Raw genomic sequence first — 57,671 nt, 5'->3', positions numbered from 1 at the left:
GCTGAGATAAGATTCGTTTTGGGTATAACTAGTAAGCGTTACAGCAACATTATTACGAATCTGCCAGTTGTCGGTAAGTTCATGCTTTAGCGTGTAGCCAATTTTATGATTATAGATATCGAACAAGTAGAAATCAGGATAGCCAGTGTAGAGGCTCCGAGGTGTCAAGCTACCATCGCTCTTGACCGTAACAAAACTTCTAGGAGGATTTGCAAACCAGTGAATGTATTCATAGTACAGATTCAGTTCTGTTCGATCTCCCAATTTCCAGGTGATTGACGGTGCGATCGTGGTCATACCTTGTATTATCAGATTGTCATGGCGCTGATAGCTCTCAATCTCCAACACCAAGCTCTGTCGCAATTCAACTCGTCGATGATATCCTTCTCCCAATGCCTGGGGATACTTGCAGGTAACATCTAACTCATCATCAGGGTCGTTGTTTTGTCGGGTGTTGTCAGCTTCTTCAAAGACTTCCTGGTGAGCCTGTGCTGAAATAGTGATGGTCATGATTAATCTAACTAGAAATTATTGAGATTAATTATCACTATTTTCTTGACCCCACACAAGTTAGATAACTGACAGCTATGATCAATTTTTGAGAAAAATCTCACTATTACAGAGTAGTATTTAGCATCTAGCAATAGATATTATTGGATGCGTAGGCATCGCTCCTTTGGGGTGGGCGCTCTGCGCGATACCTTCTGGTGCGTCCGCTACGCGTAGCTTGCTTCCCGTTCGCCCTTGGCGTCCCGTAGGGAAGGGTACAGTAAGCTCCGCCATTTTTACCCTCACTATTCAGTAAAAAGCTGAATTTTATACTTCCTTAATCGGCTGATTTGTCGCGTAATTACTATTGATAAAACTGATTTTGTCTTAACCTATCACGAATGCTGAAGGACTAACCCAGATTCTGCAAGAAGCGAACTGACTCATGCACCTCTGGTAGAAATCAGATGTTGTTAAGTTGCAGCTGAGTTAAACCTAAATTTTGCTTTTTACTATTTTGCTGAAACTATCCAGTGGTAAAACTTTCAGCATCAAAAAGCCAAAACGTTATCACTTTTGTACTAGACTTTGGTTTAGTTTATATATTAAAATACACTAAGTCGATAGGAATAATGGGTTTTTATGGAAAGCGTCCAAAATGTCAGTCAAGAGTTGAATGTAACAGGAGACACAGCCCTGGAGCACTTACAACAGTCTACTCCAGAAGAGTTCAAAAAAGACATTTTCAAAAAACTCAGAGGTGGATTTTTTCTGGTACTAGGATATCTGTTGTCACCACTATGTTGGTGGAATGACCTACTATTCAATCTGCCAATAGCTTATGGTTTTGGGTATGCTTGTAGTTTACTTTCCCCAAAATTACTTCTACCTTGTTCAATTATCGGATACTGGCTCTCTAATATTGTGGGAATTCTCTTGATGCAATTCGGTTCTAAGGACATTTTCCAAAAAGAACCTCAAGAGCATAACCTCAAAAAAGAATTATTTACGGGTCTAATTTCTTCAACAGTTTATACGCTGTTGATTATGGTATTGATCCAGTTGAAGATTCTCGATTCTCCCATTTTATTCTCCAACAGTTAATTTAGTTTATCACGTTTATACAAATGAATCGGTTGTAGGAGCGCACATCTGTGCGTCCCTATGTATAAGCAGATATTTCATTAAAAAGAATCTCAATTTTTATCAAATTTTAAAATTTCACTTAAATTAAACAATTTTGGAGCTTCCTTACTGACAATTAATGGCAGCTTACCATTCCATTTTTCTATTGCTTGCCTTTGCAGGATTTCTGGAGTTAAACCATCACGTAATAATCTATGTGCCTCAGCTTCTCCTTTTGCTAAATTAACTTTTGCCTCAGCCTCTTTTGTTGCTTTCAGGGCGATAAACTCTGCTCGTTTTGCTTCTTGTTCAGCAACCTGCTTTGCCTCCACCGCCTCACCAAATCGTTCTGAAAAATGGACATGAATTAGAGAAATATCATCAACTGCAACGTGATAGCTACCCAGTCGTGTGGACAAGGCATCATCTACTGCACCTTTGACTTCTCCTCGTTTAGTAATAATTTCTTCAGCAGTATACTTTGCCATTACTGCTTTTAGTACTTCTTCAACTGCTGGGTTAATAATCCGAATGACTACATCTTGTTCATCTCCAATTTCTTGAAAAATGGCATTTGCTTCCTGGGGAATAATATGCCAATTGAGAGCTACATCAGTGAAAACATTTTGTAAATCTTTGGAAGAAGCCTCATCTGAGATTTCCTGTTTTTGGACTCGAATACTCAACTTTTTCACAGTATTGACTACAGGAATAATTAAGTGAAGTCCTTCTCCTAATATCTGGTTTTGGACTTCGCCAAATTTCATCAATACACCACGTTCGCCTGCATTTACAATCACACAAGGCGTGAGGAAGAGAGTTATCAAGAACAAAAGAGCAGTCAGTTTACCGGCACTGTTAAAAGTTGTAATTTTTCTCATCTGTATTAAACATTTATGCGTCTTGCATAGTGACACATATTTAGGAGTTGTAAGCTTCTTCCTGTCATGCTCTTATAACTTTGGCTCAAAGTCAATTTTCATCTCACTCTAGCCAAGCTAATAAAACACTATTATCAATAAGTAAGTAGGTGGGCGCTATAAAATACAACTAGATTAAAAAATGTAAATCGCTTAAAAGCTTATATTCAAAGCGTTTCTGGCGCTTTACATAAGTTTAGACAGTTTGGTTTAATTGTGCCTACCTACTTAGCAAGTTCCTGACTGAGCAGTTAATGTGTTTAATATACAGGCATATAGTTAAGCCATCAATGTATACTTTACTACCCGAACTTGGAGCTAGCGAAAGTTAGGTAGCTTTATATTTACCTGAATTACTGTAATAGTATCGAAAAACCGTAGTATTTGAAAAGGTTAGTTTCCCCGCAGTAGGCATCGCATCACCCAGATCAGAAAGATAGAGTCGCTAGCTCAGATAAGCTTAATTGCGTCCAATTCTTTTTACAAAGTCCTGATTAAGATTATTTGGGCATTGATTTGAGCAAATTTATTCAAGGACACAAAGAAGAGTATTGCTACTCTCCTAACTGAACATGAGTAATGAATTCAGGTTGATTTTGCGATCGCCATTCTGTGGTGATGTCGTCATACTACCAAAAAACGACTTTTTCTCCATAAAAAAGCCCCACCGAGTGATGGGGATAGAGACTGATAAATTTTTGGCATGATCTCTCTTTAGGGTACACCTGGCTTTGCTCTCTATTTATTCACTTCTTTTAATGGAGAGCTGTCAGGGTTAGCTGATGAACTAATGACATATTCAGGGTAGGCTGGTAGACCATGCTCGTGTAAATCCAAACCTTCCAATTCGCCTTCTTTCGATACACGCAGTGTCCCTGTCAAATTTACCAAGTACATCAGCCCCAGTGCCACAGCGAATGTAGACACAGTAATGATTAGGTTGCCGATAACTTGTGCGCTCAACACTTGTATCCCTCCACCATACAATAGACCTCTTAACGGTGCAGAGACATCAGGTGAGATGGGGCCAGTCGCGCCGAATTCACCAGTGGCAAACAAGCCCAGCGACCACGTTCCCCAGATTCCGCAAAAACCATGTACAGGAACTGCACCGATTGGGTCGTCAATCCGAAACCATTCCAAAAGGTCTATGCCTAGAATTACAACTACGCCAGCTACCGCCCCAATGAAGATAGAACCTGTAGGATTAACCCAATAGCAAGGGCAAGTAATCGCAACCAAGCCCGCCAAGAAACCGTTGACTGTGAAACTCAAATCCCACTTTTTTGTTTTCGGATATCCGAAAAACAGTGCTGACAGACCGCCTGCACATGCTGCCAAGGTAGTATTAGCGGCAACCCGTCCAGTCCCCACAAAGTCCATCGCCGAGAGTGTCGAGCCGGGGTTGAAACCGTACCAGCCGAACCACAGAATCAAACCGCCGGAAGCAGCAATTACAAGGTCATGGGGTAACATCGGCCCGCCACCGTCGCGCTTGAACCGACGACCCAAACGCGGCCCGAGGGCGATCGCACCCGCCAGGGCAATGAATCCCCCAATGGTGTGAACAACTGTAGAGCCTGCAAAGTCATGGAAGCCAATTCCCAAAAAGGGCAGGAAACCATCTTTGCTGCCCATTGTTGCCAGAAACCCGTCTGGACCCCAAGCCCAATGTCCGATAATTGGGTAAATGAATCCAGAAACGCCAAAGCTGTAGAGAAGATCGCCAATAAACCCTGTCCGCCCAATCATCGCCCCAGAGGTAATCGTCGAGCAGGTGTCTGCAAAGGCGAACTGAAACAGCCAGAACGCCAGAAACGCTACGCCTGTACTTTCATAGGTGGCAGGAGATCCTTGCAAGAAAAACCAATTCAGTCCAATCAAGCCGTTACCATGACTGAACATAAAGGCAAAGCCCCATGCATAGAACAATAACCCGCAAAGACAGGTGTCAACGATGCACTCCATCAAGACGTTGACGGTTTCACGAGAGCGACAGAAACCTGCTTCCAGCATCGTAAAACCTACCTGCATTGCGAATACTAAAAAGGCCGCTAGCAGCGTCCAGAGTGTATTAATCGGGTTAACGATGTCATTGCCATTGAGTACTGGATCGGCTGCTAGAGCTGGTGTTCCCATCAAATTGGGGATGAAGGCTAATACCATGAATAGCATCGCGATCGCCATTGCCTTGCCCAGCAGTAGTAAGTAACCGTAGTGCCTCCATTCTGGGTCACGTAAACGCTGTCTCAATCGTGCCAACTTGTTAACTTGCTGACTTTGCCCAACAGTCATCGGCAATTTCTTCATTGTGGGGAATTGCTGATGCTTAACCCGGAAAAAGCCTTTTTTGACTGGGGTAGATCCCGCCTTCACGAAAAAGCCCCAAAAGCTTGTTACCAAATAGCCAAATATGTTGAGCCAATTTCGGCTCTTTTTTTCCAAAGAACTACAAGCCTTAAATAAGACAGTTTTTAGTCTGCTTCTCTTGTTACCCACTAAGTAAAACCTCCATTAAGATAAGTATTTTTCAACAACCAAAATCTCAATTTTCAGTCAAGCTGCTCAGGAAGAATATGAAGGTATTGATGCCAAATCAACTTGAGCATAATTGTCTCAAAATCGACCTGACAATTCAGGTTATGTGGAAAAGCCCACGAAAGACCTAACCCCCTAGCCCCCTTCCCGACACTCTAAGAGGGAAAATTCAAGGTCTCTCTCTTTGTAAGAGAGAGAAATAGAAGTGAGGTTTTCCAGATACCTGAAAAGTCAGCAAAATCGACAGACCATTACGTTACGATAGTTGCGACGGCATCAACAACATTAACGAAGTTTTTCTGCAAGTCCTTAACCAGATTTTTCTAATATCAAAAACCCTGATATTGTGAAAAATATGAATGTTCCCTTACAGAAATAAACTAATAAATTTGACTAATTGTTTATTTTCTTCTTCCCCCAAAACTGTATTAGATAATACAGTTTTGGGGAAGGAGTCGCATGAAGTTGCTCTCGCCACATTAGATATAACAAATGTATCCTTTGTAGTAACAGCATTTACCGATATTAAGATAGAAACATCCAGAATGTTATTAATTTTATATACAACAAGTCAAGAAGTTGTTACTTTTAAGCAAATCAATCTTGTCACATTTCCGTCATAAATCTGTCATAGATTTGTCAAACAAATGTGCATATATCACTGGTTAGCTGATAAAGTCAGCTTATGCTTGCAGCGCTATTGCTTCTTGATATCATGTCCGCTGAATTGCCCATAATAAAAGAACCTTACCCTGTCCTATCTTTAATCCCTCTCCTTAGTAAGGCTACGGTGTACACACAAGTCTTGCCGCAGTCATATCTTTATTAATAAATCTCGCACTGCGTTTCTATCCCGCCTCGGAATAAATTCCGAGTCTCATAGCTGAAGTTCACTTAAGTGGACTGAATTGATCATTTAGTCCACTTAAGTGGACTTCAGCTATCAGCCCTGAACTTCACTTCTAGGCGAGATGTCGGTCAGTGTGACAGTTTCACTCCGAGAAAAATGTGGGTAGAGCATTTTTCAACTTCTGAACTACCCCCTGCATTCATGCAGGGGGTTCCAACTCACTGCATGAGTTTCGTTTACCCTTACAGGTTCCGACTCGTGTAATTTCTTCGCTACAAGAACCAGCAGCCAGGGCGATCGCAGCTACTGTATCCACATCCCCGGTAAAAGCGATACAATCTTGTAAAAGTTCGCTCATGCTGTCATTTCTCATCACCGCAGTAATCGCAGCCCTGTCACTCATCCAGCCTTTGGACTTTACTTTAGCTTCCCACGGTTTAGACCACTCTCCTGATACATAACCTTTGAGAAACTCTCCTAATTTGCGTTTTGCTCCCAGTTGATAGATAAAATAATGTGACATCAGGGCAGCTGCAACGGCAGCATTGATCCCATCGGGTGTATTGTGGGTAATTGCTGCTTGAATTGTTGCCGCCTCAATAACTTTTTCTGGTGTGGGATAAATACCTATGGGTGCTGCACGCATTGCTGCCCCACTTTTATTGCTGTCAGGGCGAATTTTTGTTAAAAACTCTTGCCCATCCGGAATTTCTACTAAAAAATGGTAAAAGTTTCTAGCATAACCCTCTCTGCGATCGCGTTTAAAGGCTCTAACAAAACTATCGGCTAAAACTTCTGGCGTCCACGCTGCTTGAGCAACAATCACTTCTGCAACAGCAATGCTCATTTGGGTGTCATCAGTATAGCTGCCAGGGATGAGTCGAAAACGCGGATATTCAACGTATAGACTCAAATCGTTGTTAACAATCATCTCGTCAGCATATTCAAAGCCTGCACCGTAGGCATCTGCAATAGCTAACTCTAGCAGCATATTGGTACTAAACTAAAAACGGACGCGCCAGAAAAAAGCTAGATATTGATTTAGCATCTACCGGCTCTCCCTCCAAAATAGCTTTCTCTAACTCTTCGGGAGTCAAAAACACAGTTTCGATATCCTCATCTCCATCTTGTGGTGGCGGTGTCTCCAGCTTTTCTAAATCTCGCGCCAGAAAAGCATAGATAATCTCATCAGAATAGCCGGGAGCTAGGAAAAATTCGCCTAGTTTGTCCCATTTTTGGGCACTATAGCCAGTTTCTTCTGCGATTTCACGCTGTATCGTTTCTAAAGGCTCTTCATTTGCTTCCACAGTTCCCGCCGGAAATTCTAATATCCGTCCCTGAATTGCAAAACGATACTGGCGCACGAGTACAAGTTTTCCCTCTGGTGTCACCGGCACAGCTAGAGCGCCACCAGGGTGACGAATACATTCCCATTCTCCTTCTGATTTATTCGGCAAACGCAAGCGATTGACTTCAAAATCAAACTTGCGTCCTTTATAAAACAGACGTTGTTTCAGTAGTTGTGGTAATTCTCTACCTAATGGCATAGTAAAATTTGATTATCTGTGAATACTGAGGTGAAATCAGCGTTCTTCTGCGTTTAAGGATGGTAATTTTAATTGCCCATCAATAAATGTACATCAGAACAGTCTACCTCTTTCAGCAGTTCTTTAATAACACACCCAGAAACAGGTTCTATCCAATCTGGGGCAATTTCTGCCAGTGGTACTAACACAAAAGCCCGATCCCGCATTCGTGGATGGGGAATCTGGAGATTTGGTGTATCCACAATCAAGTCATCATATAATAACAAATCCAAATCTAGGATTCGTGGCCCCCAGCGTTCCTGACGCACACGCCCAAATTGTTGTTCAATTTCTAACAAAATTTCTAATAACTGCTGGGGTAGTATTTCTACCTGCAATGTGACGCAGCCATTTAGGTAATCTGGCTGTGGTGGACCTACGGCTTTGGTTTTGTACCAATTGGATCTGGCTTCTAAGAGAATACCTGGCGTTTGGGCTAAAGTCTCTATAGCTGCTGATAAAATTGTCTGTGAATCGCCGATATTACTACCAAGGGCAAGGGCGCTTCGTCTGGGCTTTGCTTCGGCGTAGCCAGCACTTCGATCCTGCGACATAGGCTCAGGGCAGGCAAGCTCTGTTACCACCGTAGTCATCGCATTATCCTTAAGTAAGCTGTTTTGTGGCTGTCTTTGCGGATACTTCGTTATACCTGTTCCAGCAAATGTCAATAGTTTTTATCTTCCAAATATTTCTCAAAATTGCAGCATTTTTACAAAATTAAAATCACTAAATCTCAAAAACATTATTTGATAGTGAATTTAGTTAATTATTTATAGGATATTATACTAACACTATGGTAGTGCTATAACCCCCAAGCTGATTGATGGTGGTTAGATAGTTTTTACTATAGGACTTACGCAAAATATCTCTCAAACTCTGATTTCTCCGAGTCGCGCCAGTTGCTACAACTCTTAGGCAGCGCGATATTGGGGGTTTACCCCATGAGTGACTGCCGTGGGAAAATACGCAACGCACTGGCTCCTCTGCGGTTCGTTATTCCGTAACTCGTGCGTAAGTCCGATACTACTTTGAGCGAGGAACTGACGTGGGGAAGCTTACCTCCTGGTTTAAGCGAAAACCAACTAATTCTTTGAGTCACTCTGGACAAGGAGGAACGAATGACAGCTTACCACCAGCATATCTGGCGCAGACGAGGCAGTTACTGAGCAAAATGAAAATTTTCCCATCTAAGATGAAGTCCAATCAAGCAACTGGCCGTAAACCACTCTATCGTCGCATCTGGTTTTGGGCAGGTTTAAGTGTAGGTGGTGGGATAGTTGCCTTGCTCTACGGTGTCAGTTTAATAGATCGGACTTTGCCAGATCAGGCACAGTTGAATGCCGTGCTGAGAGAGCAAACACTGACCATCAAAGCTGCTGATGACACCATATTACAACAACAAGGTGAAGCGACCAGAGAACAGCTAAAGCTGGAACAAATACCAGATAATTTAAAAAAAGCTTTTATCGCCTCAGAAGATAGAAGATTTAGACAACACAACGGAGTTGATCCCCAAGGGATTGTGAGAGCGGGTTTGAATAATTTGCGATCGCAAGGTGTGGTAGAAGGTGGTAGCACTATTACCCAACAGCTAACGCGGATTCTGTTTTTGAAACAAGAACAGACAATCTGGCGCAAACTCAAAGAAGTCCGCCTAGCCCAAAAAATGGAGCAAGAATTAACCAAAGATCAGATTCTAGAGCGTTACCTAAATCTGGTTTATTTGGGATCTGGAGCTTATGGTGTGGCAGATGCAGCCTGGGTATACTTTAGTAAATCACCAGATCAGCTTTCCCTGGCAGAAATGGCAACGATTGCGGGATTAGCTCCCGCCCCCAGCTTATACGCCCCAGACAAGAATCCAGTAGCGGCAAAACGGCGGCGGGACTTGGTATTGCAACGGATGCAGGAAGATGGAGTGATTACGCCAGAACAAAGGCAGGCAGCGCTTCAGGAGCCACTAACCCTAAAAAGCAGTTTACCTAAGCGAATGCAAGTAGAATCACCCTACTTTACCAGCTACATCCAAAAAGAATTGCCGAAGTACGTTTCTGCGGATGTGCTAAAAAGTGGGGGTTTAGTAGTGGAAACTACGCTGAATCCAACTTGGCAGAAGGTGGCAGACGAGGCAGTAGCTAAAACACTGCGAAATCAAGGACGCTGGGAAAACTTTAAGCAAGCAGCAATGGTGGCCATTGACCCCCGGAACGGTGAAATTAAGGCAATGGTTGGGGGAAAAGACTTTGGTAAAAACCAGTTTAATCGAGTTACTCAGGCACAACGGCAGCCAGGATCGACATTTAAAGGATTTGTATATGCCACTGCGATCGCTAGTGGTAAAAGCCCCTACGATAGCTACGAGGATGCACCCTTTGTCGTAGACGGCTATGAACCGAAAAATTATAGTGAAAACTTCCACGGTTCAATGAACATGAGAGATGCCCTCACCCGCTCGGTTAATATTATTGCGGTGAAGGTATTGATTGATGTGGGATTTACGCCAACGATTAAACTTGCCCATGATATGGGGATAAAATCTGAACTAAAACCCACCTACTCTTTAGCACTCGGCTCAAATGAAGTCAATCTCCTAGAGTTAACCAGCGCTTATGGCAGTTTTGCAACTCTTGGATTGCATACAGAGCCTCATGGTATTAGCCGCATTATCAACCGCCAAGGAAAGGTGATCTGGTCAGCTAATTTCAAGTCAAAACGCGCCCTTGACGCAGACAGTGCCGCCATCATGACTTGGATGCTACGCAACGTTGTAGAAGCGGGGACTGGTGGTGCTGCTCAATTAGATAATAGACCAGTTGCTGGCAAGACCGGCACCTCCGACGACGCCCGCGATTTGTGGTTTATTGGCTACATCCCCCAAATGGTGACAGGGGTCTGGCTAGGTAACGATGATAACCGCCCCACAGACGGTAGTAGTGGCAGTGCTGCTTACACTTGGCACGAATTTATGGAAAAAGCGGCAGAAGGGATGCCGGTAGAAAAGTTTCCCAAACGACCCAAGTTAGAAGGTCGCAAAGGTACTATCAAAGCCCAGTCCATTAAGCCCAAACAAATGCTGAATCGTTCTATATCCTCTGATGATGATTCAGAAGGGGAAAATTCTAGAAATTCTAATTCTGAAGATAGTGGTTCATCCAAAAGACGTAGAAGCAGGAGGAGCTATTCTCAAGAAGAACAGCAATCTGGCGATTCTACCCCAAGACGGAGAAGGCGCGATCGCAGCGAAGAATCAAGTTCCAGTAACTCCTCTTCAGAATCATCTACTCCACGGCGGCGAACTAGAAGAGTCGAATCTGATTCTCCCCCGCCTCGAAGAACTCGGCCAGAGTCCTCTCCGGCAAATAGTTCCGGTTCTTCAGGTTCTTCATCACCACAGCCCAGCTGGCGGGATAGACTTAGACCTCCTCACTAATAGCGAGTGCTTCAGCTAAAGCATTCAAGCAAACGCGAGTAGCTATGCCTACGGCGGTAAACTACGCACCAGAGGAAAAGTTCGGGCTAACAGTTTACGAAAATGCCCTGACTTGGCGTTAGTAAATTATCTGGATCGTAACGTTGCTTTGCACTTACCAGATTTCCCCAAACTGGACCAAAATGCTGCTGCCAATCATCAGAGGAGAAGGACAGGGCGTTTACAGGATATTGATAACCACCCAAATCACGATTTTGCTCAAAGAGTCTACGATTATCATTGAGCATTTTTGTAATTACAGAATCATCTGGTGGTACTGCTGTTCGCAATAGAGCAAACAGAAACACAACCTTTTGGTTCGGAACCCGGAAATTGGGTAGCCCAAAGCGTTTAGTTTTAACTGGATAAAGCAGAATTGGCCCTTCGCCTGTGTCAGCTAGCGTTAAGTTGGCAGCGACCTCACCAACAAAACTGTTAACTGCACTACTAGGTACAAACAGGTTTAACCAAAGATGAGGATTTGACCAAACACCAATAGATTTGAGAAAGGCAACTGTAGGAGCTAAACGGTTGAGAAAATCAAAGTAAGTTTTATCCTCTATTTGTTCTGTACCGCGAGTATAGTTTAAGCCTGCAAGTAACAAACCGTTATTAGGTATGCTTGGAGGACTGTAAAAGCTAGCCGCTTCTAGCAGATAACGCCATCCACCAGCATTATTAGAAACTAACTGACCTTCTACATAGTTAAAGCGCTCATCATAAATGATTTCGCGTTGGTCATGAGTAAAGGTAGCTAAATCGTCATAATACAACTGAAAGACACGGGCATTGGTAGTGGCGGGAATTAGCTTAACAGTTGCCTGTACAATAATTCCACATTGACCTAGCCCTGCTAGTACTGCTGTAAAGAGATTGTGATTGTATAACAGGGAACAAGTTTCGAGACGACCAATACCAGTTACTACCTTCAGTTCTAAAACATTGTCAACTTGCACACCATAACGATGAGTTGCACCGCCAATACCCCCTACTGACAAAGTACCGCCTATAGAAAGTTCTATGTAATCCGTAAGAACAGGCGATGTTAATCCCATAGCAAGCGTTTGTTGCAATAACTGACTCCATACCACTCCAGCATCAACAATCGCTCGGTCTGTACCGATGAAATGAATTTTGTTGAGCGTACTTAAATCAATGACAATGCCTACTTCTACTTGTGACTGACCGTAGGTAGAGTGACCCTGACCGCGTGGGGCAACCTTGAGCTTGTAAGTCCGAGCGAATTGAATAACTTGAACAATATCCTCAATTGAGCCTGGTTTAAGTACTGCTATCGGTTGACGATGCACGATATTGCCAAAGTCAATACTGGCATCAGTAAGTGTCGCATTATCAGTGTAAAGCACTCCATCTAAGGGAGGTAAGCTTTCAAAAACAGATGTGGCACTGGCAGATGTTACCCAGGAACGAGTAGTTAAATCAAATCCGATCACAATTGCACTGGTAATCAAACCTTGTAAAACTGAGCGACATGAAGTGTTTTGTCTCATAATTTTTACTTGGTAGTGTAATAACCCAAGTTGCTAGTTAACCTGAGTTGTCAGATTCTAGACTGGCTTTGACGTTAAGTTAACACCTATCCTCTCCTCCTTGTCTCCCTCACCTCCCCCTGCTCTCTGCTAATATAAAGTTGCTCAAACTAAACTCTGGGGGGATGTTAAGTGATAGGCTGATCTTATAGTGTCTTAAATACTGTTACCTAGCCTTGGAGAATATACTCATGGATTTATTGATGCAAACATCAGCACCAGCCATAGATGCTGCTCCTCATTTTCCTTTTGCTTTCACCTTGGTATATGTCGTTGGTTTTATTGCTGCTGTCAGCATTGGTTCAATAGCTTGGTACAACTCGAAACGCCCCGCAGGTTGGGAAAGCAAAGAGCGGCCTGATTTTGTGCCTAAAGTTGATAAAGAAGAAACTCCGGGTCTGGGTGAACCGAAGTCAAAGTAGTGATGAGTGATGAGTCACCGAAGTTGAGATTGGCAAAAGCCGCCGCTCCGACTTCTCGTTAAGTTTAATAACCAAACTTAAAAATCATCTAAAGACGCGATTATTCGCGTCTTGTCAACTCATAACTCCCTGTTAGTTTTGCACTTCAACCCAACGGCGGTAAAGCTTTTGAATTTGTTTGAGAAGCAAATTGTGCTCTGGTTGAGTTGAGTCATTCTGCTTCGCTATATCCTGCAATTGGGTCAGGAGTCTAGCTTCTTCGACGGCAACATCACCATCGCTATAAATTAAGCCACTGATGGCTTCAATCAGATTTTCGCAATCTTCAAGGCTGGGGCGATCGCCTAAATACTCCCGCACCCAGTCATAGCATTCTTTTGGCTCTACAGGAACTAATTCATACAGCCAAGGCTTAATTTCTGGATCGTTAGCCAAACCTTTTGCTTGAGCTATTTCGCGCAGATATTGCCGTTCTTCTGGCTGGATTTTGCCATCAATCCAGGCTGCTCCAATCAGGATTTTAACTAAGTTTTTCACATTGGAAGGGGAAACCATTGCTGACTCCTCTGGTAGATTCAGTCCTCCACAAAATCGTACAATCCCAAACAGTATTCACGCGGAATTATTGGTTTTTCTTAAGCGCACCATAAAAAAGCCATCCATGTCCTGTCGATGGGGCCAAACTTTAAACCAACCTTGAGGCGTACTATAGGTAGAATCAGGCAACTCAACGCCACTGGGAGACTCAATTTGCCAATTAGGTGACTCAGCTAAAAATGCCGAAATCACTTCTTCATTTTCTGCTGGATGCAATGTACACGTGGCATAAACTAGTACACCACCAGGTTTGACAAAAGTAGATGTATGTGTTATTAATTCTTTTTGCAGCCCCGAAAGTTCGCAGACTGATTCTGGTGTCTGTCGCCAACGAGCATCAGCATGACGGTGCATAGTTCCTAACCCAGAACATGGAGCATCGAGCAATACACGGTCTGCGGTGTTTTGAAATTGCGCCAAATAGCGACTATCGCCAGTGTAAATTTGAATAGATTGTAAATTCAGTCGTTGAGAATTTTCTTGGAGTTTGCGAAGACGAGAAGGAGTGCGATCGCAAGCCCAAATTTTCCCTTTATCTGCCATCAATTCAGCGATGTGGGTTGTTTTACCCCCTGGTGCAGCACAAGCATCAATTACCACCTCACCTGGTTGGGGGTCAAGCAAATGACTTACCAATTGGGCACTACTATCTTGTACAGTCCACCAACCTTCTCTGAAACCAGGTAGTTTTTGAATTGACCCAGCACTACCAATCAATCTTAAAGCTTGGGGTAAGTGGAAAACACGCCTCACCAAAATACCAGCAGATTGTAAAGCCGCCTCAACTTCCTCGATTGAAGTGCAAAGTGGGTTGATTCGTAAGTCGATTGTTGGTGATTGGTTCATCCATTCACAGAGTTGTTCTGTGTCAGCCAAACCCAATTGTTCTAACCAAACTTGAATAATCCAGTCAGGAAAGCTGTGTAAAATACCCAAGCGTTCCACCTGACTTTTCACCTCATCTGGAACTGAACCTAACCCCCCAGCCCCCTTCTCTACTAGGGAAGGGGGAGAATTCCAAACCTCTCCCCTAAAAAGGGAGAGGTTTGGAGAGAGGTTTTGCAGATCCCGTGAAAAGTCAGAGGGTTCCACTGGGTTTTCTGGGAGTTGTAACGGATCTCCCTTTATCTTCTCTGCAAGGCGGATGTATTGGCGTAATAGACCGTTAACAAAACCCGTGAGTCCAGAAAAACCGTTTTCTTTAGCGAGTTGGACGGTGGTATTAACAGCAGCTGAGGCGGGAATACGCTGTTGATAACGCAGTTGGTAGAAGCCCAGATGTAAGATGGTGCGGAGGTCTTGTGGTTGTTGATCAGATTTATTTTTGGCGATTTGATCAATGAGAGTATCAAGAGTGCGCTGCCTTCTGACGCTCCCATAAACCAATTCTGTCACCAAGCGGCGATCGCAATCAGCCAAATTAACTTTTTGCAGCACTCTATCTAGGGCAACATCAGCATAAGCCCCCTTATGAACATCTCGCAGGGCGATAAAAGCTAGTTGACGGGGGTTTGTCATGTAAACATTATTTAGGAGTCAGAAGGCTTTTGTATTCTAACTCCCAACTCTCTCTATTTTGGATTTTGGATTGAAGGAAAAATCTAAAATCCAAAATTGAATGACTCTTAACTTCCTATCGAGTCAAGTACGGGTCTACACTGGCGATTTCAAACTCACACGCTCTAGAAACCTGTTCTGCTGGTAATTTTCCAAAGCTGATTAATGGTAAATAAGTGGGGTTTGCCATCAGTTCTTTTGCTAATAAGAACCCAGTAATTGTCCAAGTTTGATATTTTCTGGCTTGTTTCCCAATCAGTCGCCCTTTCTTACCGTCATAATATTCTGGCCATTCATCATCAATGAGGCGTGGTTGGGCAATTTCAATCGCTTTTTGTGCAAGACTTATTTTGTTAGTTTTCACCGCCGCCGCCGCCAACATCCACATTAAAACTGGCCAACTACCAGCATTATGATACGACCAGGGTATATTTTTGGGGTCACATCCAGTTACAATTCTGTACTCTTCATTTTGCAAAGCTGGGAAACAAATTTTCATTGGCATATCTCCCACTAAGTCATCCCATCGTTCCTCAATCAGAGTCATAATCGCTTGTGACTGTTCTTCGGTAGCTAAGTCTGAAATGATTGCCATTAAGTTTCCGAGTGAAAAGAAGCGAGTATCTAGCTGCGACGGACCGACATTACCTGCTAGATAACCACCTTTTTTGGGCAGCCATTTATCTAATTCATAATAGGGAAGAGAATCTACATATATGTTGAACAGATTAACAGCAGTCTTGCCATATTCTTCACTTTTGAAGCGATAAATTGCATTCAGGCGATTAATATCTATCCAATAATGCTGGCGAATATGAGCACATAAAAGAGGCAACCGGTTATCAATGGCTGCAACAATATCGGAATTCCCTTGACAAATTAGCAACTCACGAGATGCACGCAATGCCGTGTAAAAAAGAACTTGTAGCTCTAGAGGATGCCCATAAATGCCCATACGACGATCAATCATACAAGCACCATCTGGAACCAACAGCGTTGGGTACATATCAAAACGATTCGCCAAGCAGATTTCCATGATTAACCTGATACCATTTTGGAATTCAGGTTGATAGGCTAGAGAAAAATCATCTGTGGCGACAACATAAGCACGCAACAAAATAATCCACCAGAGGCAAGAATCTACGGGTGTAACTCTAGCGATCGCATGTTCACCAAAGTCTGCTTCTAAATATTCTTGCCCATTTTCTGATACAACTTTAAAGCTAGCTGGGATTAATCCTCGTCCAGGCTTATAGGCATCTAATGCTCTTTCTTTAGGCTGTAACTTTAAGGTTTCTTCTAAGAAATTGCGAACAATATCTGTTCTACCTTTGATCAGAAAAATTAGACCTGAAGAGACAAAATCCCGGACAAAGCACTGATCATAATTGAGCGCCTCTACAGATGCATCATAAGCGGCTACCGTCCCAACAGGGCGTCCTTGATAGTAGAGAATTGATTTTTCTAGCGCTCGCCACGCTTCTTCCACTTCTTTTAAATTTTCAGTAGTTTCCAATTCATTTAGGTGCATCGCTAGAATAACTCCATTTGGATTGTGAATTTGTCGTAGATGCGTCTTCATTTATTATTTTTGCTACTCTCAGCATAGCAAAAACGATTCTTTAAATTGCAAATATAATTGGGAGAAAGATTAATCAACTAGCAATGAATAAATGTGCTGACATTTATGCACTTTATTGCTAGTTAATTTGCTTATAATCGATGACTTTTTTGGTTAATTTTGTTGTTCTTCACCGCAACCAGTAAATGATTGTTCAAAACAGTCACACAAGATATATTTTGAGATTATTTATTATTCCCTTTCATGTCTGGAATCTTTGCTTTACCAAACAAAAATATATCTTCAGTGCTGTTTAAGGTTTGCGTGAAGTTAAAACTGGTTGCAGTATATTTACTTGAGCAGGATTAGTTTTTGACACTAAGATGTCAGATTATTCCCCCATAATCTAATAATTTATAACTTTTTATCAGAATATGCAAGATAAATGCTTGAAAAATTTCAGATATCAATACTTATGAAGAGTTATATATTTTACCCTTCTGACAGATGACATGAGATTTTATGGGAGTAGAGCCAAAAAAAGTCCAGTAAACAGAACGAAGATTTACAACGTTTACCGAATCCACTTTACACATCTATGCTGCTGTGATGTGGCAAAATAATTGCTTAGGCGATCGCCAATCCCAATCCCGAACCACCAGTGCTACAAGAGCGATCGTTATTCACTCCATAGAAGCGATCAAAAATCAGAGTCAGATCCTGCTGCGGAATACCAATATCCATATTTTGAACCGGAATCACAGCATAATGGTCACTGCGGTCTGAACAAACAGTCACCTTTCCTAACACTATTTCCTCAATTTATGAAATTATTCGGAGGGAATGTTTTGACTGTACTATAGTTCTATGCTGGCTTGCTTTCTGCTGCCAATTGATGAATTTGTTGTGTGTACCAGATAATCTCAAGTATGCCTTGTTGATTTAGATCATTGCTCTGTGTTATTTGGGGTTGTAGCGTAATTTCGCTAGTTCGATTCGTCAGAAGTTCAATAGGCAGGTCTGGTGCAATTGCAAGTGGTCGTGCTAAACCGATAACATCTACGCTTCCTTCCTCAATTGCTTGTGCCATAGCATCGGCTGAACGAAAACCACCAGTCAACATAATTGGTAGAGAAATTGAGGAGCGAACTTTGCGGACGTATTCCAAAAAATAAGCTTCACGTTGGCGTGTACTTTCTTTTTGGGGAACATCTGTCTGTCCCATCATTGCCAGCTTTTCATAAGTTCCACCAGAGATTTCTATCAAGTCAACACCAACTTGTTCTAAAACTTGGACAACATTAATAGATTCTTCTTCAGTAAAACCACCTCGTTGAAAATCAGCGGAGTTGAGTTTGACACTAATAGGAAAATCTTGACCAAGAGAATTACGTATTCCTTGATATACTTCTAAAAGGAAACGCATTCGCTTTTCGGGTGTTCCTCCCCAGCCATCAATACGTTGATTAGAAAGCGGCGATAAAAATTGGTTAATCAGATATCCATGAGCTGCATGGATTTGCACACCAGTAAAACCGGCTTTTTTCGCAACTTTTGCTGTATAAATGTGCCGTTCGATTAGATGTTTAATTTCCGCTTCAGTTAATGCTCTGGGTTGAGCATATTCTTTGTTAGAAAGTTGTAGTGAGATTGATGATGGTGCTACAGGCTGTGGTGATAAATAACTTGGTGATTGCCGTCCTGGATGATTAATCTGCATCCATATATGACCACCTTGTGCAATGCTTGCAACTGCCCATTCTTGTAGAAGTAGCAGATCCCGTTCATCTTCAATTACAACATCGCGTGGTAAAACCAAAGCTGTCCGAGCAATCATGACATTACCTGTAATCATCAAACCTGCTCCTCCCAATGCCCATCGCTTATACAAGCGGATCATTTCCATTGTCGGGCTGTTTTGCTCGTCAGCTAACTGTTCGTTCATGGCAGCTTTAGCTATACGATTTGGCAATTCTGCCCCACAGCCTAGTTTTAAAGGTCGCTTAAGGATGGTAATATTGTTGTTCATATTTTGACTAGCATCTTGCCTGGAAACTGATAAATTTGAAAGACATCACGGGTATTATACAGGTCTGGGAGTAAATAAAATCTACCCCTCTTGTATTATCAATAACCAACTGCAACTAAGGACGCTTGTTTAACTCTCGCGCGATCGCAATTCCCGCACCACCCACAACTATCCCAGTTAGTAGTAACAGAGGATGTGAGGCAACTTATTTATCAAAGTTAATATATTTGTGAGTGTTTAACTGCTCCTGGAATTCTTTATAAGCTTGATTAATTGCTTGCATTGAGGCAATTGCGATCGCAGAACTGTTGACATCAGGATGATACAATCTTGCTAATCGACGATAGGCAAGTTTAACAACATTGGCATTATCACTTTGCTCTACACCCAAAACTTCCCACCATTCCCCAGATAATACGGAGTCGAGATTAAATTTATTAAAGCTTTGCACTTGACTCCAAATCTTGATGCTTGCACCATTACCGCCACTTAGCAGCGTCTTGCCATCAGGACTGAAAGCAACAGGACTACACCCAGAAAGACTTTGTAGTAGTTTCCTAGTATGTAGGTTCCAAAGTTTGATAATACCGTCTCTGCTGGCACTGGCCAGGGTTTTTCCATCAGGGCTGATGGCAACAGACAAAACCGCCCCTGAGTGTCCAACTAGAGTACTGAGTAATTCTCCAGTTTGGAGATTCCACAGCTTTATTGTGGCGTCTGTGCTACCACTAATAAGAGTTTGACTGTTAAGACTGATGGCAAATGTATTTACTGCTCCCAAATGTTCAGTGAAAATATAGCGCTGTTGCCAAGTTTTGACATCCCAAAGCCTAATAGTTTTATCAGCGCTACCACTTGCAAGGATTTTACCATCGGGACTAATGGTGACAGACAAAACTGCATCTGAGTGTCCATTCAAGGTAAGTTTTATTGTTCCGGTATAGCGTCCCCAAATTCTAATCGTCTTATCGTCAGCACCACTAACAATAATTGCCCCATCAGGACTGTAGGCTACCGAGTTAACAAAGCCATTATGACTATAGGGAGAGTTTAAATAAAATAATGTCTGGTGAAATTTTCTTGTGTCCATCTGCCAACTGCTGATTTTGCGATCGACACTGCCACTTGCAATTTGCTGTCCATCAGGGCTGATAGCAACAGATAAAACGGCCTCTGCTTGTCCAGAGAAGGTGTAAAGCCATTTTCCTGTTTTCAAGTTCCACATATAAACTTGTCTGTCATCACTGCCACTAACCAAGGTAGTACCATCAGGACTGATAGCGATCGCATTAACTGCCGCTAAGTGACCTTTGAGTGTGCGTACACATCTCCAGGTTTCAGGTAGCTGGGTTATCAGAGATATTATTTCTGGTTCAATATTGGGAGTAGAAGGTTTAGGGGTAACAAATTCTGATTTTTTCTTTAATTTAACTTTGAGTGCCTGCAACTCATCCTCAGCTTCTAAAGCAGTAAATTTTTGGTTGAAATCCTCACCAGATAAAAATGCTTCTAATTCCATCACTGCTTCTGAATAGGTATCCATCAGCAAAACTTTCTCCTCCATCCGCTCAAAAAGCTCTGCTGGAGTTTCGCTAATTCCAGATTCATCTAACAGTTTGGCAATACCATAGGCGGCGAGTCCTACTACTGCACCAATTCCCACCATCGGTACTGCACCAATACCAAATGCCAGACCTACTTTAGGTGCGACTAAACCCATACCACCGACGACGCTATAAACACCAGCACCGCCGACTGCACCAATTCCCATTGTAGCGATCGCAGCAACATCTCCTTGTGCGATCGCTTTAAAAGCGCCATAAGCAGCTGCACCAACCACAGCGCCAGCACTGACTACTGGAGTTGTACCAATGCTAACAGCGCCAAATCCGCCTGCTAGTCCCATCCCGCCGACTGTTGCGGAAACACTAACGCCTGCTATGGTTCCGCCTGCAATAAATGCTGCGCCTGTTTTAGAGTTTTGTGTCACTTGTTTTTTTTTGAAGCTTTCAACTATAGCTGACAATTCAGGTCATGTGGAAAAGCCTACGAAAGACCTAGCCCCTCTCTCATGGGTAGGTTTTCCAGATACCGTGAAAAGTCAGCAACTATAAACCTTTGCTCTTTAGCCAATTGATAAACAGGTCAGCGATCGCTAAGTTACCGTGTTCAAGCATTTGCAGATGACCGTGGCCAGGGAGTCCAACTTCAGGAAGCCAAATAAAATCACCCCGGAAATATTTTGCAGTTTCTGCGTCTGTCTCACGAGGATGGCGCGGGTCTTGGTCGCCTGTAATCACACAGATGGGAATATCAAATAGTATCTGAGGGTCGCAAATATAAAACCCTCCTCGTTCAACATTTCTGCGTTCGTTGCTAATCCGCGCACTCTCAGCGACCAAACTGCAAAAGTAATTTTCAAATGCCTGTTGCGGAAAAGTATCTGAGTTGGTAAAGTACTTTTTAGTATCTTCACGCGACTGGATACGTGGACGGTCTTCGGGAAAAGCCAAAGAAGAGTTTTTTGTGATAACTGGTAATAGATTGGCTGGTGGACTTGATGCAATGCCTATAATAGCTTTAACAAGTTTGGGATGAGTTTGTGCTGTCTGCCAACCAACGACACCAGACATACTGTGGGTAAGAATCACAGCCGGGCCAATCTGTTGGAGTAGCGCCACTGTAGCATCGATTACCCGTTGATATGACATCACGGGGAAGTCTGGAACAAAACCCGATCGACCATGCCCTGGCCAGTCAACAATATAAGTTTGGCAGCCTTATTCTGCCAGATATGCTGCCCAACCTTGGCGATTATCGGGTGTTTTCACAAAGCAAGTACCTGTATGAAATGCGCCATGTAAAAGCACAATAGGAACTGAATTTTGGTCTTGACTCGGCCGGTAATATTGAACGTACATTTGGTACGGAATAGCACCAACAAAGAATTCTGTTTCAGTGTATGAATTCATTTTAAGAAAAGACTTAAATCTTGGCGGCAATGTTCATTGTTCACTCGCTACAAAAAACTATTAACTGAAATTTTGAACAGTTGCTCTCCTGCAATTATATCATAGTCATGGAAACATAATCTGCTGAAATCAGCTTGTAATCTACCTTTCAAGCACCTCTGTTCTGGATGGATTTAAGAGCGATGCCTACGGCGGGCTGCGCCTACGCATTTAAGTTTCTCTAATGGTTACTTATGGAGATTGAGGAGAAAGAACCACAGAGGCGCAGAGAACACTGAGGAAGAGAGAAGAGGTGCGGCAGGTTTTTAAACAGTAAAAGCCCTTCGATAAGTTTATCAAAGGGCTAAAAATAATATTTGTCCCAGAGGTGCTGTGCAAAGTTTAAATTTAATCTTGCACAACTCTTGTAATCAAATAAATTCAAGGGTTTGGTTCACTGTGGTTAAGAGCTTTCCATGCGCCGTATCCAACATAGCCAACTGCTACTGTTGCGGCTACTGGAACTAATACCGGAGCTGCTACTAAACCAACCGCAGCACCCGCGGCGGCTATAGTTCCACTTGCAGCCGCTGCTGCTGAACTAAACGTAGCCCCTGCCACTGCTAGAGTTGCTGCGTGTCCCGTAGCAATCAGCGTTACCGCGCTGCCCGAAACCATTCCCGCAGCAAATGCCGCAAGATTTCCACAGTCACTACCCTGTTCACATTTAACAATTACAAAATCTGCCCTAGCTGGAGCAGGTGAAATTGTCAGAGCGCTAGTCACTATGAGCAGTGTAAGTAAGCAAATTGAAATTAGTCTTTTGGCATTCTGAAATATACATTGCATGGCAGTTGTGTCTTAACTTTAATGTTGATAAATTACTTAAGCTAACTTCATTAGTGTAAGTGATAAAATTTACAACACTATCAGCTATTTCCGCAAATATCTAAAACTATTCTTAGGTTAGTTGAGAAAATATACCCAAGAAAAACCCTACAATAATACCTAAAAATCCAATAATTACCTGTATCGTGCTTGAGGGATCTGTTCTCGTTGCTGCCGCCCAAGCAGAAATTGGTAAAATTGTCGAGGCATCAGTCGGTAAAAACGAATGAAAAAAGGTAGCCCCTACGTGGTCGAAGAGAAGTCTGGGCAAAGCGAAAAACCGAATCGGTGGGAACCCTCCCTTCAGGTTCGCCAGTCGCCTACGGCGCTGGACTCACCGCAACACAGTGGCTCCTTTGCACTCCTGAAATGTGGCTTACTAAGTGAAAACTTGTATTTTCCAACACAGTCATTCCGTTACAATAGTGTCAAAATTGGTGACTAAGGGGTTAGTTGTTCAGGCAGCCATTTTTTACTAATGGTTAAATTAGGTTTGATTTTTATATAATGTCGGATAAGATTTTGACTAAATACTACGGTAATTAGATCGGAAAATCGTAAATTTAATTTCATACCCTGATAAATATGCAAATTCTCTGGTTTATTCCTACTGGATCTCATGACGGACGCTATTTAGGCACAGATATTGGTTCTCGTGTTGTCACACCTGATTATTTGCAGCAAATTGCCCAAGCTGTAGACAATTTGGGCTATACAGGCGCATTGTTACCCACAGGGAGTTCTTGTGAAGATGCTTGGATCACCGCCGCCGCTTTTATCTCTGTCACCAAGCAGATGAAATTTCTCGTGGCAATTCGCCCAGGAATTACTTCCCCAGGTGCTGCTGCACGGATGGCAGCAACATTTGACCGAATTTCTAAAGGAAGATTGTTGATTAATGTGGTGACAGGTGGCGATCCGGTGCAACTCGCTGGCGATGGTTTACATCTTAGTCATGACGATCGCTATGATTTAACCGATGAATTTCTCACAGTTTGGCGGGGTATCGTCAGTGGAGAAACAGTCGATTTTAAAGGAAACTACCTGGATATTAAAGGCGGTAAGCTTTTATTTCCACCAGTTCAAAAACCCTATCCACCCTTGTGGTTTGGTGGCTCATCTGCTGCTGCCAAGCGAGTTGCTGCGAAACACATTGATGTTTACCTGACTTGGGGCGAACCACCACAGCAAGTAGCCCAAAAGATTGCTGAAGTTCGGCAACTGGCGGCTGAACAAGGTAGAACAGTCCGTTTTGGGATTCGCTTGCATGTAATTGTGCGAGAAACCGAATCTGCGGCTTGGGATGCTGCCAATGAGCTAATTAAGTATGTGGATGAGGATGCGATCGCCAAAGCTCAGAAAGACTTTTCTAGTTCTGATTCTGAAGGACAGCAGCGCATGAGTCAACTACATGGTGGTAGTCGAAAAACCTTAGAGATTAGCCCCAACCTGTGGACAGGAATTGGATTGGTGCGGTGTGGTGCTGGTACAGCCCTAGTTGGAGATCCCGACACGGTTGCCGCGAGGATGCTGGAATATCGCAATTTAGGCATAGAAACTTTCGTTTTTTCTGGATATCCCCATTTAGAAGAAGCGTATCGCACTGCTGAATTATTATTTCCACGTCTACCTTTGCAGAGCGAATCTGCACCTTTAACGCCACCAGTCTTGAGTACTGTTAGCGAAATCGTCACCAATGAAAAATTTGCTAAACAACTAACGAGTGCCTCATGACCTAATAATTCGTAATTAAAGAGCAAATTACGAATTATGTTGGCGATGCTTCGAGATTCATCTTGTGAACAATCTAAAATCTAAAATTCGATGACTATTACCTTTAAACCCACCAAAAGCAATAATAATATATCCCTGAGCGAGGTGTTAGAAAACCCGCGCCTCCAGAAAATAGTTCCCTGGATTGTCCCTCTTTTAGTACTAATACTTTGGGAACTTGCTTCCAGAACTGGTTTACTTTCAAGCAGAATTTTACCAGCCCCTAGTGGCGTAATTGCTACAGCCATTAAACTAGGATCAACTGGAGAACTGTTTCAAAATATCGGAATTAGTGCTGGGCGGGCGATATCTGGTTTTATAATTGGTGGCAGCATTGGTTTCGGCTTGGGATTGCTCAATGGTTTTTCCCCTGTAGCCGAAAAGTTATTAGATAGTTCCCTGCAAATGCTCCGCACTATCCCTAATTTGGCATTAATTCCGCTAGTGATTCTCTGGTTTGGAATTGGCGAGCAAGCTAGATTATTTCTAGTATCTATAGGGGTATTTTTCCCATTATATCTCAATACATTTCATGGCATCCGTAGTGTTGACCCTGGATTGATTGAGATGGGAAAAGTCTATGGATTGAAAACACCACAACTTCTGTGGCAAATTATTTTTCCAGGAGCCTTGTCTTCGATTCTCATTGGTGTCCGTTTTTCCTTGGGGATTATGTGGCTGACACTAATTGTGGCAGAAACGATCGCGGCAGATTCCGGTCTTGGTTATATGGCAATGAATGCCCGTGAGTTTATGCAAACTGATGTTGTCGTCTTGAGTATTGTGATCTATGCACTGCTGGGTAAATTAGCAGATGCTTTTGCCAGAGGATTAGAAACAAAATTCTTGGCTTGGAACCCCAATTATCAAAAGTCATGAATGCCAAAATCACCAAAGTAAAAAGTTGAGAAATCTTGATTTTAACTTTTTACTTTGGTGATTTTGAGTGTGATTTACTTTCTTCAACGTCTGATCAAATAATTAAATCCCGATTGTCCTAAAAATGGAGGTTTTGCAAGTGAGTTCAAATGTACAAGGAACACAACTAAGTATTTTGGATTTGACAAAGACTTTTGGCAAGAAAACTGTTTTAAACTCGCTGAATTTAGAAGTTGAAGCAGGTGAGTTTGTCGCTATTGTTGGACGTAGTGGTTGCGGTAAGAGTACCTTATTGCGTCTTGTGTCAGGATTAGATAAAGCAACTTCAGGCGGAATACTACTGGATGGAGAACCCCTGCGTAGACTCAGCCGTTCCGTAACAGTGATGTTTCAAGACCCCCGCTTGCTGCCGTGGAAGCGCGTTGTTGAGAACGTGGGGTTGGGCTTGGAAGGTAATTGGCGTGAAAAAGCTTTGTGGGCACTCAATAAAGTCGGACTCAAAGATCGGGCTGATGAGTGGCCATATGTTTTATCTGGTGGACAACGGCAACGGGTATCATTGGCAAGAGCGTTAGTCAGTCAGCCCCGTTTGTTGTTGCTAGATGAACCTTTGGGAGCATTGGATGCTCTAACTCGCCTAGAGATGCAGCATTTAATTGAAAACTTGTGGCAAGAGCGAAGATTTACTGCGTTTTTGGTTACTCATGATGTGGAAGAGGCTGTGGCGTTGGCAGACCGAGTGATAGTGATTGAAAAAGGACAGATTTCTCTAGATTTGCCTGTGAGACTTTCACGCCCGCGAGATAGAAGTAGTGAAATGTTTGTCAACATCAGAGAAGCAGTTCTCCAACGAGTAATGAGCAATGAAGCTACTCAGCCAAATAACCAATTGTTGCAGTTGAGTAGTTGAGATTTAGCTTTTGTTAATTGATTAATATAATGCTTGAGGTAGCTGCGGTAAATAGGCTACTTCGAGACTCAATATTATTAATATAGGAATCCTATCTGATTTGTGAAAAATAATTTTTTTTCACATACATCTATCGCACTTCATCTTCAAGAGAAATTAGAGCTATGCCCAAAAGGGATAGGAACCCTTTAGTTCACGGCTCTAATCTTTGCTCCAATTTTTACCAAGGGTTTATATGTAAATCGATTTCAGGAATATTATTAATTACCGCAATACATTGTCCAGAGTCAACATAATACTTCGCTAGCATATTCTCTAAATCGTCATAAAATCGCACCTCAATACCAGCAGCCTGAGAAATCCACTGAGCGTTATCAAAATATTGTTGTATTGAGAAATCTTGTGCAGGAAAGGTACAACACCAAGCTGACCATTTAATTGTCCTCCAGCTATAGCCTTCGGCGTTGAGCAAATCTTTAATCGCATAAGTACCGTTTCCACCTTTTCCAGCCTGATTGCCGACTTTAACAGTAATGTGCTGTATGCTTCCAACAAAAGGCGGATAATCTAACCAATCAAGTAAGTTAATTCTTGTCCTACTTTTTAATTCCTCAACGAAAGGTGACAAGTTTTTCGTTTCTGTAACAATAAATAAATGCTCTACTGCACGAGTTAAGGCAACGTAAAAAAGACGACGCTCCTCATCAATTACTCGCTCAATGGTATCGCCAAAAACACGGCTGAACATCAAATCGGGGTGTATTAATGGGTAACAACGAGGGACAGCATCGAGTATTATAACAACATCTTTCTGAAGACCTTTATACTTGTGAGCAGTTGATATAGTTACAGCATCTCTTGATTCTTCAGGAACGTAGGAGTGTAACAAGTTTAAGAAGCTGTCGAGTCCGCCATCTTTTGATGTTCGTTTACCATAATTCACATACCAAGGCAAACTATTCTTTCTGCTGAGTAAAACCACGTTTTTTCGATCTTTGATAATATTGTCTACTAGGCGCAATATGGCAGGTGTTATACTGTCCCCTGGGTGCTCATCTTGTTCCTTTTGAGTTGGATCAAATTGTCCTATGTCGGCAATCTCAACTGTTCCAAATATGCTTTTATGGGCACGAGCATGAGTACCCAATCCCTGCATCAATGTATTACCGATATTGACAATTGAAGTAGCTGAACGGTAATTAGTCGCAATATTGAGTTTTTGCGAAGGCTGGAAAAATTGTGCGAAATTTTGGTAAAAGCGAAGGTCAGAACCAGCAAAGCCATTAATTGCTTGCCAGTCATCACCAACACAGAAAAATTGCGTTTGAGGATTTTGTTCTCTAATTGCTTCTATTAAATGATGGAAGAGTTCTGAGAAATCTTGATATTCATCAATTAGTACGTATTTAAAAGACTTTAAATCGCCAGTGCCAGATTTGCGGCGAAATATAGTTTGCCCTGATGCGATAACTGCGGCAGCTTTTTGCATTAGTCCATCAAAATCATCCTCACCTGTTGCCTGAAGGTGTTGTAAATAGGACTGATAAAATTTTTGTGCCAGTTCTAAAAAACGTTGCTCAACATCACTAATAGAGTTATGGTTATCAACCATTTTAGCTAGCTCTTTTGAACTGAGGGACAGTTTACGACAACGCTGGATAAATCCTTCTACTACTTTGGTAAAGCGGTCTATAGCTCTAAGTCTAATTTTCTTCCAAATCTCATCTTCACTCAAGCGATCGCACTTCATACCATAACTTTCAAGGCATCGCTTAAGTAAAGCACAAAAATCTTCTACTCCCTCAAATCTGAGGGTTGTTGGGGATAATTCCACAAAATGCCAGTTCCGATGATTTTGCCAATATTCTCGTTTTTGTTCTGACATTATATCGTAATCTGGATCACCTTCTAGTCCAAAATATTCAATAACTATCCCTTGATTTTCTCCAGTAACAATCGTAAAATCAGGGCGGTAATTAATGCCATCCCACCAGAAATTACGCTCGTACTTGTATGTAATATTGTGTTCCAATAAAAAATTTGCAATTACTTTCTTGCCAAAAGACTTATAATACTTTCCATCAAGACCTTCTCTTGGTAATGAGCGACGGTAACGCAACATTTCTTCAGGACTTTTATCGTAGCCATCCCAAGCGATGCGTTCCCAATCTTCACGAAAATGTGCCATCATTAAGATACGAATTTTTTTATAAACATCTGGGTTATGGCGATGCTTATCAATCACAGTTTGTAAAGCTTGGGCTTTATTTTGTTGTCCATCTCGTTCATTGAAAAGAATGCTTTCTTCATGATGAACTAAAGCGTATGCTAATGCATGGAAAGTCATTACATGAGGAATAGAGCTTTGTAACTGTATAGTGAGCCGTTCTTTTATCTCCTCCGCAGCTTTGCGATTAAAGGCTAAAAGCAACATTTCATTTGGTGCAACACTACAATGTTTTTGTAAAAACAAAGCTCGATTTACCAAAGTTGAAGTTTTGCCACTTCCAGCCCGTGCTACTACTTGTATATGATCTTCCACAGCACCAATTGCTGCTGCTTGCTCAAGGTCAGGTGAGGAGTTCAAATATTGCTCTACCCAAGATTGCACATAACTTAACTTTTCAGCTTGGTACTCTTCAAATGATATGCATTTAGTACATTTAGTTTGATAGAAGTTATCAACATTGAGAAAGTTTTGCTCAAATTGGTCTTTTAGGCTCTTGTATAAAGTCTGCTTTTCTGCTTCGTAACGAGCGCGTTTTTGTCGTTCTTCTTCTATTTTTATAAGCTGTAGCCTTTTTTCTTCTCTGCGCTTTGCTTTGCCTTGCTTATATTCTTTTCGCCATTGCCGTTGCTGTTCTTCTTTTTCCTGTCTCCGCATTTCTTCGGGTGAAATTAGATTGATAGGAGGATCTATTTGATTGAATTGTCGTAAAAATTGAGGTCTATCAAACTTTTCACTCCATTGTTGAGCTTTAAATAAGACATATATATCTAACCAAACACCTTGTATATCCTTAACTATTCCTTCTCCAAATTGATTATGAGTAACCTTTCTACCTACAAGTTGCCGCCAGAGATCAAGACTACGGCCTGCAACTTCGCCAAAGTGCTGAACGCTTCTAATTGCCATCCATGCTTTGCCTAACTTTTACTCAACTGCTTACAGCGACTTAAACGCCTATTTTTAGTTTTCCCGCAGACAGAGCATAATTAACAGTGAAGCAGAAATTATAGAAAGGATAAAGTTAGATTTATCTGCTGTTTGTGTTTTTCGTATTGGTAGACAACAAAAAAACGGCAGATAAGTTTTGTCTTCTACCGTTTTTTGAATATTGATTTTTATCTGCCTATTAATAGATTTTACCTAGTAAACATAAAGCTAAAATTTTAAATCCTATTCAAATCCTTGGGGTAATAATTATCATTGCTGTTGATAGAAAGTCGATATATCCAGAAAGCAACTACAATTTATAAATTGTTACTAAACCACCCTCGATAAACTGTATGACAAGTTCATGCTTATCAAGTAAAGCAATTCCTAATAGAGGTAACCCTCCTGTAGCAAGTACATTCACTTCCCGTTCTTCTCCATTCCACCAAATAATGGTAGCTTGATGTACTGGCAAGATTACATTACTATTGTTAGCTAAATTTGCATACATATCATATACAAAAGGAAAACCCAACAGAGTAACTGCTGTTGGGGGTAGGGAAAGAAACTCTGTAAAACCTGTATCGATAACAAATTCAATAGTAAAATCTGGTTGATTGGGCAGTCGAAATATGATATTAACGGTTGCGCGTCCGTTTTTGACAATACCAGAAATCACCGATAATCACGCTCCATCTCACCACTGAAGGAAGCAGCAACTTTGTAACCAATGCGAATACCAAAAAGTCGAGCAAATGGATGTTTATTACGTAAATATTGCGCTGATTCTATACCTATTTTGTCAACTGCGTATTCACCTGTTTCTATATCAATAATCACCATCTTACCGATGTTTTCTTCTCGTTCCACTTGTTGACGAATGCTATTTTCGTATAGTTCTTTCGCACGTCGTGCAACTTCTTCGCGGCTTAAAAGTATGGCTTGCACGTTCTTGCTCCTTAATTATTGATTTGTATTGATTCTATCTCAACATATAATTATCTGTGTTAGCAAACCTCGCCGTAGGCATCGGCTTTTTTACACTTTACAGCTACTTACGTAAGTCCTGTGTAACTTAACAAGTCTTCTCAATCATGTTCTCTAAAAACTCTCTAGTAACTTACACTAATTCCATCGCTAAAAGCCTAGCTTCTAATGTAAGTGTCTACGGGATGCGATGGAGCATATCTTATCTCTAGCGTCCTAACCGCCACGGCGGTTGCTATACTACAAAAAGGTGATCTTACTAAGTACAGCTTTGCGTAAAATCGTGGCGAATTGAGGGTTGAAGTTTAAACGCAAAGGGAAGGCAGCGCAGTCTTGGGGTTTCCCCCATGAGCGACTGCCGTCGCAGAGGAAAGCACAGAGGTACGCTGAGAATTCGCTATGAATTAATGAAATGTTGTACTAAGTAATAGTCTTAATTTGACTTCATGCGATCGCATCTACATCTATTTGAGCGATCGCATTTATTTATGTACTTTTACTCAGAATTTGCAGAAAAAGCGCCTAATTTTTTTAGCAACTACTTGATTCACATTATTTAGGCATTAATTTGAGCAGATTTATACAAATAAAAAAGGAGAATATTGCTACTCTCCTAACGTAATATGAGGGAAAATTTTCAGCTTAGTGATTAAAATGAGCTTGACGTTGACGCAATTCACGAGCGCGTTGTTCACGGGCTTGACGTTCACGTAATTCACGAGCGCGTTGTTCACGAGCTTGACGTTCGCGCAATTCACGAGCGCGTTGTTCACGCACTTGACGTTCGCGTTGAATTTTACTGTTATTAACAGCTACAGTATTACGATTAAAACGCTCATGCTCAGATTTAAATTCAGCAGCATTAGCATTTTGAGAAAGAGCAGCAATTGAAGCAGCTGCTAATAAGCTTCCAAGAAGAATAGATTTTAAGCGGTTCATATATCGTTTACCCTTGCATTGCTTGATTTGTATATTCTCAATATAATCGGAATAATCAGGCACACACCTGTGTCAAAAGTCACGTTTGAATGGTTACTTTTGTCACTAATATACGGATGCAAGAATCTTCAATTCCATTTTCCCAAATTTAAAATCTAAAATTCGGTCAGCTAATAGGTAATGTAAACCAGAAGGTTGCGCCTGCATCTAATGCACTGTTTACACCAATTTCGCCGCCGTGAGCATTGATGATTTGCTTACACAGATACAAGCCCAATCCCAAGCCTACAGAATTGCCGATACTTGCACCCCGAAAGTAAAGGTCAAAAAGCCGATCACTTTGTTGTTGACTAATTCCCACGCCGTTATCACTAACAGTACAATAAATCATGTCATCCTTACGGGTAGCGTTGATTGTCAAAACGAATTCCGGGGGATTGTGTTTCAGAGCGTTGACGATTAAGTTAGAAAAAACTCGCCATAGTTGCGTGGGATCAGCATTTACCAATGGTAAATCTGCGGATACCAGATTTGTCAGCTTGGCTTGATTTTGCTCTAGCAATGGCTCTAAATCTGCGATCGCAGCTTCGACAACTGACAGTAATTGTACGGGTTGGCGTTGTAAAATAACACCTCGGACTTCGCTGACATGAGCTTCCATCAACGAATTAATTAAGTTCAGTTGGCGATCGCTACTTTGAATCATCCGCTCTAAAATTGAGCGTGAAATCGAAATATTTTCCTCTGGACGTGCAAGCAAATTTTTCAGCACCATTAAAGTACCCAGCACTGGGTTGCGTAAGTCGTGGGAAACTGCATGGAAAAATATTCGTAGTTCTTCTTCAGTTTGTTTGCGTTGGGTAATATCTTCAATCAAACCTTCGTAGTAAAGCAGTTTAAGATGTTCGTCATAGATTGCATAGGCTTTTTCCGAAATCCAGACAATACTCCCGTCTCGGCGATAAATTTGGGACTCGAACTCGGAAACCCTGCCATACTTTTCCATCAGGCGCACAAATTCTATGCGGCGGTTCGGATCAACGTACAATTGTTCTATATCAGTGAAATTTGCTGTCACCTCCTCCGCTAAGGAGTAGCCATAAATGCGTGCTAAAGCAGGATTTGCCGTAATGTAACGTCCATCGGGACTGCTTTGAAAGATCCCTTCAACAGCGTTTTCAAAAATGCTGCGATATTTAGTTTCTGCAACCTTAAGCTTTTGGTACGCAGATTCTAGTTCTTGACGGGCGTAAAACTCAGAACGTTGCAGGCGATCGTACAGATAAACACCGATATCACATATAATACAAAACCAAGATATGTATAAAATGAAGGTTACATTATATATTTCTGGGTGGTCGGGGATTGGTGTTTTTAGCCCAAGTGCCGTATTTACACCAAAATAGTAAATCAGCACACTCACTTGAGTCAGCAAGTGAAGAATCCAGCAGACTGGCATTAATATAGCTTGGCTTAAAAATAGCAGCGACCAACCGATGGTGTCGGGTAGTGCGAAACCCCTGATGGTTGCAAACAACTGCGATGCTAGACTAATTGACCAAGAAGACCCCAAAAATAATAAATCTGGACGATGGCGACCTAACTTAGTTTTATGTAAGGCAAAGCAAATAATTATACTTATAACCATTGCAACATTGATTACAAGGCTTTTAGCTCTAAGTACTTCTGGCAGCCTTTCCAACTCCTTTAAAGGGAAAAACAAGCCGTAAATGTCTCGCAAAGTAAAAGACAACAGACAAATCAGCACCAGCGATAACCAGAAATGTAATCTCTGCCACAAAAAACGGTTACGCCAAGCTTTGTAAAGAGTAGTCATTTCATCTGTTGTTGGTGCAGAAAAGGTTCTTCTCCACCACCTTTGCACTGTTGTAAATTGAGTAGACATTTGCATCCGAGCAACTTTGCCCATACTGTCGAGAGTGTTTCCCTTACTGGTTATTTACTCTCGCACTTTTTGGTGATTTATGGGCGATTTGTTGCCGATGAAGTTGCTAGAGGTAATGTAAACCAGAAAGTTAACCCGCGCTTGCGGTTACTAATAACACCAATTTTACCACCATGTGCCTTGATAATTTTTCGACAAAGATACATTTTTAAGCCAATGCTTGTAGAACAAGAATCTTGGGGATCGCGAACATGCAGATCAAACAGGCGATCGCACTCTACTTTACTCATTACCACGCCGTCATCTTGAATCTGAGTGCGAATCATTCCAGCTTCAACGGTGACACTCATAGTCAAATTTAATCCTGGTGGATTATTTTGCAAGCTATGTGTTATTAAATGTGCCAAAACTTTCTGCAACCGAGTCGCATCTGCCATTACTAACGGTAAATCTACGGGAAGCAAGTTCTTCAGAGTCGCTTGATTTTGTGTCAGTATGGGTTCCAACTGGGCGAATATTCCTCCCAGTAGGGTGCTAATTTGCACAGGTTCGGGCTTGATTTCAATACCTTGTTTTTCACAGGAATTAATTTCTAACAATGAATTAATCATCGTCAGTTGGCGATCATTGCCTTGAATCATCCGCTCGATGATTGAGCGAGATACTTGAATTGGGGAAGGTGGGGACCCCTCTGGGGATAAGGGGTAATGGGCATGGGGCATTGGGCATTGGGCATTGGTTATTAATTCTGCTCCCCTGCTCCCCTGCTCCCCCACTCCCCCACTCCCCACTCCCTGATTTAACAAATTCTTTAACACCATCAAGTTACCCATCACCGAAGTTCGTAAATCGTGAGCAACCGTATGTAAAACAACATCTTTGACGCGATGCAATTTTTCAACTTCTTGCATTTTCTGCTGCAACTGTGCTGTCCGCTCTTGTACTTGGTATTCTAGATTAGTGTTAAGTTCTGCTAGTTTTTGGCATATCTGGCTTTGCTGAATGGCGATCGCTACCTGTTCTGACATCTGCTGTAACAAATCAATTTCTATTGGCTGCCAATGACGCGAACCTGAGCATTGATTGGCAATTAATGCCCCAAATAATTCGTTGTTTAGCATAATTGGTACAGCCAAAGTAGCCTGCGTTTGGAATTTTCGACAGTGTGCTTTTACTCTGGGAGATACTGATATTTTTGTTATATCTTCAATGACACGGACAAGATTATCTTTTAGTAAGTTTCTCAATTCTTGTAAATAAGCTTCATCATTAGTAGACCAACCGGAGACTGATGGATACTTGGGATCTACCGATTCGGCAATAGTTCTGACTCCTAAATTGGCATTATTTAAACCAATGAAAACTCGATCTGCTTGTAGAAATTGTCTGACTTCCGTCACGGTGGTTTGGAGAATTTGCTCTAAGTTAAGCGAAGACCGAATTCTTACTAAAGTTTCTGCTAATAAGCGATCGCGTTGTGCAGAAAGTCGTAATTGCGCTTCTACCTGTTTGCGTTCTGTAATGTTGTGATGCACTGCTAGGATGCTCTTGTTACCATTCAAATCAATGATTTCGGCTGAAAGCAGTGCTGTAATTATCTTCCCAGACTTTTGCCGAAATTCAAATTCCAAGTTGCTAACAACTCCTGTGGCTTGCAACTCCTGTAACAAATTCAGGCGATCGCGATCGTGTAACCAAAGATTTAACTCAAAAGCAGTTTTACCAATCACCTCATCTCGCTCATAACCTGAGAGTTTCACAAAACTGTCGTTAACTTCGATAAAGCGTCCTTCTTGCAGCGTACTAATAGTAATTGAATCGGGGCTGCAACTAAAAGCTTTAGAAAATTTTTTAGCAAGATTTTGTAAGCTGACTTCAGCTTGTTTGCGTTCTGTAATATCTCGTACAATTGCTAGTATCTCATCTTGACCACTCACTACCAACCGCGCCTCATAATCTCTCACTCCCAAAGGCATTGGTAGTTGATATTCGCAAGTTTGCAAAGTTCCAGAATCTAAAGTTTTAGCGATCGCTACTTGGCTAATCGCCGCAACATCACTAGGCAATAACTCTTGCAAATTTTTTCCAACTATTTCTTCTCTCGAAAGAGTGATATTTTCTCCCTCACTTTTCAAATCTAGATACTCACCATCACGGCTGATGCGAAACATCAAATCGGGGATAGCATCCAAAATTGCTTTATACCGCGCCTCACTCTCAAGCAATTTTTCTTGGGCTTGTTTTCGGTCTGTAATATCCATAACTAAGCCATTCCAAAGAACATCGCCTGTTTCTTGTAATTCGGCTTGCGAAGTCCCTTGAATCCACTTAAGTTTGCCACTAGGCGTAATGATGCGACCTTCCCAATGCCAAGGTGTCAGAGTGGTTCTACAAACAATAATAGATTCTGTAAAAGCTTTTATATCCTGTGGATGAATTAGTTTGTTTAGCACCTGGAAGTCTGCCTGTAAAGCTTCTGGTTCTAATTCATACAAATATTGACAACCAGAACTAACATAAGGGACAAACACAGAGCCATCCTGCCGTTGCAGAATTTGGAAAATCATTCCTGGTAAATTGACAGCAATTTTTGAGATCAGGTTAATAGCCTCTTGCTGGCAATTTGGTGCATACAGCCATTTTACAACGGTTTCATCCACTCTTTGACCCTTTGATAGACAAGCTATTGATGTACAATAAAAAGCTAGAATAACCAATTTAACAGTTTTAATTCTGTGGGCATAATTGCTAACAGAATCAAAATATAGCAATCCTAAATCATTCGTGAGAGAGAAAATCGCTGAAAGGCTTTAAAATACGTACTTTTAATCTCAGTATTTTCTCACGTTTCAATTCGGATTGCTATAGTACCTTCTTTCAGAGTAGTTCCTGATGAGGCCATCGCATTCACCCAATCGGGTGAACCAGTTGTCAAAGATGTCAAAAAGCGAATCAGTTAAGGACTAAAATCCTGACTACAAACTTATTTACCCAGCATAGTTGACTTGACAAACTACTAGAATAGATATATTGCTTCTCCCCAAACTGATAGCATGAATACTACCACCGTCAGTTTACCTCCTATCCTCGAATTAAACATCGACCTGACTGACGAGCAATTTTTTCAGCTTTGTCAAAATAATCGAGACTTAAAGTTTGAGCGGACGGCTTCAGGGGAATTAATTATTATGCCACCTACGGGGAGTAGTACTAGTGACCGGAATGCTGATTTAACTTATCAATTAAGAGTTTGGAGTCGTCAAAATAAACTAGGGAAATCTTTTGACTCTTCTGGTGGTTTCAAACTTCCCAACGGTGCAGAGCGTTCTCCAGATGCGTCTTGGGTGAAAATGGAACGGTGGAATGCTTTGAGCGAAGCAGAAAAAGAAAGATTTGCTCCTTTGTGTCCCGATTTTGTGGTTGAGTTAATGTCTCCTAGTGATTCCTTAGAAAAAACGCGAGCCAAAATGAGGGAATACATGGAGAATGGCGCAAGATTGGGCTGGTTAATTAATAGAGGGCAGCAGCAGGTAGAAATTTATCGTCCCAATCGAGAAGTTGAGATTTTTCAAAGTCCTAAAGCTCTATCGGGAGAAGATGTTTTGCCAGGATTTATTTTAGATTTGGCGGAAATTTGGTGAGTAATATCATGTCCGCTTGATTGCTTATTAACCCCGAAGAACCCCACCCCTTAATCCCCTCCCCGCCGGCGGGGAGGGGAGACAAAAGACCTCTTGCAAAAGTCCCAAACACCCCAGCCTTAATCCCCTCTCGAAGAGCGACGAGGGGAGACAAAGCGTAGCTTTGGCGGGGTAGGGTGCAATGACTGTGTGAATCATAACTAATTATGCGGACATGATATAATTCGCCTACCCTGAATCAAACGCACAGAAAAAAGATCCCCGACAACTTTTACGAAGTCGAGGATCTGTGGGTTGCAATTCTCACAAATGATTTAGGATTGCTATAGTAGAAGATTATGATAATTTAATTTCACGAATAGCCCAGACAAGTACTTCCAAAAACTCTCTGAGAACCATCTCATCATTCAGAGGAGAAAAGGGAATATACCAGCAATAAGGATTAATAGAAATTGATGTTCCTACGACAGACTTAAATCGAGTCAGAAGTTCTGCTTTCTTCTCTTCTAAATCGAATGGTGGCTGGTAGGCACAAATTTCTACAGTGGCATTACTCCAAACTCGGAAAAAAGTGTGATTTTTTCCCTTGTAATTAAATTTAGGAACAAAAGAACCCTGACTTTTACCTGTACCCCATTGAATCTGCAAGGTTTGAAGAGTCGCCCATTCTAGAATCAGACTGGCTACCTGAGCGGCTTTTGGACTGTATTTAGTCTTAACTTCTTTCATGAAAGTTGATGCATCCCATTGTCTTTTCTCTAGAGGAGGTAGGGAAGTACTCTTAGTTTGACCAATCACTCTAGGAACCAAAGTTTTCAAACCCTAGCCCACATATTGTTTAATCTCTACTGCCAACACATGTGCCGGACTCATTTGCCGATTTAAAAACTCGACTATCCTCTGAAGTTCAGCAGGAATCTTATCAGCCACAAAGACGAGACGGACTTTACCTAATTGCAAGTTGGTTTTGACTTGTTGCCAAAACTTTTCTAAATCAGCCTCTTCGTTGCCAATTAAATCCATTAGTAGCTGTTCAGCATTGGAATTAGCTTCAAACTGGGCACAGATTTTCTCAATTGACCAATAAACTACCGCATTAGCTGCATAGTCAAGCATCTGGCCAACCACTTCTCGCCGAATCCGGGTATCGGTGCTGCGTTTAACTTCTACGATAGTAGGAATTCCATCTTGGTCGAGAAATAAATGATCGAGCGCCCAACGTCCAGCACTGTTTTCGCTATCTGGTATTGCTATCTCCCGTGAGATTAACAACCAGCGTCTTGGTGCAGCACTGTCTATTTGTTCTCCTGCTAACAAACTCGGATAGTCAGATAGTAGCTTTTGCAGCCCATCCTCTGATTCATAGGGTTCTTCCTTCATTTCAACTAATTGACAATTATCCTGAATCAGGTAAATACCACCACTCATAAAAATTCCCCTGTGTTGACCTAATTTAAGGTTCCCGGTTTGATCGAGCAGTGAACACCCGTTCAGCGAGTTGGTAGATTAAAAAACTGAGATAATCAAGTTTGATCGCAACAATCAGATAGAAAGTAGTTTATCGATACATTTAATCTAGTTTTACCTAAAGACAAAAACTAATAATAGGCACTCCAAAGTGGGGATACTTTGCAATACATCCAAGGAGGCATCAATGCAATTACAACAGACACAACTTTTGGAAGAAACTCTTTGGCAAGCAGTTCTCAATCAAGATCCCACAATTGACGGCAAGTTTTTCTACGGTGTTCGCTCTACAGGCGTTTATTGCCGACCGATTTGCCCTAGTCGCAGACCAAATCGTCATCAAGTTTGTTTCTTCCAGTCGGCACAAGAGGCTGAGATTGCAGGTTTTCGGCCTTGTAAACGCTGTCAGCCACAATCTGAAACAGTTCCAAATCCAGGGAAAGCGAAAGTTTTAGCAGTATGTCGATACATTGAAGCACAAGGCGATCGCATCCCAACTCTCGCGGAATTATGCTCTCAGGTGGGAATGAGTCCCAGTTATCTGCAAAGGATATTTAAGCAAATAATTGGCGTATCGCCCTTTCAATATGCAGATGCACTGCGTAGCCAGCGATTGAAGCAGCGTCTCCAGTCAGGCGAAGAAATTGCTCATGCAGTTTACGACACGGGGTATGGTTCAAGTAGTCAACTGTATGAGAAAGCACCTAAGCAACTAGGAATGACACCAAAGACTTACCAACAAGCTGGAAAGACAATCAGCATTGTTTATGCGATCGCTCTATGTCCACTAGGATATTTGCTTGTGGCAACTACAGAAAAGGGTATCTGTGCCGTTAAACTAGGTGATGAAGCAGACAAGCTTGAACAGATTTTGAACCAAGAATTTTACCAAGCGCACATCATGCGTGATGACCAGACACACAAGGAATGGATACAGGCAATCCTCGACTTGATTGCGGGAGATGAAAGACATCTCGATTTACCACTTGATGTCCGTGGGACAGCATTTCAAAAACAAGTCTGGCAAGCATTACAGAAAATTCCCTATGGCGAAACCCGCACCTATGCCGATATCGCTCGTAATATTGCCAAGCCACAGGCAGTCCGCGCGGTGGGAAATGCTTGTGGAGCTAATCCGATAGCGCTGATTGTACCATGTCATCGTGTATTACGGAGTGATGGCAGTCTTGGTGGTTATCACTGGGGGATTGAGCGCAAACAAAAACTGCTTGTACAAGAATCGAAATTGAGCAAAGATGACTCAAACACCTGAACTAGAATCGCTGACTGAAGAAAGTCTAACCCGTGGTTTGCTGGTGCTTGCCAATCTTGATAGCGATTTGGCTCGAATTTTAGAAACACTTGGATCTCCACCTATGTGGTTAAGAGAACCGGGTTTTGCAACGCTGTTGTGCATAATTCTGGAACAGCAAGTTTCGGTAGCGGCTGCAAGGGCTGTATTTAATCGGCTATGTGGGGTTGTTGTATCGTTAACACCAGAAAATTTTCTGACATTGGATGATGTTCAATTGAGAGGGATTGGATTCAGTCGGCAAAAGATTCTATACTGTCGTGGGTTGGCGAATGCGATCGCTTGTGGTCAGCTTGACCTCAGCAAGCTGGAAAGAATGGATGAAACTGCGATCAGAACTGAGCTAAAGTGTCTCAAAGGGATAGGAGACTGGACAGTTGATATTTATTTGCTAATGGCGCTGCAACGTCCTGATGTCTTTCCCAAAGGCGATTTAGCGATCGCGATCGCTCTACAAAAACTCAAAGGATTGGCGACGCGGCCAACACCAGTTCAACTGGAAGCAATGACACAGCACTGGCGACCGTGGCGAGCAGTTGCTGCAAGACTTTTATGGCACTACTACTTGAGTAATGCCAATTCTCCCTAAACTTGCACTTAATGCAATACAGTTCAGTTAAGCATTTCTTTCTTCTTGCATCCTCTGCGTCTTCTCTGCCAGATGCTAATCATGAATAGATTTAGACAAGACGCCACATGCAAAGCTCGTCGGCAGAGCCGTCCAAAACAGTGGCTCCCCAACTTGTACGAATTACTACATAAATGATTTTTTTCGAGGTAAATTGTGTTTCTAGCCATGCGGTAATAATCGGAAACCAATTTTTTTCAATTGTTAGGTTTAGTAATGAAATTAGGACTTACGCACTGTACAAATTAGCCATAATGTGTTTGATGGAAAATGCCCGTTTCAAGCGCTGCTCACAACGCTGAATTTCAATATCAGCCTTTCGGCATACACAAGGTTATGGCTTTAGTAAAATTTGGCAGAGACTGGTATCTGTTAATTGAGAAAAAATTCATACCTAAGAATAAAAAAGGAGTCGATTATCATTTATTTAGATAGATGAATAACCGGGCAAAAAAAGCAAATATTAAAAATACTTATAAGAGGAATCAAACTTGTTATTCCAATATTCGGAAAGTTGAGTTAATTATTATTTATGTCAAGCAATATGCAAGTAGAAAATAACGGTGCTAGTAACGACGTCAGTCATATTGTGTCGCCAAAGCTGAGTGAAGCAAAGCTATCGGAACCAGCCAAATTCCAATCATTAAAGACATCATCGCTGAATTTATCCTCACTCAATAAAACTTCCCGAACCAAAAAATTTACAGATACACCTGATATAGTTTGCCTATCTCATTTGCGTTGGAATTTCGTTTATCAAAGACCACAACATCTTCTAAGCCGCTGCGCTCAAGGAAAGCGGGTGTTCTTTATCGAGGAGCCAATTTTTAGGCAGGAGCCATTGGGGCGATTGAATGTCAGCCAAGATGATAGTGGAGTTATTGTTGTTGTACCACACTTACCAGAAGGTCTGAGCGAGGAAGCAATAAACGCAGATTTACAAGTGTTGATTAATGGTTTGTTTATAGAGCATAGCATCAACAAGTACATTTGTTGGTATTACACTCCAATGGCGATCGCTTGGACATGTCATTTGCAACCCCAAGCAGTTATATATGATTGCATGGATGAATTGTCTGCCTTTAAGGGAGCATCACCGACTTTAAAAAACTACGAAGCAGAACTGTTTCGTCGTGCAGACTTAGTGTTTATAGGGGGACAAAGCCTTTACGAAAACAAGGTGAATCAGCACTCAAACATTTATGCATTTCCTAGTAGCGTAGATGTAGCCCACTTTGGACAAGCAAGAACTTTTAAAGAAGAACCAGCCGACCAAGCAAATATTCCTCATCCTCGTCTTGGATTCTTTGGTGTGATTGACGAACGGATGGATATTGAACTGCTGGCTGGGATTGCCGAGGCTCGCCCTGATTGGCATTTAATAATAATTGGACCAGTTGTGAAAATTGACCCAGCAATTTTGCCACAGCATGAAAATATTCATTACCTCGGTAGTAAAGACTATAAAGAGTTACCTGCATATCTGGCGGGTTGGAATTTGGCAATGTTGCCGTTTGCGCGAAACGAATCAACACGCTTTATTAGTCCAACTAAGACTCCAGAGTATCTTGCCGCAGGTAAACCAGTAGTATCTACCTCAATTCAAGACGTAGTACGCCCCTATGGAGATTTGAAGTTAGTACGAATTGCAGACACTCCTGAAGAGTTCGTCACTGCCGCAGAACAGGCAATGCAAGAAGATACTCCAGTATCAGGATGGTTGAATCGGGTAGATGCCTTTTTAGAGCAAATTTCTTGGGATCGGACTTGGGGATCAATGATGCAGTTGATAGAGTCTGCGATCGCTAGCACACAAGATGCCACAGTTAATGGTACAAATGGCAAATCTCATATCTCAACAAATATCCCAGAAGCACCAAGCATCATTACCAGAGAGTTTTTATTTGATTACTTAGTTGTCGGTGCGGGGTTCTCTGGGAGCGTTCTAGCTGAACGTTTGGCGAGAAACTCTAGTAAAAAAGTATTGGTTGTGGATAAGCGTAACCACATCGGTGGTAATGCTTACGACCATTACGATAACCACGGTATTCTCGTACATAAATACGGCCCCCATATCTTTCACACCAACTCACGCGAAGTTTTTGAATACCTCTCACAGTTTACTCCCTGGCGTGCTTACGAGCATCATGTTCTAGCCAGCGTAGATGGACAACTCCTTCCCATCCCCATTAACCTTGACACCATCAACAAACTCTATGGAATGAACCTCAATTCATTCCAGGCGGAAGAGTTTTTTCAGTCGGTTGCAGAACCGAGAGAAGATATCCGTACCTCTGAAGATGTAGTCATCAGTAAAGTCGGTCAGGTACTTTACGAAAAGTTCTTCCGAAATTACACGCGTAAACAATGGGGACTCGATCCATCGGAACTTGACAAAACAGTAATTGCCCGAATTCCCACCCGTACTAACCGCGACAGTCGATATTTCACGGATAGTTACCAAGCAATGCCACTGCACGGCTTTACCCGGATGTTCGAGAATATGCTAAATCATCCGAATATCAAGCTAATGCTCAACACTGATTACCGTGAAATCCAGAAAGGAATACCTTGCCGCGAAATGGTTTACACTGGCCCAGTTGATGAATTTTTTGATTATCGCTACGGTAAACTACCTTATCGCTCACTAGATTTTAAACACGAAACGCATCACACCCCTGTGTTTCAGTCAGCGCCAGTGATTAACTATCCGAACGAACAGCTCTATACCCGTGTCACCGAATTTAAGTACCTGACTGGACAGGAACACTCCAAAACTAGTATTGTTTACGAGTTTCCCAAAGCAGAGGGCGATCCTTATTATCCCGTGCCACGTCCTGAAAATCAGGAAATTTACAAACAATACAAAGCGCTGGCTGAGGTAAAGCCAGGGGTGCATTTTGTGGGACGGCTAGCTACATACAAGTATCTCAACATGGATCATTGTGTAGCGCAGGCTTTGGCAACATACAAACAAATAGCGGTTAAGGCTTGAGTTTGTTGACGTTGATCATGGGCAGGTACTGCCCAGCCTACAATTCTTTAGTGAAGAAAGAATTCAGTCAAATAGATAGGACTTACGCATCAAGTACGAAATGTAGGGGCAATACCTTGCCTTAAGCCGCTTCTCTACGAGACGCTCCGCGTAGCTTGCTTCTCCGTAGGAGTATGCGTCTACATGAATTGCCCCTACGGTAAATCAAGGCTTTCACTACCTTTTTGCCTAAGTCCTGATAGAATTCAACTTCGGAATTCTATGTGACTGAAGGATAGAAAAGTGGATTTAGATCCCCACTAAATCTATGACTTACTGCTTAACAACTAAAGTTTTGGATCTGAATATTTCACTAATTAATTTTGAATTCTGTATTCTTCTTGATGGTTTTATGGTTAATAAACCGCAAATATATATTATATCTGCATTATTAAAACGCAGAAATACAAAGCTAATAGAAGCTTTAGTTGTGTAAATTATGACTTTTGTCTTTAACTCAAATAAAGATGCGGTTAATAGCATCTTGAGAGAGAATAATTTACAACTCCCCCTGGAAGTGTGGGCTGGTGTAGAGTGTACAGTTAATCGCGTGGGTAATGAGTATTTTGACCAGTTGGAATCTAACGGTCATGCAATGCGCTTGGATGACTTAGATTTATTTGCGGAACTAGGGATAAAAGCTATCCGCTACCCTCTACTGTGGGAGAGGATAGCGCCTGATGGATTGGAAAATGCTGATTGGTGGTGGGCGGATGAAAGACTGGGGCGCTTGCAGGAACTTGGCATTCGTCCGATTGTGGGATTAGTGCATCATGGCAGCGGGCCGCGTAACACCAGCTTGGTAGACTTGGAATTTCCAGAAAAACTAGCGGTGTTTGCTCGTGCAGTTGCCGATCGCTATCCTTGGATAACACATTACACACCTATAAATGAGCCACTGACAACAGCGCGATTTAGTGGGATGTACGGCCACTGGTATCCTCACGGCCGGGATAATTTAACTTTCGCTCGTGCTTTGTTGGGACAATGCCGTGCAGTAGCACTGGCAATGCAGGTAATCCGGGAAGTCAACCCCAATGCCCAACTGCTGCAAACCGAGGATTTGGGTAAGATTTACAGTACACCAAAGCTGGCTTATCAAACAGAATTTGAAAACGAACGTCGCTGGTTGAGCTTTGATTTATTATGTGGTCGAATCACTCAAACTCATCCCATGTGGGGTTACTTGCGCCACTGTGGTGTCAGTGAGGCTGAACTTGAGGAATTTTTGCAAAATCCTTGTCCACCTGACATCATTGGCATTAACCATTACTTAACTAGTGAACGCTTTTTGGATGAACACACAGAAAACTATCCAGCTTGGACTCATGGCGGTAATGGGCAACATAAGTATGCGGATGTAGAGGCGGTGCGAGTTTGTGCTGAGGGTTTGGCAGGCCCACGCACATTGCTACTAGAGGCATGGGAACGCTATCACCTGCCCCTTGCTGTCACCGAAGTTCATATCAGCTGCACCCGTGAGGAGCAGCTACGTTGGTTTTATGAAGTGTGGAATGCGGCGCAGGAATTACAATCTCAGGGTGTGGATATCCGCGCTGTAACTGCTTGGGCACTCCTTGGCAGCTACGATTGGAATAGTTTAGTCACAAAAGCTCACGGCTACTACGAGCCAGGTGCATTTGATTTGCGTTCTCCACATCCCCGACCGACAGCGATCGCTAAAATGGTACGAGTTCTAGCAACTGGGCATCAACCAGATCACCCGCTACTTGATACCCCAGGATGGTGGCATCGCCAAGAGCGCCTGTTATACCCGGCGCTAAGTTGCAGTGGGGAAATAGGGAGAGCAAGGAAAAGTCAAGCAACATCCCCATCAGCTCCCCTGGCGATCCTCGGTGCGAGAGGAACTCTGGGAAAGGCTTTTGCTCGGTTGTGCCAAGTGCGCGGGATTTCATATCACCTGCTGACGCGTCAAGAGATGGATATTACCGATCCTGCCTCTGTGAATGCGGCGCTTACCCAGTTGAAGCCGTGGGCGGTTGTGAATGCTGCCGGATACGTGCGGGTGGACGATGCTGAACGTGAACCCCATGTTTGCCTGCAAGTGAACGCCGAAGGTTCAGCGATTCTAGCTGCTGCTTGCGCTCAACATAACGTATTGCTATTGACTTTCTCCTCAGATTTGGTATTTGACGGTGCTGTGTCTAATCCTTATGTCGAAACTGATACCGTTGCCCCCCTGAATGTATATGGGTGCAGCAAAGTTTTGGCGGAAAAGCTAGTATTGCAGGCTGACCCAGCATCGCTAGTGATTCGCACCAGTGCATTTTTTGGCCCGTGGGATGATTACAACTTTATCACGACCGCCCTGCGTCAGCTTAGTGCTGGGAATACTTTCGTCGCCGCAGAGGATGGAATTGTTTCACCTACCTATGTGCCTGATTTGGTTCATGCTAGTCTGGATTTATTAATTGACGGCGAGTGTGGGCTGTGGCATTTGGCGAACAAGAGTGCGATCGCTTGGGCTGATTTAGCACGGTTAGCGGCCAAGCGAGCTGGAGTCAGTGTCAGCAATCTGATTGCACTACCCACAGAACAACTTGGTTTAACTGCTCTCCGCCCAACTTATAGCGTTCTTGGTAGCAGCCGAGGTGAATTAATGCCATCCCTTGACAGTGCAATTTCTCGCTACTTGGAAGAAAGAATCTAGGGGTTTATGTGATTAATTTCTTAATCAGTGATCGCCAGATTTGGGCGATCGCTGATTTCTATGGCACTACTACTTGAGTAATGCCAATGGGAAGTCGGTTACAGTTTACCAGTGAATACCCGCTCGGCTGAACCTGTCATGTAAACCCGTTGGTCTACTTCTGACCATTCAATTTGCAAACAGCCACCAGGTAATTCGATAGTGGCGGTGCGATCGCATTTTCCAGTTAGCACGCCAGCTACCAAGGCAGCACAAGCACCCGTCCCGCAAGCTAATGTAATCCCAGCACCCCGTTCCCACACCCGCATTTTCAAATAGTCACGCCGTACCACTTGCATAAATTCGGTATTTATGCGTTGCGGAAAAGCTGGGTGATGCTCGAATTTGGGGCCGATGGTTTCTAGCTCAATTGCTGCTACATCTTCCACAAAAGTAACGCAGTGGGGATTTCCCATACTGACACAGGTGACTTCCCAAGTTTGCCCCGCCACTGCCAACGGCTGAGAAATTACTTTTTCTTCAGCAGGTGCAAGGGTGGTAGGAATTTCGCCAGCGAGTAACCTGGGTAAACCCATGTCTACTTTAACTTGACCATCAGATAAGAGTTGGGGAGTCATCACACCAGCCAAGGTATGAATGCGATATGAGTCTTTATTTCGGGATTCCCCTTCTAAATCTGCTAAAAAGCCAGCTAAACAGCGAATGCCATTGCCACACATTTCTGGTTCTGAACCATCGGAATTAAAAATCCGCATGGTGTAGTCAGTCTCATTTTCTTTCGGTAGGGCAAAAATTACACCATCAGCACCGATACCAAAGTGGCGATCGCACAACTTAATGGCTTGCTCTGGCGTCACTACAGGCACAGATGACGAGCGATTATCAATCAGAATAAAGTCGTTGCCTAGACCATGATACTTAGTAAATTCGATTGCCATTTGCTCAAGGATGAATTATCAAGGATTAGTTACTCTTTATTTTGCCTTGTAGGTTCATCTTTACTAAAAATGCTTACCGAATTTGACACCACTTTACCTAGCATTAGACAAGTCCAAAACCTGATTAAACAAACAATACCAGTAGAGTTTAAGCTGCTGACTGGTGATGTACTGACAGGAAGGCTTTTATGGCAAGATCCACACTGTATCTGTATTGCTGATGAAAACAGTCAGCAAACCACTGTTTGGAAACATGCGATCGCTTATATTAAACCAAAGAGCTAGTCATTTGTCATCTGTGAATAACTGTGTAATTTTAACCAAATGGAGTTAGGAGTTAAGAATTTTTAACTCCTAACTCCTAACTTTTTCACAACTTCAAATTCCAAGCAGCAAAAGCTAAAGCACCCCAACCAGCAATCAAAACTGTGCCGCCTAGTGGTGTGATCGCTCCCAAGAATTTAATACCGGTTAAGCTAAGGGCGTACAAGCTTCCTGAGAAAATAGCAATGCCAATGATAAACAGCCATCCACTGGCTACGAGAGTGGGTTGAGGAAATTCGGTGCGACTAATTAGTAATGCTACGAGAAAAAGTGCTAGAGCATGATACATTTGGTAACGAGCGCCAGTTTCAAAAATTTCTAGTGATCGCTCACTAATTTTTTCCCGCAAGGCATGGGTAGCAAAAGCACCAGCAGCAACTGACAAACCGCCTAAAATGGCAGCTACGCTCAAAAAAATCTGCGTCATTAGACCTAGCTATAAGTTGGTCATTAGTCATTGGTCATTGGTCATTAGTGAATAACAAAGGACAAAAGACAAATGAGAATTAGACATCAAAATGATATGATATAGCCCCTTCTTCGTTCACCTTAAAGTTTGCATTGAATTCTTTAGCTTTTTGATCTAAATATTGTCTGGCGTTGGTTGCGGGTAGTTGTGACTGCATTGCAAAGCCTAAAACAGTTACACGTCCCTGATTCTCTTGTAGCATCTCATAAAAAACTGATTGCAGGCGATCGCTAACTTGTTGATTAAGCGCCTTTTTCTCCTGTCGGCTTTGACGGTACAATCCCAATGCTAACCATGCACCCAGTGTTAGGGTAGGAACGCCAAAAATTAGACCACCAACAGCACTATTATCATTTTCATAAGTAGCATTTGGTGCGCTAAAAGTATCCGCATCTTGCACTGGTATGTATACCTGACGTGTAGCAAATTTTTCCCATGTCGCTGTTGCTGATAGGGTTAAAAACATGAATCCGAGTGTCAGTAGCCAACCGGCAGCCAATTTTTCAGCAGTTTTCATAGTTCCACTTTAGATTTACACTTTGCTAGCGATTTTAACCTGACTTTCGCAAAGGTTCTAGTATATCAATCTACTCCTGATGATAGTTTTGTCAGCGCTTGTGCCTTGAGATTGTCAAATCGCAGCAAAGCTATAGTATTCATCTTGCTGCGATTTTAACTTCACTTACGTGTAGCTTCCAGTAGGCGGGAAAAATAGAAACGAGTCTTCGTCATCGCTTTTCGTTGCAATGAAAAGCCATTACTTTCCAAGATTTTCACGACATCAGCCTCACGATGTAAATATGCACGAGTGGCTTTACTTGGGCCAGGAAAGAAACTGCCAATTTTCTTGAGTATACTTAGGGCGCAGGTCTTCGGCGCAAAACTGAGAATTATCCGCGACTGTGCCAAAGAACAGAGGTGAGAAATCATCTCATCGGCTTTTTCTTGGGGGTAGTGGATGAGAACATCCAAGCAAATAACAGTATGGTAACTACCACTCAATGATTCCAAATCCTGCACGGCAAAAGTGGGATTTTCAGCATTTGGCAAGGTTTGCTTGGCTCTATCCTTGCCTTCTTCCACCATTTTTTCAGAAATATCGGTGGCATAGACTTTGGCACCATCTACCGCCAGGGGGATGCTGAGACTACCGACACCACATCCAGCATCGCAGATTGATAGCTCTGGTAAATTGTTATCAGCCTTCAGCCAGCCGAGAACTGTATCCACGGTTTGCTGGTGTCCATTGCGGATGTCTAGTTGGATTTTGTTGACTTCGCCATCGCCGTAGATTCGCTTCCAACGGTCAAACCCTGTGGAATTGAAATACTCACGAACAATTGTTTTATCGTCAGCTACGTTCATAAACTTTGATTTTTAGGGGTTCCCAATGCTTCAAATTATCATTGATAGGAACCCAGAGGAGCGCTCTTCCAGATTTTTCGAGATATAGTTTGCGGCTATGGGCTTGGAGCAAGTTTTTTCTTTAGCATCAGACACCGTATTTTCAGTTTCCCGCCGCATTGGTCAATTGCGATCGCTGTTGGGTCAGGTGATGAGTGTATCATTAGATCGAAATCCACAAGAGCGATCGCGTGGTTTTATAATTGCGAAAATGGGGTGTGTATAAATCAATCAATGCTATTTTCAGGTAAATCTTGAATTTGGTTCATTTTCTTACTACAAAATACATCTTATTACTTGATGTTTATAGCGTTTCTCGCTTGAGTGAGGTACACCCGTAAGGGCACGGCAGTGCCCCTACACCTTGCGATATAATCTTGTACCGCATCTGAATGGGAACCGCTATATAAATTAACTTATATCCTCGATAGGATCTTCTGGTGGAGGATGACGGTTAACTACTTTGTCAGCAGCACGAATATTTACAATTCTTTCTCGATTTAAATTTAGCGCAGCTATTGTTGCTTGGCCAGTTTGTGTTAACCCATTAATTTTAAGTTTATCAGCAGACCAAATAAAATGTTCACTCCAGAGACTTTCTCTTGGATTAAATAAAGGAACCTCTAAAGCAGATTCAGGAGCTATGGCTGTGCTTTTGGCTGATTTTTTGCGGTTACAATGGAAACAAGCTAAAGCCAAATTATCTATAGTATCTTTGCCATTTTGACTTAAGGGAATAACATGATCTACTGTGAATAATACATACTGCCATTTTTCTGAAGCGTGGCAATATTCACACAATTCAGAGGCTCGCTGACGTACTTGTTGCTGAATTGCATCAGGAATTTTACGACTCGCCACCTTTACACAGTCTGATTATTGGGATTTTGTAAAATATTTCTAGCTAGACGATTGATAAAACTTAGGTAATCGTCAATTTGTTCGTAGCTATCTAGCTCTTGTTCTTCTTCTGAGTTGAGTGGAGAAATTTGTTGTTTAGCTAGTAAAGCTGTAATGCGATTCTGGACAATGCTAGAAGCTCTAAATATGGGTATTCCCTCTTGCAACTCAATGCTGATTGCACCTTCTAAAGATAAGGTAGCGGGTAGATTTTGAAGGGTTGGTAGCAATGGAGTTGTCATAGTTAATTCTATGAAATATTGTGAGTGATTATAGCGTATCAATAAAAATGGTGTCTAAAAAGAGTTTATCTTTGTTCATGGATGACAGTTTCGTTTGGATGTACCATATGAGTAACGAACGATCGTGTTCACTTGACCAATCTTCTGGTGGTTCATAAGTTCCTGCCATTTCTTCAAGCATATCCCAAGCATTTTTATCAGTTGTTTCTGTCTGATTTTGTTGAGCAATAATCTGGATGGTATAACGAGTATTGGGTTCTAAATTAATGATTTTTTCGGAATAAAAAGCTGAACAATCGTAAGTTTTTCCTCCATCCCTTGATGATTTCGGAAACAGTAATTACCGAAATTGTGTATTGTTGCCATATAGCTCTATAAGCAATAGCTTTAGGATTTATTTTAGTATTTTTATCTTTGCTAATCTCTGATACAATGTCTGTATCAATTAAAGATTTTCTCACAGCTAACTTAGTTTTTATAAATTTCTATGTTTTAAAATATCTGCAACCATTGTATCAACCAATTCCGCATCATTAGACCATTTACCGATAAAGGAATCATTAATAACTTCTGGTTGTGTTAGTTGCTCAATTATTGCTTTGATTATGTCAGAAATTTCGCAATGATAAGTTTGTGTTAATTTTTCTATTTTTGCAAATGTTTCTTGATCCGTTCAATTTCTATTTTTTTCATAATTCAGTTATTTTAGTGATAAGTTAAGTAATAATATTGTAACGCTATGAGTAATTATGGCGTATCTCTCTTTTACCGCCCAAACCAAGCACGAACCCAACGCCACAACCGACGCAACCATCCCCAAAACCCACGGCGAGAAACTACAGGCGGTTTTGGTTGAGAAAGACGCTCAATTGCGTTGTTGCAATCTTGCACATCAGTATCAAGTCCCATTTTCTGATACAGTTCACGGGCATTGCGATAAGCACCCAGCGCGTCTGATTGATGATTGACATCTACTAATACTCCACCCAGGTTAAACCACGCATTAGCTTCACCCCTGCGATCGCTGTTGGATCAGTGATGAGTGTATCATTGATGGGAATCGACAAGAGCGATCGCGTGGTTTTATAACTATCATTCAAATTGCTCTTTAGATAATAATGGCTCAAATGATTGGTAAGCCTCATAATTACGAAAATGTCGAGTATATAAATCAACAATATCCTCAGCAGAATCAAAGTTATCATCCAAAACTGAATTAACATCTACCACTTGCTGCAAAGACCAAGTAATAGTTTCTTCATTCTCATTTGTATAGCTGACGCTTTCATTTTTACCATGATTCAAAGCCTTTGCTTTTGCTGATTCTAAAGAAGCGGCTTTAATCAAAACAAAGCTTTCTTGGTACAAAGTTTGATAATCAGGTTTATCTGAAGATGATTTATAGAGAATTATAGCAATGTAGAATAATTTTGCTTTATCTGCACTTTCAGTTTTCATCTCATGTTCTCCACAAGTCTTACAAAGGTAAGTATTGAATACGATTACTTAATTCTTCAAGATAGGCTGTTTTAGCAATAATTTCTAAATCACGAACACAATCGCCAACAGTAACTCTGAGTTTATGGGCATAAATAACACCAGCAAAATTTATTTGCTTGTCTTGGCGATGGTTGGCTTCAGCTAGAAAATCGTCATCTTGGGAAAACAAAACACGGTCAAGTATAAGAGGATCGGGAAAGCTAGTCCGCCCATCTTCTTGTACTGTTAAGACATCTACACCCCGAATTCGTAATCCATCTGTAATTCCTCGATGGACATTTTCATCAATATAAAGAGCAACGCTCATTTAATTAATCCTTTTGCACGGAGTCTTTTTGCTAATGGAGATTCTCCTGTTTCTAAACGTAATCTTTCCGCATACTCAAAACGTTGCTGCATATCAGCATCAATTTCTTCTTTATGTTCCCAATAATAAGCTAAAGCAGAATAAATCTGGCTCATGGTCAAATGTGGATATTGAAAATGTAATTCTTCTGGACTCCAACCATAAGCATGAATGGAAGTAATTAATTCTACAATTTTCATAGATGTTCCTTTAATGAAAGGAACATTACCTTCATTAACTAGAATATGTTTATATTCAGTAGTTGTTGTTTGAGTCATAATTTTTACGTTAAAGGTTTTGGAGTTGTTTTAATTCCTTACCAATTAGAAAGCTAATCCAAACTTAAATTTATGTTCATCACTATTCCTACACCTTATTTTACTGCCGAAACCAAGCGCGTACCCAACGCCACAACCGACGCAACCACGCCCAAAACCCACGGCGAGAAACTACTCTGTACTATGCTGATGCTCTGACGGGTTGTTGAACTTGCGATCGCACTATATTCCAATGATTATAATAAATTAAGAAGTTGGTAACTAAGGAGCAATGCCAAAGAAAGTAAGAGAATTGAAAGCAATGGTAGCAAAAGTTGGGTATATCCTCCAGCCAGGACGAGGCAAAGGAAGCCATACATTTTGGAAACATCCAATGCTACCGGAATAACCCCTTACTATTCCTGGGTATTGATGGTGATGATGCTCCGCTATATTTAGAAAGAGGCATTCAACGGGTGCTGAAAAAGCTGGAAGAACTCGAAAAACTTGTAAACGAGGAAGGTGAAGAATGATCTATCACTACAGTATGGTGATTCAATGGTCACAAGAGGATCAACTTTTCTTAGTTCACTTGCCTGAGTTCCCTTGGCAACAATTTCATACACATGGTAGAACTTACGAGGAAGCTGCCAAAAATGGTCAGGAAGTAATCGAGGCTTTTGTGGAAATGCTTTCTGAAGAGAATAAACCATTACCAGAACCTAGAATGCTACCTACAAAGCCTCTGCAAGTAGCTTAGTTGTGGGTTGGTAGAGATTTAGGTGCGGTTGGTGCTTTACATTTCATTAACATATCCTACAATATCGCACTCTATAAAGCCTCTTCTGTGCGTAAGACAAAATCACTACCGAAACCAAGCACGAACCCAACGCCACAGCTGACGCAACCACGCCCAAAACCCACGGCGAGAAACTACAGGCGGTTTTGGTTGAAAAAGACGCTCAATTGCGTTGTTGCAAAGTTGCACATTAGCATCAAGTCCCATTCCTTGAAATAGTTCGCGGGCATTGCGATAAGCACCAAGCGCGTCTGATTCTCGGTCAACTTTTTCAAATACCAAACCTAAGTTATACCAGGTGATCGCTTCCCCTCGAATATCGCCTATCTCCCTAGATATTTCCCAAGACTGCTGGTGGAACTCAATCGCCCGTTGGTACTGTCCCAGGGAGTTGTAAGCGTTGCCCAAATTGCCCAAGAAATACCTTCGCCATTGCGATCGCCTATCTCCCTAGATATTTCCCAAGACTGCTGGTGGAACTCAATCGCCCGTTGGTACTGTCCCAGGGAGTTGTAAGCGTTGCCCAAATTGTTGAAGGAACTACCTTCGCCATTGCGATCGCCTATCTCCCTTAATATTTCCAAAGACTCCTGGAAAAACTCAATCGCCCGTTGGTACTGTCCCAGGAAGTTGTAAGCGTTGCCCAAATTGCCCAAGGAACTACCTTCGCCATTGCGATCGCCTATCTCCCTAGATATTTCCCAAGACTGCTGGAAAAACTCAACCGCCCGTTGGTACTGTCCCAGGGAGTTGTAAGCATTGCCCAAACCGATTAAGGATTTACCTTCGCCATTGCGATCGCCTATCTCCCTTTTTATTTCCAAAGACTGCTGGTGGAACTCAATCGCCCGTTGGTACTGTCCCAGGGAGTTGTAAGCGCTGCCCAAATTACCCAAGGAACTACCTTCGCCATTGCGATCGCCTATCTCCCTAGATATTTCCCAAGACTGCTGGGAAAACTCAATCGCCCGTTGGTACTGTCCCAGGGAGTTGTAAGCATTACCCAAACCGATTAAGGATTTACCTTCGCCATTGCGATCGCCTATCTCCCTAGATATTTCCCAAGACTGCTGGTGGAACTCAATCGCCCGTTGGTACTGTCCCAGGGACTTGTAAGCATTGCCCAAATTGCCCAAGGATTTACCTTCGCCATTGCGATCGCCTATCTCCCTTTTTATTTCCAAAGACTGCTGGTGGAACTCAATCGCCCGTTGGTACTGTCCCAGGGACTTGTAAGCATTGCCCAAATTGTTGAAGGATCTACCTTCGCTATTGCGATCGCCTATCTCCCTAGATATTTGCAAAGACTGCTGGTGGAACTCAATTGCCCGTTGATACTGTCCCAGAGAGTTGTAAGCATTGCCTAATGAAGTGACAGCAGCCCGATAATTCCAATTTTCTCTATCGCCAATTTCTGGCCATTTACTTACCAATTGCCCATATAGTTCTACTTGGTCTATGTAATAACCCCGCAAGCTCAAAAAATCATTGCAAATCCAAATGCTATCAAAGGCAGAGTCATAATCTTGCAGCTGATAAAAGTGATCGAAGATTTCCAAGTATTCTTTAACATCGTCTTTTGTTGTCCAAGGTGGTTGTTTAGCGATTGAGCCATAATAATTAATGGCTCGTTGATGCGCCTCTGTCTGATCGCCAGCCTGATACCGCACATACTCCAAAACCACGGGCTGAAATTCAAATCGCCGCTTCCCATTAAGCTTTTCTACCAACAAAGAACGCTTAACCAGATTCCTCAATTCTCCCTCAATCTCGGCTGCTGAACTTCCCGGCAACATAGCCACTGCTGCGGCACTCTCAATCGCACCACGATAAACACTAATATTTAGCAATAACGCTTTTTGTAACTCATTTAACCGATTAAAACTGGCATCCAACACCAACACCATCCCCACATTTTCCCGGCGATGGATACCTACCACTTGGGAATCTGTCAACAACTGCCGCAAATTCCCTAAGCCTAAATCTGCTAATCTGCTTAAATCCGGGTCTTGTGAATATGCTTCCTTTAATAAGTCTGCTGCCAATCTCAACAGTAGGGGATGTCCATCTACCAATTCCACAAACTGCGTTAAATCTCCGCGAATACTTAATACAGTTAACAGTGCTACCCCTTCATCTACTTGCAAACCTTTCAGGGGTAGCCACTCAAAGCCTTTTAATTCTGGTCTTTCCCTGGTGGTGACTAACACCTTACTATTACCGCCATGTTCCACCCATGCTTGGAAAAAGTCGGCGTAAAATAGACTTCCCCACAGTCTATCAGGTTGTAATAAACTCTCCAGGTTGTCAATAATCAGTAAAAATTGCCCAGAACGTAAACACCTAACTAGCGCCTCTACTAACTGCGCTTCTTGTTCTGGAACGGGAAAGCCAAATTCTGTGAGGACTTGGCGGGCTAAATCGCTAAAACCTGCCCCATTACTGACATCAGCCCAAAATCGCTTGGGAAAACCGACTATTTCATCATAAATTTTCGTAGCCAGCATGGATTTACCTGTGCCACCGATGCCTTCTATACCAATTAAAAAGGTATTTTCATCAGTTAACCATTGCTGTATTTGGGCGATTTCTGCTGTTCTTCCTTGCCAGTAAGCCAAACTTTTACCGAGATTCCCAGCTTTGAGAACCCCAGGCGATTCTATTTTAGTACTGCGTTCTAGCAACTCCAATATTTGTTGCTGTGCAACACCAAAAACAGCAATATTGGTGGTTACTTTGGGCTGTTGATATTCCTACTCAAGTCATAATTTGGATTATCAACGTTACCTGCTGTATTTATCTGTATACTCTCATCGTAAGATTGAGCATTGAGACTAACAGAAGTATCAGCAGATTTTGTTTCTTGCAAAATCTTGGCTATCTCTTGTGCCAATGCTGTATCAGAGTTTAAAATATCTTTTAATTGCGCCCGGAAAGCTGCTTGGTAATCTTCATCCCCTGGATTTTTCGTTGCTGCTTCGGCTGCTTTTTTTGCGTCTGCGTTAGCCTCTACTTTGGGATGTAACTTTCCCCAAATCGCCTTGGCTTTATTCCATACATCCTCACCTACTTTCTGTGATGCCCCTTCTACGGCTTTATTACCCATATTCAACAGATATGGCAGACAGGGAGCGAGAAATTTAACGATTAGAGCTATATCCATTAGTTTATGATGTCTATCTCAGAAATGTACATTTTTACTGAGTATCTTAACGCTTTTTCCCCTATCACCTTGATTCTTTTACTTTGACGCGAAATTTAGCCCAATAATCTCAATGCTTGTAACAACTCTTTCTATGAATGTTTTTATCTCAGACAACAGGGAGAAATAACAAGACGCCTCCAGGAAAGTTTCATTTTTCTCCGAAGCTCGCAAAAATTCTTCATGCAGCAAGAAAAATTTACTTATTCTATTGTTAATTTTTGTAAAGTTGATGTCTTCAAAACTATAAACCTGATATTTAGATAGCTAAACTAGCAAACAGTGCATCTGTACTCTTAATTATTAAAAGTAGATGTGGCGCTATAGTCTTAATGATCCCAGTACAACTTGTTCTCAAAAACTTTCTTAGTTACCGTGATGCAACTTTAGATTTTCGCGGTTTGCATACGGCTTGTATTTGTGGTTCCAATGGTGCGGGTAAATCTTCCCTTTTGGAAGCAATCACTTGGGCGATTTGGGGTGAAAGCCGCGCCACTGTTGAGGATGATGTCATCTATTCTGGTGCGAAAGAAGTTCGGGTTGATTTTACTTTCCAAAGTAACCAGCAAAAATATCGGGTGATTCGTACCCGAATTCGGGGAGGTACTAGCGTCCTCGAATTTCAAATAGAAATACCATCTGGGTTTCGCTCACTCACCGGCAAAGGAGTAAGAGCAACCCAAGATTTGATTCTAGAACATATCAAGCTGGATTATGATACATTTATTAATTCTGCCTACTTACGTCAAGGTCGTGCAGATGAATTCATGCTCAAGCGCCCCGCAGAACGCAAAGAAATTTTAGCGGAGTTGTTGAAACTGAATCAGTATGATGATTTGGAAGAACGGGCAAAGGAATCTTCGCGTCAGTTAAAAGCACAGGCGCTAGAGCTAGAGCGTTCTTTGGAGTCGATAAAAATTCAGCTGCAACAACGCCAGACAACCGAAGCGCAAAGAATCGAGTTAGAAGCTGAACTCAATCAACTGCAACAGGTACAAGCTTTTGATAATATTCAATTACAAAGTTTGCAAGTTGTCCAGCACCAGCGCCAAAATTGGGAACAACAACTCAGCTTTGTAAAGCAGCAATACCAAAATCTTACCCAAGATTGCGATCGCCTTCAACAAGAACAATCAGCTGTTGACTCTCAGCTATCAGATTTAGAAAAAATATTACACCAAGAAGCTGAGATAAAAGCTGGATACGCCCAATATCAAAGTCTCCAATTTCAAGAAGAAGCTTTTGCTGTCAAATTTGAAGAATACACCCGCGCTGGGCAGACTCGCCAACAAAAGCAACAACAGCTTACCAAACAAATTCACGAAATCGAACGGCAACTGCAACAAGCCCAAGCGCAGCTAGAAGCTTTACAGCAACAAGAGCGAGATATTCAGCAAACTCTGACTAAATCAGGTGAAGTCGAAGCGGCTTTGGCACAACTGGGCGCAGCCCGT

54 protein-coding genes and 2 pseudogenes (2 of these 56 cut by a window edge) are annotated in these 57,671 nt (G+C 42.1%); 19 read left to right on the top strand and 37 right to left on the bottom strand.

Annotated features, from left to right (window positions below):
* Positions 1–510, bottom strand: the start of a protein-coding gene (locus tag V7K36_RS07545; RefSeq protein WP_335114521.1) for a TonB-dependent siderophore receptor. Its footprint begins 714 nt before the window's first position; only the first 510 of its 1,224 coding nucleotides appear in the window; the start codon lies at positions 508–510; its stop codon lies off the left edge, out of view.
* 621 nt (positions 511–1,131) lie between these two features.
* Here V7K36_RS07545 and V7K36_RS07540 point away from each other — a divergent pair.
* On the top strand, positions 1,132–1,593 hold the full coding sequence (locus V7K36_RS07540) for a hypothetical protein (protein ID WP_335114519.1): 462 nt from the start codon (positions 1,132–1,134) through the stop codon (positions 1,591–1,593).
* Positions 1,594–1,685: 92 nt separating this feature from the next.
* Here the strand turns inward: V7K36_RS07540 and V7K36_RS07535 are convergent, their stop codons facing one another.
* Positions 1,686–2,495 (bottom strand): prohibitin family protein, encoded by an 810-nt coding sequence (locus V7K36_RS07535; protein WP_335114517.1) that lies wholly within the window; start codon positions 2,493–2,495, stop codon positions 1,686–1,688.
* Between the two features lie 611 nt (positions 2,496–3,106).
* Between V7K36_RS07535 and V7K36_RS07530 the strand changes: the two genes are divergently transcribed.
* A complete protein-coding gene (locus V7K36_RS07530; protein WP_335114516.1) occupies positions 3,107–3,241 on the top strand; it encodes a hypothetical protein in 135 nt (44 codons plus the stop codon).
* Between the two features lie 31 nt (positions 3,242–3,272).
* On the opposite strand, the gene V7K36_RS07525 is transcribed toward V7K36_RS07530, so the two are convergent.
* The 4 genes from V7K36_RS07525 to folK all read right to left on the bottom strand — a co-directional run bounded on the left by V7K36_RS07525 (position 3,273) and on the right by folK (position 8,062).
* Positions 3,273–4,910, bottom strand: a complete 1,638-nt coding sequence (locus V7K36_RS07525) for an ammonium transporter (protein WP_335114515.1) — start codon at positions 4,908–4,910, stop codon at positions 3,273–3,275.
* A 1,211-nt stretch (positions 4,911–6,121) separates the two neighbouring features.
* On the bottom strand, positions 6,122–6,913 hold the full coding sequence (locus V7K36_RS07520) for an ADP-ribosylglycohydrolase family protein (RefSeq protein ID WP_335114513.1): 792 nt from the start codon (positions 6,911–6,913) through the stop codon (positions 6,122–6,124).
* 7 nt (positions 6,914–6,920) lie between these two features.
* Positions 6,921–7,469, bottom strand: a complete 549-nt coding sequence (locus V7K36_RS07515) for an NUDIX hydrolase (protein ID WP_335114511.1) — start codon at positions 7,467–7,469, stop codon at positions 6,921–6,923.
* Between the two features lie 68 nt (positions 7,470–7,537).
* Positions 7,538–8,062, bottom strand: coding sequence for a 2-amino-4-hydroxy-6-hydroxymethyldihydropteridine diphosphokinase (folK, locus tag V7K36_RS07510; protein ID WP_335114561.1), 525 nt, complete (start codon positions 8,060–8,062; stop codon positions 7,538–7,540).
* A 491-nt stretch (positions 8,063–8,553) separates the two neighbouring features.
* Here folK and V7K36_RS07505 point away from each other — a divergent pair, with 491 nt between their 5' ends.
* Positions 8,554–10,938 (top strand): transglycosylase domain-containing protein, encoded by a 2,385-nt coding sequence (locus V7K36_RS07505; protein ID WP_442948445.1) that lies wholly within the window; start codon positions 8,554–8,556, stop codon positions 10,936–10,938.
* 86 nt (positions 10,939–11,024) lie between these two features.
* Here V7K36_RS07505 and V7K36_RS07500 read toward each other — a convergent pair whose 3' ends face one another.
* A complete protein-coding gene (locus tag V7K36_RS07500; protein WP_335114509.1) occupies positions 11,025–12,488 on the bottom strand; it encodes an FAD-binding protein in 1,464 nt (487 codons plus the stop codon).
* 230 nt (positions 12,489–12,718) lie between these two features.
* Here V7K36_RS07500 and psb35 point away from each other — a divergent pair, with 230 nt between their 5' ends.
* The gene (gene psb35, locus V7K36_RS07495) at positions 12,719–12,949 is read left to right on the top strand and encodes a photosystem II assembly protein Psb35 (RefSeq protein ID WP_335114508.1); all 231 of its coding nucleotides are present in this window, start codon (positions 12,719–12,721) and stop codon (positions 12,947–12,949) included.
* Between the two features lie 132 nt (positions 12,950–13,081).
* On the opposite strand, the gene V7K36_RS07490 is transcribed toward psb35, so the two are convergent.
* The 9 genes and pseudogenes from V7K36_RS07490 to V7K36_RS07450 all read right to left on the bottom strand — a co-directional run bounded on the left by V7K36_RS07490 (position 13,082) and on the right by V7K36_RS07450 (position 22,430).
* Positions 13,082–13,504: a tellurite resistance TerB family protein gene (locus tag V7K36_RS07490; RefSeq protein WP_335114507.1), complete on the bottom strand. Its 423-nt coding sequence runs from the start codon at positions 13,502–13,504 to the stop codon at positions 13,082–13,084.
* 57 nt (positions 13,505–13,561) lie between these two features.
* Positions 13,562–15,064: a 16S rRNA (cytosine(967)-C(5))-methyltransferase gene (locus tag V7K36_RS07485; RefSeq protein WP_335114505.1), complete on the bottom strand. Its 1,503-nt coding sequence runs from the start codon at positions 15,062–15,064 to the stop codon at positions 13,562–13,564.
* 115 nt (positions 15,065–15,179) lie between these two features.
* Positions 15,180–16,634 (bottom strand): glycoside hydrolase 100 family protein, encoded by a 1,455-nt coding sequence (locus V7K36_RS07480; RefSeq protein WP_334833774.1) that lies wholly within the window; start codon positions 16,632–16,634, stop codon positions 15,180–15,182.
* Between the two features lie 660 nt (positions 16,635–17,294).
* Positions 17,295–17,468: pseudogene (locus tag V7K36_RS07475) on the bottom strand (ATP-binding protein); the annotation flags it as partial.
* A gap of 61 nt (positions 17,469–17,529) precedes the next feature.
* The gene (locus V7K36_RS07470) at positions 17,530–18,693 is read right to left on the bottom strand and encodes an NADH:flavin oxidoreductase/NADH oxidase family protein (protein ID WP_335114503.1); all 1,164 of its coding nucleotides are present in this window, start codon (positions 18,691–18,693) and stop codon (positions 17,530–17,532) included.
* 205 nt (positions 18,694–18,898) lie between these two features.
* Positions 18,899–20,683, bottom strand: coding sequence for a DnaJ domain-containing protein (locus V7K36_RS07465; protein ID WP_335114501.1), 1,785 nt, complete (start codon positions 20,681–20,683; stop codon positions 18,899–18,901).
* A 118-nt stretch (positions 20,684–20,801) separates the two neighbouring features.
* A pseudogene (locus V7K36_RS07460) lies at positions 20,802–21,461 on the bottom strand (alpha/beta fold hydrolase); the annotation flags it as partial.
* A 12-nt stretch (positions 21,462–21,473) separates the two neighbouring features.
* Positions 21,474–21,665, bottom strand: a complete 192-nt coding sequence (locus V7K36_RS07455; RefSeq protein WP_335114499.1) for a hypothetical protein — start codon at positions 21,663–21,665, stop codon at positions 21,474–21,476.
* Between the two features lie 420 nt (positions 21,666–22,085).
* Complete coding sequence (locus tag V7K36_RS07450) at positions 22,086–22,430, bottom strand: hypothetical protein (RefSeq protein ID WP_335114497.1); 345 nt, start codon at positions 22,428–22,430, stop codon at positions 22,086–22,088.
* A 328-nt stretch (positions 22,431–22,758) separates the two neighbouring features.
* On the opposite strand from V7K36_RS07450, the gene V7K36_RS07445 reads away from it, so the two are divergent.
* The 4 genes from V7K36_RS07445 (at position 22,759) to V7K36_RS07430 (ending at position 26,094) form a co-directional block, all read left to right on the top strand.
* Positions 22,759–22,977 carry a hypothetical protein gene (locus V7K36_RS07445; protein ID WP_335114495.1) on the top strand — a complete coding sequence of 73 codons (219 nt, stop codon included), beginning with the start codon at positions 22,759–22,761 and terminating at the stop codon, positions 22,975–22,977.
* Between the two features lie 140 nt (positions 22,978–23,117).
* Complete coding sequence (ssuD, locus tag V7K36_RS07440) at positions 23,118–24,266, top strand: FMNH2-dependent alkanesulfonate monooxygenase (RefSeq protein WP_335114493.1); 1,149 nt, start codon at positions 23,118–23,120, stop codon at positions 24,264–24,266.
* 90 nt (positions 24,267–24,356) lie between these two features.
* Positions 24,357–25,184: an ABC transporter permease subunit gene (locus V7K36_RS07435; RefSeq protein ID WP_335114491.1), complete on the top strand. Its 828-nt coding sequence runs from the start codon at positions 24,357–24,359 to the stop codon at positions 25,182–25,184.
* A gap of 139 nt (positions 25,185–25,323) precedes the next feature.
* Positions 25,324–26,094 carry an ATP-binding cassette domain-containing protein gene (locus V7K36_RS07430; protein ID WP_334948009.1) on the top strand — a complete coding sequence of 257 codons (771 nt, stop codon included), beginning with the start codon at positions 25,324–25,326 and terminating at the stop codon, positions 26,092–26,094.
* A gap of 220 nt (positions 26,095–26,314) precedes the next feature.
* Here the strand turns inward: V7K36_RS07430 and V7K36_RS07425 are convergent, their stop codons facing one another.
* The 6 genes from V7K36_RS07425 to V7K36_RS07400 form a co-directional block, all read right to left on the bottom strand.
* Positions 26,315–29,230 carry a UvrD-helicase domain-containing protein gene (locus V7K36_RS07425; protein WP_335114488.1) on the bottom strand — a complete coding sequence of 972 codons (2,916 nt, stop codon included), beginning with the start codon at positions 29,228–29,230 and terminating at the stop codon, positions 26,315–26,317.
* A gap of 331 nt (positions 29,231–29,561) precedes the next feature.
* The gene (locus V7K36_RS07420; RefSeq protein WP_335114486.1) at positions 29,562–29,930 is read right to left on the bottom strand and encodes a clan AA aspartic protease; all 369 of its coding nucleotides are present in this window, start codon (positions 29,928–29,930) and stop codon (positions 29,562–29,564) included.
* The gene (locus V7K36_RS07415; RefSeq protein ID WP_335114484.1) at positions 29,927–30,199 is read right to left on the bottom strand and encodes a hypothetical protein; all 273 of its coding nucleotides are present in this window, start codon (positions 30,197–30,199) and stop codon (positions 29,927–29,929) included. Before V7K36_RS07415 ends, V7K36_RS07420 begins: the two co-directional genes overlap by 4 nt.
* A 681-nt stretch (positions 30,200–30,880) precedes the next feature.
* A complete protein-coding gene (locus V7K36_RS07410) occupies positions 30,881–31,177 on the bottom strand; it encodes a hypothetical protein (RefSeq protein WP_335114482.1) in 297 nt (98 codons plus the stop codon).
* Positions 31,178–31,343: 166 nt separating this feature from the next.
* The gene (locus V7K36_RS07405) at positions 31,344–33,107 is read right to left on the bottom strand and encodes a PAS domain-containing sensor histidine kinase (RefSeq protein WP_442948444.1); all 1,764 of its coding nucleotides are present in this window, start codon (positions 33,105–33,107) and stop codon (positions 31,344–31,346) included.
* Positions 33,108–33,160: 53 nt separating this feature from the next.
* Positions 33,161–35,743, bottom strand: coding sequence for a sensor histidine kinase (locus V7K36_RS07400; protein WP_335114480.1), 2,583 nt, complete (start codon positions 35,741–35,743; stop codon positions 33,161–33,163).
* Between the two features lie 393 nt (positions 35,744–36,136).
* Between V7K36_RS07400 and V7K36_RS07395 the strand changes: the two genes are divergently transcribed.
* Positions 36,137–36,724 carry a Uma2 family endonuclease gene (locus tag V7K36_RS07395; RefSeq protein WP_335114478.1) on the top strand — a complete coding sequence of 196 codons (588 nt, stop codon included), beginning with the start codon at positions 36,137–36,139 and terminating at the stop codon, positions 36,722–36,724.
* A gap of 336 nt (positions 36,725–37,060) precedes the next feature.
* Here V7K36_RS07395 and V7K36_RS07390 read toward each other — a convergent pair whose 3' ends face one another.
* Both V7K36_RS07390 and V7K36_RS07385 read right to left on the bottom strand, forming a co-directional pair.
* Positions 37,061–37,453: a hypothetical protein gene (locus V7K36_RS07390; protein WP_335114476.1), complete on the bottom strand. Its 393-nt coding sequence runs from the start codon at positions 37,451–37,453 to the stop codon at positions 37,061–37,063.
* 93 nt (positions 37,454–37,546) lie between these two features.
* Complete coding sequence (locus V7K36_RS07385; protein ID WP_335114474.1) at positions 37,547–38,152, bottom strand: hypothetical protein; 606 nt, start codon at positions 38,150–38,152, stop codon at positions 37,547–37,549.
* 226 nt (positions 38,153–38,378) lie between these two features.
* Here V7K36_RS07385 and ada point away from each other — a divergent pair, with 226 nt between their 5' ends.
* From ada to V7K36_RS07365, 4 genes are all read left to right on the top strand, one after another.
* Positions 38,379–39,464, top strand: a complete 1,086-nt coding sequence (ada, locus tag V7K36_RS07380; protein WP_335114472.1) for a bifunctional DNA-binding transcriptional regulator/O6-methylguanine-DNA methyltransferase Ada — start codon at positions 38,379–38,381, stop codon at positions 39,462–39,464.
* Positions 39,448–40,092, top strand: a complete 645-nt coding sequence (locus tag V7K36_RS07375; RefSeq protein ID WP_335114470.1) for a DNA-3-methyladenine glycosylase family protein — start codon at positions 39,448–39,450, stop codon at positions 40,090–40,092. Before ada ends, V7K36_RS07375 begins: the two co-directional genes overlap by 17 nt.
* Positions 40,093–40,663: 571 nt before the next feature.
* Positions 40,664–43,126, top strand: a complete 2,463-nt coding sequence (gene glf, locus V7K36_RS07370) for a UDP-galactopyranose mutase (RefSeq protein WP_335114468.1) — start codon at positions 40,664–40,666, stop codon at positions 43,124–43,126.
* Positions 43,127–43,604: 478 nt separating this feature from the next.
* Positions 43,605–45,836, top strand: a complete 2,232-nt coding sequence (locus V7K36_RS07365; protein ID WP_335114466.1) for a family 1 glycosylhydrolase — start codon at positions 43,605–43,607, stop codon at positions 45,834–45,836.
* A 98-nt stretch (positions 45,837–45,934) separates the two neighbouring features.
* Here V7K36_RS07365 and dapF read toward each other — a convergent pair whose 3' ends face one another.
* Positions 45,935–46,774 carry a diaminopimelate epimerase gene (dapF, locus tag V7K36_RS07360; protein ID WP_335114464.1) on the bottom strand — a complete coding sequence of 280 codons (840 nt, stop codon included), beginning with the start codon at positions 46,772–46,774 and terminating at the stop codon, positions 45,935–45,937.
* A gap of 69 nt (positions 46,775–46,843) precedes the next feature.
* Between dapF and V7K36_RS07355 the strand changes: the two genes are divergently transcribed.
* Positions 46,844–47,059 carry an Hfq-related RNA-binding protein gene (locus V7K36_RS07355; RefSeq protein WP_334826740.1) on the top strand — a complete coding sequence of 72 codons (216 nt, stop codon included), beginning with the start codon at positions 46,844–46,846 and terminating at the stop codon, positions 47,057–47,059.
* Positions 47,060–47,144: 85 nt separating this feature from the next.
* Here the strand turns inward: V7K36_RS07355 and V7K36_RS07350 are convergent, their stop codons facing one another.
* The 3 genes from V7K36_RS07350 to bchM all read right to left on the bottom strand — a co-directional run bounded on the left by V7K36_RS07350 (position 47,145) and on the right by bchM (position 48,932).
* On the bottom strand, positions 47,145–47,525 hold the full coding sequence (locus tag V7K36_RS07350) for a DUF423 domain-containing protein (RefSeq protein ID WP_335114462.1): 381 nt from the start codon (positions 47,523–47,525) through the stop codon (positions 47,145–47,147).
* Between the two features lie 79 nt (positions 47,526–47,604).
* Positions 47,605–48,084 carry a hypothetical protein gene (locus V7K36_RS07345; RefSeq protein WP_335114460.1) on the bottom strand — a complete coding sequence of 160 codons (480 nt, stop codon included), beginning with the start codon at positions 48,082–48,084 and terminating at the stop codon, positions 47,605–47,607.
* Between the two features lie 161 nt (positions 48,085–48,245).
* Positions 48,246–48,932, bottom strand: a complete 687-nt coding sequence (bchM, locus tag V7K36_RS07340) for a magnesium protoporphyrin IX methyltransferase (protein WP_334826742.1) — start codon at positions 48,930–48,932, stop codon at positions 48,246–48,248.
* A 97-nt stretch (positions 48,933–49,029) separates the two neighbouring features.
* Between bchM and V7K36_RS07335 the strand changes: the two genes are divergently transcribed.
* Positions 49,030–49,197 (top strand): hypothetical protein, encoded by a 168-nt coding sequence (locus V7K36_RS07335; protein WP_335114458.1) that lies wholly within the window; start codon positions 49,030–49,032, stop codon positions 49,195–49,197.
* A gap of 185 nt (positions 49,198–49,382) precedes the next feature.
* On the opposite strand, the gene V7K36_RS07330 is transcribed toward V7K36_RS07335, so the two are convergent.
* Entirely contained in the window at positions 49,383–49,832 is a 450-nt protein-coding gene (locus tag V7K36_RS07330) for an HNH endonuclease (RefSeq protein ID WP_335114456.1), read from the bottom strand.
* A 2-nt stretch (positions 49,833–49,834) separates the two neighbouring features.
* On the bottom strand, positions 49,835–50,113 hold the full coding sequence (locus tag V7K36_RS07325) for a hypothetical protein (RefSeq protein WP_335114454.1): 279 nt from the start codon (positions 50,111–50,113) through the stop codon (positions 49,835–49,837).
* Between the two features lie 749 nt (positions 50,114–50,862).
* Here V7K36_RS07325 and V7K36_RS07320 point away from each other — a divergent pair.
* Positions 50,863–51,081, top strand: a complete 219-nt coding sequence (locus V7K36_RS07320; protein ID WP_335114452.1) for a hypothetical protein — start codon at positions 50,863–50,865, stop codon at positions 51,079–51,081.
* Positions 51,082–51,087: 6 nt separating this feature from the next.
* Here V7K36_RS07320 and V7K36_RS07315 read toward each other — a convergent pair whose 3' ends face one another.
* From V7K36_RS07315 to V7K36_RS07300, 4 genes are read right to left on the bottom strand one after another with little or no spacing between them, the layout of a single operon-like run.
* Positions 51,088–51,213 (bottom strand): hypothetical protein, encoded by a 126-nt coding sequence (locus V7K36_RS07315; protein ID WP_335114450.1) that lies wholly within the window; start codon positions 51,211–51,213, stop codon positions 51,088–51,090.
* Positions 51,206–51,571 (bottom strand): DUF4288 domain-containing protein, encoded by a 366-nt coding sequence (locus V7K36_RS07310; protein ID WP_335114448.1) that lies wholly within the window; start codon positions 51,569–51,571, stop codon positions 51,206–51,208. The genes V7K36_RS07315 and V7K36_RS07310 overlap by 8 nt, the downstream gene beginning before the upstream one ends.
* 19 nt (positions 51,572–51,590) lie before the next feature.
* Positions 51,591–51,920: a DUF5615 family PIN-like protein gene (locus V7K36_RS07305; RefSeq protein ID WP_335114446.1), complete on the bottom strand. Its 330-nt coding sequence runs from the start codon at positions 51,918–51,920 to the stop codon at positions 51,591–51,593.
* On the bottom strand, positions 51,917–52,237 hold the full coding sequence (locus V7K36_RS07300; protein WP_335114444.1) for a DUF433 domain-containing protein: 321 nt from the start codon (positions 52,235–52,237) through the stop codon (positions 51,917–51,919). The genes V7K36_RS07305 and V7K36_RS07300 overlap by 4 nt, the downstream gene beginning before the upstream one ends.
* A 314-nt stretch (positions 52,238–52,551) precedes the next feature.
* Here V7K36_RS07300 and V7K36_RS07295 point away from each other — a divergent pair, with 314 nt between their 5' ends.
* Positions 52,552–52,749 carry a hypothetical protein gene (locus V7K36_RS07295; protein WP_335114442.1) on the top strand — a complete coding sequence of 66 codons (198 nt, stop codon included), beginning with the start codon at positions 52,552–52,554 and terminating at the stop codon, positions 52,747–52,749.
* Positions 52,746–52,976 (top strand): type II toxin-antitoxin system HicB family antitoxin, encoded by a 231-nt coding sequence (locus V7K36_RS07290; protein ID WP_094341749.1) that lies wholly within the window; start codon positions 52,746–52,748, stop codon positions 52,974–52,976. Before V7K36_RS07295 ends, V7K36_RS07290 begins: the two co-directional genes overlap by 4 nt.
* 105 nt (positions 52,977–53,081) lie before the next feature.
* On the opposite strand, the gene V7K36_RS07285 is transcribed toward V7K36_RS07290, so the two are convergent.
* The 3 genes from V7K36_RS07285 to V7K36_RS07275 are packed head-to-tail and all read right to left on the bottom strand — an operon-like array spanning position 53,082 to position 56,178.
* A complete protein-coding gene (locus V7K36_RS07285; protein ID WP_335114440.1) occupies positions 53,082–53,423 on the bottom strand; it encodes a tetratricopeptide repeat protein in 342 nt (113 codons plus the stop codon).
* Positions 53,339–55,705: a tetratricopeptide repeat protein gene (locus V7K36_RS07280; RefSeq protein WP_335114438.1), complete on the bottom strand. Its 2,367-nt coding sequence runs from the start codon at positions 55,703–55,705 to the stop codon at positions 53,339–53,341. Before V7K36_RS07280 ends, V7K36_RS07285 begins: the two co-directional genes overlap by 85 nt.
* 41 nt (positions 55,706–55,746) lie before the next feature.
* The gene (locus tag V7K36_RS07275) at positions 55,747–56,178 is read right to left on the bottom strand and encodes a hypothetical protein (RefSeq protein WP_335114436.1); all 432 of its coding nucleotides are present in this window, start codon (positions 56,176–56,178) and stop codon (positions 55,747–55,749) included.
* 371 nt (positions 56,179–56,549) lie between these two features.
* On the opposite strand from V7K36_RS07275, the gene V7K36_RS07270 reads away from it, so the two are divergent.
* Positions 56,550–57,671, top strand: the 5' portion of a protein-coding gene (locus V7K36_RS07270; protein WP_335114434.1) for an SMC family ATPase. Its footprint extends 1,905 nt past the window's final position; only the first 1,122 of its 3,027 coding nucleotides appear in the window; it begins with the start codon at positions 56,550–56,552; its stop codon lies beyond the right edge, outside the window.

Origin of the sequence: Nostoc sp., from assembly GCF_036919555.1 — a bacterium.
Classification (GTDB): domain Bacteria; phylum Cyanobacteriota; class Cyanobacteriia; order Cyanobacteriales; family Nostocaceae; genus Nostoc.
The sequence above is the reverse complement of the archived record's forward strand: the minus strand, read 5'-3'. Positions and strand labels throughout refer to the sequence as shown.

Excerpts from the sequence above, each read along its gene's own strand:
- V7K36_RS07540 (WP_335114519.1), top strand. The coding sequence starts at position 1,132 with ATGGAAAGCGTCCAAAATGTCAGTCAAGAGTTGAATGTAACAGGAGAC.
- V7K36_RS07535 (WP_335114517.1), bottom strand. The coding sequence starts at position 2,495 with ATGAGAAAAATTACAACTTTTAACAGTGCCGGTAAACTGACTGCTCTT.
- V7K36_RS07530 (WP_335114516.1), top strand. The coding sequence starts at position 3,107 with ATGAGTAATGAATTCAGGTTGATTTTGCGATCGCCATTCTGTGGTGAT.
- V7K36_RS07520 (WP_335114513.1), bottom strand. The coding sequence starts at position 6,913 with ATGCTGCTAGAGTTAGCTATTGCAGATGCCTACGGTGCAGGCTTTGAA.
- V7K36_RS07515 (WP_335114511.1), bottom strand. The coding sequence starts at position 7,469 with ATGCCATTAGGTAGAGAATTACCACAACTACTGAAACAACGTCTGTTT.
- folK (WP_335114561.1), bottom strand. The coding sequence starts at position 8,062 with ATGTCGCAGGATCGAAGTGCTGGCTACGCCGAAGCAAAGCCCAGACGA.
- V7K36_RS07500 (WP_335114509.1), bottom strand. The coding sequence starts at position 12,488 with ATGAGACAAAACACTTCATGTCGCTCAGTTTTACAAGGTTTGATTACC.
- psb35 (WP_335114508.1), top strand. The coding sequence starts at position 12,719 with ATGGATTTATTGATGCAAACATCAGCACCAGCCATAGATGCTGCTCCT.
- V7K36_RS07490 (WP_335114507.1), bottom strand. The coding sequence starts at position 13,504 with ATGGTTTCCCCTTCCAATGTGAAAAACTTAGTTAAAATCCTGATTGGA.
- V7K36_RS07485 (WP_335114505.1), bottom strand. The coding sequence starts at position 15,064 with ATGACAAACCCCCGTCAACTAGCTTTTATCGCCCTGCGAGATGTTCAT.
- V7K36_RS07480 (WP_334833774.1), bottom strand. The coding sequence starts at position 16,634 with ATGCACCTAAATGAATTGGAAACTACTGAAAATTTAAAAGAAGTGGAA.
- V7K36_RS07470 (WP_335114503.1), bottom strand. The coding sequence starts at position 18,693 with ATGAACAACAATATTACCATCCTTAAGCGACCTTTAAAACTAGGCTGT.
- V7K36_RS07455 (WP_335114499.1), bottom strand. The coding sequence starts at position 21,665 with ATGAATTCATACACTGAAACAGAATTCTTTGTTGGTGCTATTCCGTAC.
- V7K36_RS07445 (WP_335114495.1), top strand. The coding sequence starts at position 22,759 with ATGAAAAAAGGTAGCCCCTACGTGGTCGAAGAGAAGTCTGGGCAAAGC.
- ssuD (WP_335114493.1), top strand. The coding sequence starts at position 23,118 with ATGCAAATTCTCTGGTTTATTCCTACTGGATCTCATGACGGACGCTAT.
- V7K36_RS07435 (WP_335114491.1), top strand. The coding sequence starts at position 24,357 with ATGACTATTACCTTTAAACCCACCAAAAGCAATAATAATATATCCCTG.
- V7K36_RS07425 (WP_335114488.1), bottom strand. The coding sequence starts at position 29,230 with ATGGCAATTAGAAGCGTTCAGCACTTTGGCGAAGTTGCAGGCCGTAGT.
- V7K36_RS07410 (WP_335114482.1), bottom strand. The coding sequence starts at position 31,177 with ATGAACCGCTTAAAATCTATTCTTCTTGGAAGCTTATTAGCAGCTGCT.
- V7K36_RS07405 (WP_442948444.1), bottom strand. The coding sequence starts at position 33,107 with ATGGGCAAAGTTGCTCGGATGCAAATGTCTACTCAATTTACAACAGTG.
- V7K36_RS07395 (WP_335114478.1), top strand. The coding sequence starts at position 36,137 with ATGAATACTACCACCGTCAGTTTACCTCCTATCCTCGAATTAAACATC.
- V7K36_RS07390 (WP_335114476.1), bottom strand. The coding sequence starts at position 37,453 with ATGAAAGAAGTTAAGACTAAATACAGTCCAAAAGCCGCTCAGGTAGCC.
- V7K36_RS07385 (WP_335114474.1), bottom strand. The coding sequence starts at position 38,152 with ATGAGTGGTGGTATTTACCTGATTCAGGATAATTGTCAATTAGTTGAA.
- ada (WP_335114472.1), top strand. The coding sequence starts at position 38,379 with ATGCAATTACAACAGACACAACTTTTGGAAGAAACTCTTTGGCAAGCA.
- V7K36_RS07375 (WP_335114470.1), top strand. The coding sequence starts at position 39,448 with ATGACTCAAACACCTGAACTAGAATCGCTGACTGAAGAAAGTCTAACC.
- glf (WP_335114468.1), top strand. The coding sequence starts at position 40,664 with ATGTCAAGCAATATGCAAGTAGAAAATAACGGTGCTAGTAACGACGTC.
- V7K36_RS07365 (WP_335114466.1), top strand. The coding sequence starts at position 43,605 with ATGACTTTTGTCTTTAACTCAAATAAAGATGCGGTTAATAGCATCTTG.
- dapF (WP_335114464.1), bottom strand. The coding sequence starts at position 46,774 with ATGGCAATCGAATTTACTAAGTATCATGGTCTAGGCAACGACTTTATT.
- V7K36_RS07355 (WP_334826740.1), top strand. The coding sequence starts at position 46,844 with ATGCTTACCGAATTTGACACCACTTTACCTAGCATTAGACAAGTCCAA.
- V7K36_RS07350 (WP_335114462.1), bottom strand. The coding sequence starts at position 47,525 with ATGACGCAGATTTTTTTGAGCGTAGCTGCCATTTTAGGCGGTTTGTCA.
- V7K36_RS07345 (WP_335114460.1), bottom strand. The coding sequence starts at position 48,084 with ATGAAAACTGCTGAAAAATTGGCTGCCGGTTGGCTACTGACACTCGGA.
- bchM (WP_334826742.1), bottom strand. The coding sequence starts at position 48,932 with ATGAACGTAGCTGACGATAAAACAATTGTTCGTGAGTATTTCAATTCC.
- V7K36_RS07335 (WP_335114458.1), top strand. The coding sequence starts at position 49,030 with ATGGGCTTGGAGCAAGTTTTTTCTTTAGCATCAGACACCGTATTTTCA.
- V7K36_RS07325 (WP_335114454.1), bottom strand. The coding sequence starts at position 50,113 with ATGACAACTCCATTGCTACCAACCCTTCAAAATCTACCCGCTACCTTA.
- V7K36_RS07320 (WP_335114452.1), top strand. The coding sequence starts at position 50,863 with ATGGCGTATCTCTCTTTTACCGCCCAAACCAAGCACGAACCCAACGCC.
- V7K36_RS07310 (WP_335114448.1), bottom strand. The coding sequence starts at position 51,571 with ATGAAAACTGAAAGTGCAGATAAAGCAAAATTATTCTACATTGCTATA.
- V7K36_RS07305 (WP_335114446.1), bottom strand. The coding sequence starts at position 51,920 with ATGAGCGTTGCTCTTTATATTGATGAAAATGTCCATCGAGGAATTACA.
- V7K36_RS07300 (WP_335114444.1), bottom strand. The coding sequence starts at position 52,237 with ATGACTCAAACAACAACTACTGAATATAAACATATTCTAGTTAATGAA.
- V7K36_RS07290 (WP_094341749.1), top strand. The coding sequence starts at position 52,746 with ATGATCTATCACTACAGTATGGTGATTCAATGGTCACAAGAGGATCAA.
- V7K36_RS07275 (WP_335114436.1), bottom strand. The coding sequence starts at position 56,178 with ATGGATATAGCTCTAATCGTTAAATTTCTCGCTCCCTGTCTGCCATAT.